This is a genomic window from Bacillus manliponensis, from assembly GCF_000712595.1.
In the GTDB taxonomy this organism is placed as follows: domain Bacteria; phylum Bacillota; class Bacilli; order Bacillales; family Bacillaceae_G; genus Bacillus_A; species Bacillus_A manliponensis.
This window is the reverse complement of record NZ_JOTN01000002.1, coordinates 286,636-342,035: the sequence shown is the minus strand read 5'-3', so window position 1 is coordinate 342,035 and position 55,400 is coordinate 286,636. Positions and strand designations below refer to the sequence as shown.

The 55,400-nt window shown below is 36.7% G+C and carries 68 protein-coding genes and 1 riboswitch (2 of these 69 only partly in view); of the genes, 48 read left to right on the top strand and 20 right to left on the bottom strand.

All coding sequences use genetic code 11. The annotated features are described in order from the left end of the window. A protein-coding gene (gene bioC / locus BAMA_RS03680; protein WP_034636048.1) for a malonyl-ACP O-methyltransferase BioC crosses the window boundary here: on the top strand, positions 1-601 show its 3' portion. Its footprint begins 257 nt before the window's first position; the window shows 601 of its 858 coding nt (coding positions 258-858); the start codon falls outside the window, past its left edge; its stop codon occupies positions 599-601. After that, positions 555-1,553 (top strand): biotin synthase BioB, encoded by a 999-nt coding sequence (bioB, locus tag BAMA_RS03675; protein WP_034636045.1) that lies wholly within the window; start codon positions 555-557, stop codon positions 1,551-1,553. Before bioC ends, bioB begins: the two co-directional genes overlap by 47 nt. 233 nt (positions 1,554-1,786) lie before the next feature. Here the strand turns inward: bioB and ribH are convergent, their stop codons facing one another. From ribH to ribD, 4 genes are read right to left on the bottom strand one after another with little or no spacing between them, the layout of a single operon-like run. After that, positions 1,787-2,248, bottom strand: coding sequence for a 6,7-dimethyl-8-ribityllumazine synthase (gene ribH, locus BAMA_RS03670; protein ID WP_034636040.1), 462 nt, complete (start codon positions 2,246-2,248; stop codon positions 1,787-1,789). A 24-nt stretch (positions 2,249-2,272) separates the two neighbouring features. Next, complete coding sequence (locus BAMA_RS03665; protein ID WP_034636037.1) at positions 2,273-3,466, bottom strand: bifunctional 3,4-dihydroxy-2-butanone-4-phosphate synthase/GTP cyclohydrolase II; 1,194 nt, start codon at positions 3,464-3,466, stop codon at positions 2,273-2,275. Between the two features lie 24 nt (positions 3,467-3,490). Beyond that, a complete protein-coding gene (gene ribE, locus BAMA_RS03660) occupies positions 3,491-4,135 on the bottom strand; it encodes a riboflavin synthase (RefSeq protein WP_034636035.1) in 645 nt (214 codons plus the stop codon). Further along, the gene (gene ribD / locus BAMA_RS03655) at positions 4,090-5,229 is read right to left on the bottom strand and encodes a bifunctional diaminohydroxyphosphoribosylaminopyrimidine deaminase/5-amino-6-(5-phosphoribosylamino)uracil reductase RibD (RefSeq protein WP_034636033.1); all 1,140 of its coding nucleotides are present in this window, start codon (positions 5,227-5,229) and stop codon (positions 4,090-4,092) included. Before ribD ends, ribE begins: the two co-directional genes overlap by 46 nt. 294 nt (positions 5,230-5,523) lie before the next feature. After that, a riboswitch (FMN riboswitch) is annotated at positions 5,524-5,668 on the bottom strand. Positions 5,669-5,813: 145 nt separating this feature from the next. Here ribD and crcB (BAMA_RS03650) point away from each other — a divergent pair. Both crcB (BAMA_RS03650) and crcB (BAMA_RS03645) read left to right on the top strand, forming a co-directional pair. Continuing rightward, positions 5,814-6,215: a fluoride efflux transporter CrcB gene (crcB, locus tag BAMA_RS03650; RefSeq protein ID WP_034636031.1), complete on the top strand. Its 402-nt coding sequence runs from the start codon at positions 5,814-5,816 to the stop codon at positions 6,213-6,215. After that, a complete protein-coding gene (gene crcB / locus BAMA_RS03645) occupies positions 6,215-6,571 on the top strand; it encodes a fluoride efflux transporter CrcB (RefSeq protein WP_084157865.1) in 357 nt (118 codons plus the stop codon). The genes crcB (BAMA_RS03650) and crcB (BAMA_RS03645) overlap by 1 nt, the downstream gene beginning before the upstream one ends. Before the next feature lie 31 nt (positions 6,572-6,602). Here the strand turns inward: crcB (BAMA_RS03645) and BAMA_RS03640 are convergent, their stop codons facing one another. Next, complete coding sequence (locus BAMA_RS03640) at positions 6,603-6,845, bottom strand: CDGSH iron-sulfur domain-containing protein (RefSeq protein ID WP_084157863.1); 243 nt, start codon at positions 6,843-6,845, stop codon at positions 6,603-6,605. A 96-nt stretch (positions 6,846-6,941) separates the two neighbouring features. Between BAMA_RS03640 and BAMA_RS03635 the strand changes: the two genes are divergently transcribed. Then, entirely contained in the window at positions 6,942-7,184 is a 243-nt protein-coding gene (locus BAMA_RS03635) for a DUF2552 family protein (RefSeq protein WP_034636025.1), read from the top strand. A 20-nt stretch (positions 7,185-7,204) separates the two neighbouring features. Here BAMA_RS03635 and BAMA_RS03630 read toward each other — a convergent pair whose 3' ends face one another. Further along, the gene (locus BAMA_RS03630; RefSeq protein ID WP_034636023.1) at positions 7,205-8,131 is read right to left on the bottom strand and encodes an alpha/beta hydrolase; all 927 of its coding nucleotides are present in this window, start codon (positions 8,129-8,131) and stop codon (positions 7,205-7,207) included. A 76-nt stretch (positions 8,132-8,207) separates the two neighbouring features. On the opposite strand from BAMA_RS03630, the gene BAMA_RS03625 reads away from it, so the two are divergent. From BAMA_RS03625 to BAMA_RS03615, 3 genes are all read left to right on the top strand, one after another. Then, positions 8,208-8,684: a GNAT family N-acetyltransferase gene (locus tag BAMA_RS03625; protein WP_034636020.1), complete on the top strand. Its 477-nt coding sequence runs from the start codon at positions 8,208-8,210 to the stop codon at positions 8,682-8,684. A 197-nt stretch (positions 8,685-8,881) separates the two neighbouring features. Further along, on the top strand, positions 8,882-10,045 hold the full coding sequence (locus BAMA_RS03620) for a cation:proton antiporter (protein WP_034636019.1): 1,164 nt from the start codon (positions 8,882-8,884) through the stop codon (positions 10,043-10,045). A 116-nt stretch (positions 10,046-10,161) separates the two neighbouring features. Further along, positions 10,162-11,106: a LacI family DNA-binding transcriptional regulator gene (locus BAMA_RS03615; RefSeq protein ID WP_034636017.1), complete on the top strand. Its 945-nt coding sequence runs from the start codon at positions 10,162-10,164 to the stop codon at positions 11,104-11,106. Positions 11,107-11,236: 130 nt separating this feature from the next. Here the strand turns inward: BAMA_RS03615 and BAMA_RS03610 are convergent, their stop codons facing one another. After that, positions 11,237-12,556: a Na+/H+ antiporter family protein gene (locus BAMA_RS03610; RefSeq protein WP_034636014.1), complete on the bottom strand. Its 1,320-nt coding sequence runs from the start codon at positions 12,554-12,556 to the stop codon at positions 11,237-11,239. 360 nt (positions 12,557-12,916) lie between these two features. Here BAMA_RS03610 and BAMA_RS03605 point away from each other — a divergent pair, with 360 nt between their 5' ends. From BAMA_RS03605 to BAMA_RS03585, 4 genes are all read left to right on the top strand, one after another. Further along, the gene (locus BAMA_RS03605; protein ID WP_034636012.1) at positions 12,917-13,393 is read left to right on the top strand and encodes a ribbon-helix-helix domain-containing protein; all 477 of its coding nucleotides are present in this window, start codon (positions 12,917-12,919) and stop codon (positions 13,391-13,393) included. 451 nt (positions 13,394-13,844) lie between these two features. Next, positions 13,845-14,102 (top strand): YqkE family protein, encoded by a 258-nt coding sequence (locus BAMA_RS03595; RefSeq protein WP_034636010.1) that lies wholly within the window; start codon positions 13,845-13,847, stop codon positions 14,100-14,102. A gap of 33 nt (positions 14,103-14,135) precedes the next feature. Further along, positions 14,136-14,660, top strand: coding sequence for a GrpB family protein (locus tag BAMA_RS03590; RefSeq protein WP_034636008.1), 525 nt, complete (start codon positions 14,136-14,138; stop codon positions 14,658-14,660). Positions 14,661-14,792: 132 nt separating this feature from the next. Next, on the top strand, positions 14,793-15,620 hold the full coding sequence (locus tag BAMA_RS03585) for an aldo/keto reductase (RefSeq protein WP_034636006.1): 828 nt from the start codon (positions 14,793-14,795) through the stop codon (positions 15,618-15,620). A 28-nt stretch (positions 15,621-15,648) separates the two neighbouring features. Here the strand turns inward: BAMA_RS03585 and BAMA_RS03580 are convergent, their stop codons facing one another. Together BAMA_RS03580 and mciZ are read right to left on the bottom strand one after the other, a co-directional pair. Next, the gene (locus tag BAMA_RS03580) at positions 15,649-16,563 is read right to left on the bottom strand and encodes an aldo/keto reductase (RefSeq protein ID WP_034636004.1); all 915 of its coding nucleotides are present in this window, start codon (positions 16,561-16,563) and stop codon (positions 15,649-15,651) included. A gap of 77 nt (positions 16,564-16,640) precedes the next feature. Then, positions 16,641-16,778 carry a Z-ring formation inhibitor MciZ gene (gene mciZ / locus BAMA_RS03575; protein WP_034636002.1) on the bottom strand — a complete coding sequence of 46 codons (138 nt, stop codon included), beginning with the start codon at positions 16,776-16,778 and terminating at the stop codon, positions 16,641-16,643. A gap of 74 nt (positions 16,779-16,852) precedes the next feature. Between mciZ and BAMA_RS03570 the strand changes: the two genes are divergently transcribed. Continuing rightward, positions 16,853-17,392, top strand: coding sequence for an NUDIX hydrolase (locus BAMA_RS03570; protein ID WP_034636000.1), 540 nt, complete (start codon positions 16,853-16,855; stop codon positions 17,390-17,392). Positions 17,393-17,439: 47 nt separating this feature from the next. On the opposite strand, the gene BAMA_RS03565 is transcribed toward BAMA_RS03570, so the two are convergent. After that, positions 17,440-17,991 carry a GNAT family N-acetyltransferase gene (locus BAMA_RS03565; protein ID WP_034635997.1) on the bottom strand — a complete coding sequence of 184 codons (552 nt, stop codon included), beginning with the start codon at positions 17,989-17,991 and terminating at the stop codon, positions 17,440-17,442. A 124-nt stretch (positions 17,992-18,115) separates the two neighbouring features. Here BAMA_RS03565 and spoIIM point away from each other — a divergent pair, with 124 nt between their 5' ends. From spoIIM to corA, 9 genes are all read left to right on the top strand, one after another. Beyond that, positions 18,116-18,766, top strand: a complete 651-nt coding sequence (gene spoIIM, locus BAMA_RS03560) for a stage II sporulation protein M (protein WP_034635996.1) — start codon at positions 18,116-18,118, stop codon at positions 18,764-18,766. Positions 18,767-18,873: 107 nt separating this feature from the next. Continuing rightward, the gene (fur, locus tag BAMA_RS03555) at positions 18,874-19,329 is read left to right on the top strand and encodes a ferric iron uptake transcriptional regulator (RefSeq protein WP_034635994.1); all 456 of its coding nucleotides are present in this window, start codon (positions 18,874-18,876) and stop codon (positions 19,327-19,329) included. A gap of 104 nt (positions 19,330-19,433) precedes the next feature. Next, on the top strand, positions 19,434-19,664 hold the full coding sequence (locus BAMA_RS03550) for a YqzK family protein (protein WP_034635992.1): 231 nt from the start codon (positions 19,434-19,436) through the stop codon (positions 19,662-19,664). 6 nt (positions 19,665-19,670) lie between these two features. Next, complete coding sequence (gene xerD / locus BAMA_RS03545; RefSeq protein ID WP_034635990.1) at positions 19,671-20,561, top strand: site-specific tyrosine recombinase XerD; 891 nt, start codon at positions 19,671-19,673, stop codon at positions 20,559-20,561. A gap of 133 nt (positions 20,562-20,694) precedes the next feature. Next, positions 20,695-21,474: a FixH family protein gene (locus tag BAMA_RS03540; protein WP_084157861.1), complete on the top strand. Its 780-nt coding sequence runs from the start codon at positions 20,695-20,697 to the stop codon at positions 21,472-21,474. A 390-nt stretch (positions 21,475-21,864) separates the two neighbouring features. Then, complete coding sequence (gene deoB / locus BAMA_RS03535; protein ID WP_034635982.1) at positions 21,865-23,049, top strand: phosphopentomutase; 1,185 nt, start codon at positions 21,865-21,867, stop codon at positions 23,047-23,049. Between the two features lie 14 nt (positions 23,050-23,063). Then, a complete protein-coding gene (locus BAMA_RS03530; RefSeq protein WP_034635980.1) occupies positions 23,064-23,882 on the top strand; it encodes a purine-nucleoside phosphorylase in 819 nt (272 codons plus the stop codon). 24 nt (positions 23,883-23,906) lie between these two features. Continuing rightward, positions 23,907-25,211: a pyrimidine-nucleoside phosphorylase gene (locus BAMA_RS03525; protein ID WP_034635978.1), complete on the top strand. Its 1,305-nt coding sequence runs from the start codon at positions 23,907-23,909 to the stop codon at positions 25,209-25,211. A gap of 438 nt (positions 25,212-25,649) precedes the next feature. Next, entirely contained in the window at positions 25,650-26,612 is a 963-nt protein-coding gene (gene corA, locus BAMA_RS03520) for a magnesium/cobalt transporter CorA (protein WP_235184412.1), read from the top strand. Positions 26,613-26,641: 29 nt separating this feature from the next. On the opposite strand, the gene BAMA_RS03515 is transcribed toward corA, so the two are convergent. Together BAMA_RS03515 and BAMA_RS03510 are read right to left on the bottom strand one after the other, a co-directional pair. Beyond that, a complete protein-coding gene (locus BAMA_RS03515) occupies positions 26,642-27,931 on the bottom strand; it encodes an NCS2 family permease (protein WP_034635973.1) in 1,290 nt (429 codons plus the stop codon). A gap of 134 nt (positions 27,932-28,065) precedes the next feature. Beyond that, the gene (locus BAMA_RS03510) at positions 28,066-28,728 is read right to left on the bottom strand and encodes an SIMPL domain-containing protein (protein ID WP_034635970.1); all 663 of its coding nucleotides are present in this window, start codon (positions 28,726-28,728) and stop codon (positions 28,066-28,068) included. A gap of 145 nt (positions 28,729-28,873) precedes the next feature. Between BAMA_RS03510 and BAMA_RS03505 the strand changes: the two genes are divergently transcribed. After that, complete coding sequence (locus BAMA_RS03505) at positions 28,874-29,293, top strand: MarR family winged helix-turn-helix transcriptional regulator (protein WP_034635969.1); 420 nt, start codon at positions 28,874-28,876, stop codon at positions 29,291-29,293. A 399-nt stretch (positions 29,294-29,692) separates the two neighbouring features. Then, the gene (locus tag BAMA_RS03495; RefSeq protein WP_051758860.1) at positions 29,693-30,154 is read left to right on the top strand and encodes a hypothetical protein; all 462 of its coding nucleotides are present in this window, start codon (positions 29,693-29,695) and stop codon (positions 30,152-30,154) included. Positions 30,155-30,174: 20 nt separating this feature from the next. Here BAMA_RS03495 and BAMA_RS03490 read toward each other — a convergent pair whose 3' ends face one another. Genes BAMA_RS03490 through BAMA_RS03475 form a run of 4 tightly spaced genes read right to left on the bottom strand, consistent with a single transcriptional unit; the run spans position 30,175 to position 33,630 of the window. Beyond that, entirely contained in the window at positions 30,175-31,260 is a 1,086-nt protein-coding gene (locus BAMA_RS03490; RefSeq protein WP_034635967.1) for an ABC-2 transporter permease, read from the bottom strand. A gap of 22 nt (positions 31,261-31,282) precedes the next feature. After that, positions 31,283-32,374, bottom strand: a complete 1,092-nt coding sequence (locus BAMA_RS03485) for an ABC-2 transporter permease (RefSeq protein WP_034635966.1) — start codon at positions 32,372-32,374, stop codon at positions 31,283-31,285. After that, on the bottom strand, positions 32,364-33,245 hold the full coding sequence (locus tag BAMA_RS03480; protein WP_034635965.1) for an ABC transporter ATP-binding protein: 882 nt from the start codon (positions 33,243-33,245) through the stop codon (positions 32,364-32,366). The genes BAMA_RS03485 and BAMA_RS03480 overlap by 11 nt, the downstream gene beginning before the upstream one ends. Further along, the gene (locus BAMA_RS03475; protein WP_034635964.1) at positions 33,211-33,630 is read right to left on the bottom strand and encodes a GntR family transcriptional regulator; all 420 of its coding nucleotides are present in this window, start codon (positions 33,628-33,630) and stop codon (positions 33,211-33,213) included. The genes BAMA_RS03480 and BAMA_RS03475 overlap by 35 nt, the downstream gene beginning before the upstream one ends. 167 nt (positions 33,631-33,797) lie before the next feature. Here BAMA_RS03475 and BAMA_RS03470 point away from each other — a divergent pair, with 167 nt between their 5' ends. The 14 genes from BAMA_RS03470 (at position 33,798) to BAMA_RS03405 (ending at position 44,509) form a co-directional block, all read left to right on the top strand. Further along, positions 33,798-34,976: a D-alanyl-D-alanine carboxypeptidase family protein gene (locus BAMA_RS03470; protein ID WP_034635962.1), complete on the top strand. Its 1,179-nt coding sequence runs from the start codon at positions 33,798-33,800 to the stop codon at positions 34,974-34,976. Positions 34,977-35,135: 159 nt separating this feature from the next. Further along, positions 35,136-35,486, top strand: coding sequence for an anti-sigma F factor antagonist (gene spoIIAA, locus BAMA_RS03465; protein ID WP_034635961.1), 351 nt, complete (start codon positions 35,136-35,138; stop codon positions 35,484-35,486). Further along, positions 35,487-35,927 carry an anti-sigma F factor gene (gene spoIIAB, locus BAMA_RS03460; RefSeq protein ID WP_034635960.1) on the top strand — a complete coding sequence of 147 codons (441 nt, stop codon included), beginning with the start codon at positions 35,487-35,489 and terminating at the stop codon, positions 35,925-35,927. Between the two features lie 12 nt (positions 35,928-35,939). Beyond that, the gene (sigF, locus tag BAMA_RS03455) at positions 35,940-36,698 is read left to right on the top strand and encodes an RNA polymerase sporulation sigma factor SigF (RefSeq protein WP_034635959.1); all 759 of its coding nucleotides are present in this window, start codon (positions 35,940-35,942) and stop codon (positions 36,696-36,698) included. Between the two features lie 206 nt (positions 36,699-36,904). Continuing rightward, positions 36,905-38,431, top strand: a complete 1,527-nt coding sequence (locus BAMA_RS03450; RefSeq protein ID WP_034635957.1) for a sodium-dependent transporter — start codon at positions 36,905-36,907, stop codon at positions 38,429-38,431. Beyond that, positions 38,431-38,532, top strand: coding sequence for a methionine/alanine import family NSS transporter small subunit (locus BAMA_RS03445; protein WP_034635954.1), 102 nt, complete (start codon positions 38,431-38,433; stop codon positions 38,530-38,532). Before BAMA_RS03450 ends, BAMA_RS03445 begins: the two co-directional genes overlap by 1 nt. Before the next feature lie 160 nt (positions 38,533-38,692). Continuing rightward, complete coding sequence (locus BAMA_RS03440; protein WP_034635947.1) at positions 38,693-39,313, top strand: stage V sporulation protein AA; 621 nt, start codon at positions 38,693-38,695, stop codon at positions 39,311-39,313. Positions 39,314-39,326: 13 nt separating this feature from the next. Continuing rightward, positions 39,327-39,722: a stage V sporulation protein AB gene (locus BAMA_RS03435; RefSeq protein WP_034636247.1), complete on the top strand. Its 396-nt coding sequence runs from the start codon at positions 39,327-39,329 to the stop codon at positions 39,720-39,722. Between the two features lie 11 nt (positions 39,723-39,733). Then, a complete protein-coding gene (spoVAC, locus tag BAMA_RS03430) occupies positions 39,734-40,189 on the top strand; it encodes a stage V sporulation protein AC (protein ID WP_034635942.1) in 456 nt (151 codons plus the stop codon). Positions 40,190-40,204: 15 nt separating this feature from the next. Further along, positions 40,205-41,218 carry a stage V sporulation protein AD gene (gene spoVAD / locus BAMA_RS03425; protein WP_034635941.1) on the top strand — a complete coding sequence of 338 codons (1,014 nt, stop codon included), beginning with the start codon at positions 40,205-40,207 and terminating at the stop codon, positions 41,216-41,218. 3 nt (positions 41,219-41,221) lie between these two features. Further along, the gene (gene spoVAE, locus BAMA_RS03420; protein WP_034635940.1) at positions 41,222-41,572 is read left to right on the top strand and encodes a stage V sporulation protein AE; all 351 of its coding nucleotides are present in this window, start codon (positions 41,222-41,224) and stop codon (positions 41,570-41,572) included. A gap of 5 nt (positions 41,573-41,577) precedes the next feature. Continuing rightward, positions 41,578-42,144 carry a stage V sporulation protein SpoVABEA gene (gene spoVAEA, locus BAMA_RS03415; protein WP_034635938.1) on the top strand — a complete coding sequence of 189 codons (567 nt, stop codon included), beginning with the start codon at positions 41,578-41,580 and terminating at the stop codon, positions 42,142-42,144. After that, positions 42,134-43,612, top strand: coding sequence for a spore germination protein (locus BAMA_RS03410; RefSeq protein WP_034635936.1), 1,479 nt, complete (start codon positions 42,134-42,136; stop codon positions 43,610-43,612). Before spoVAEA ends, BAMA_RS03410 begins: the two co-directional genes overlap by 11 nt. A gap of 111 nt (positions 43,613-43,723) precedes the next feature. Continuing rightward, positions 43,724-44,509: a Cof-type HAD-IIB family hydrolase gene (locus tag BAMA_RS03405; protein WP_034635935.1), complete on the top strand. Its 786-nt coding sequence runs from the start codon at positions 43,724-43,726 to the stop codon at positions 44,507-44,509. Between the two features lie 29 nt (positions 44,510-44,538). Here the strand turns inward: BAMA_RS03405 and BAMA_RS03400 are convergent, their stop codons facing one another. Then, a complete protein-coding gene (locus BAMA_RS03400) occupies positions 44,539-45,405 on the bottom strand; it encodes a DUF1002 domain-containing protein (protein WP_034635934.1) in 867 nt (288 codons plus the stop codon). Positions 45,406-45,599: 194 nt separating this feature from the next. Here BAMA_RS03400 and BAMA_RS03395 point away from each other — a divergent pair, with 194 nt between their 5' ends. The 3 genes from BAMA_RS03395 to BAMA_RS03385 all read left to right on the top strand — a co-directional run bounded on the left by BAMA_RS03395 (position 45,600) and on the right by BAMA_RS03385 (position 47,317). Beyond that, the gene (locus BAMA_RS03395; RefSeq protein WP_034635933.1) at positions 45,600-46,043 is read left to right on the top strand and encodes an NUDIX domain-containing protein; all 444 of its coding nucleotides are present in this window, start codon (positions 45,600-45,602) and stop codon (positions 46,041-46,043) included. Between the two features lie 83 nt (positions 46,044-46,126). Then, positions 46,127-46,564 (top strand): peptidylprolyl isomerase, encoded by a 438-nt coding sequence (locus BAMA_RS03390; protein WP_034635932.1) that lies wholly within the window; start codon positions 46,127-46,129, stop codon positions 46,562-46,564. A 384-nt stretch (positions 46,565-46,948) separates the two neighbouring features. Then, positions 46,949-47,317, top strand: coding sequence for a GNAT family N-acetyltransferase (locus BAMA_RS03385; RefSeq protein ID WP_034635931.1), 369 nt, complete (start codon positions 46,949-46,951; stop codon positions 47,315-47,317). Between the two features lie 9 nt (positions 47,318-47,326). Here the strand turns inward: BAMA_RS03385 and BAMA_RS03380 are convergent, their stop codons facing one another. Together BAMA_RS03380 and BAMA_RS23730 are read right to left on the bottom strand one after the other, a co-directional pair. Next, positions 47,327-47,854 carry a DUF309 domain-containing protein gene (locus BAMA_RS03380; protein ID WP_034635929.1) on the bottom strand — a complete coding sequence of 176 codons (528 nt, stop codon included), beginning with the start codon at positions 47,852-47,854 and terminating at the stop codon, positions 47,327-47,329. Positions 47,855-47,937: 83 nt separating this feature from the next. Continuing rightward, positions 47,938-48,036, bottom strand: a complete 99-nt coding sequence (locus tag BAMA_RS23730) for a YjcZ family sporulation protein (RefSeq protein WP_084157859.1) — start codon at positions 48,034-48,036, stop codon at positions 47,938-47,940. 170 nt (positions 48,037-48,206) lie between these two features. On the opposite strand from BAMA_RS23730, the gene BAMA_RS03375 reads away from it, so the two are divergent. The 6 genes from BAMA_RS03375 (at position 48,207) to phnF (ending at position 53,526) form a co-directional block, all read left to right on the top strand. Beyond that, entirely contained in the window at positions 48,207-48,947 is a 741-nt protein-coding gene (locus BAMA_RS03375) for a segregation/condensation protein A (RefSeq protein ID WP_034635928.1), read from the top strand. A 194-nt stretch (positions 48,948-49,141) separates the two neighbouring features. Next, on the top strand, positions 49,142-49,723 hold the full coding sequence (scpB, locus tag BAMA_RS03370; protein WP_034635927.1) for an SMC-Scp complex subunit ScpB: 582 nt from the start codon (positions 49,142-49,144) through the stop codon (positions 49,721-49,723). Positions 49,724-49,815: 92 nt separating this feature from the next. Beyond that, positions 49,816-50,718, top strand: coding sequence for a ComEC/Rec2 family competence protein (locus BAMA_RS03365; RefSeq protein ID WP_034635925.1), 903 nt, complete (start codon positions 49,816-49,818; stop codon positions 50,716-50,718). Positions 50,719-50,933: 215 nt separating this feature from the next. Then, positions 50,934-52,076: an N-acetylglucosamine-6-phosphate deacetylase gene (gene nagA, locus BAMA_RS03360; RefSeq protein WP_034636245.1), complete on the top strand. Its 1,143-nt coding sequence runs from the start codon at positions 50,934-50,936 to the stop codon at positions 52,074-52,076. After that, positions 52,077-52,865 carry a glucosamine-6-phosphate deaminase gene (locus tag BAMA_RS03355; RefSeq protein ID WP_034635923.1) on the top strand — a complete coding sequence of 263 codons (789 nt, stop codon included), beginning with the start codon at positions 52,077-52,079 and terminating at the stop codon, positions 52,863-52,865. It abuts the gene before it with no gap. Then, the gene (phnF, locus tag BAMA_RS03350; RefSeq protein WP_084157857.1) at positions 52,795-53,526 is read left to right on the top strand and encodes a phosphonate metabolism transcriptional regulator PhnF; all 732 of its coding nucleotides are present in this window, start codon (positions 52,795-52,797) and stop codon (positions 53,524-53,526) included. The genes BAMA_RS03355 and phnF overlap by 71 nt, the downstream gene beginning before the upstream one ends. 67 nt (positions 53,527-53,593) lie before the next feature. On the opposite strand, the gene BAMA_RS03345 is transcribed toward phnF, so the two are convergent. After that, positions 53,594-54,391, bottom strand: coding sequence for a Cof-type HAD-IIB family hydrolase (locus BAMA_RS03345; protein WP_034635920.1), 798 nt, complete (start codon positions 54,389-54,391; stop codon positions 53,594-53,596). 316 nt (positions 54,392-54,707) lie between these two features. On the opposite strand from BAMA_RS03345, the gene glcT reads away from it, so the two are divergent. Continuing rightward, a protein-coding gene (gene glcT / locus BAMA_RS03340; protein WP_034635919.1) for a glucose PTS transporter transcription antiterminator GlcT crosses the window boundary here: on the top strand, positions 54,708-55,400 show its 5' portion. Its footprint extends 156 nt past the window's final position; only the first 693 of its 849 coding nucleotides appear in the window; it begins with the start codon at positions 54,708-54,710; its stop codon lies beyond the right edge, outside the window.

Here is a 55,400-nt window from a genome sequence, read left to right as displayed (position 1 = left end):
ACGATATAAAGTAGATGCTGTTACGTTTCGGTGTGAAGACATTGAACGCATAAATGTAGATGAGCAATATGATGTCATTATTTCTAATGCGACATTTCAATGGTTAAATGATTTAAGAGCGACATTGTCTAATTTATACAGTGTTTTAAGTGAAAATGGTGTACTCGTATTTTCGACATTTGGTGATAAAACATTTTATGAATTGCATACATCCTTTCAGCGTGCAAAAGAGATGTATCAGGTACAGAATGTAAAAACGTTAGGACAAACTTTTTTAACAGCTTCACAACTGCAAGAACTTTGTAAGCAAATAACAGGGGATATGCATGTTTTTGAAACATGTTATAAAGAGACGTTTTCTACAGTTCGTGAATTTTTACAGTCTGTTCGTAAAATAGGAGCCACAAATAGTAATGAAGGATTGTATTGTCAGAGTCCTTCTATTTTCCGGAGTATGCTCCGCGTATACGAACGTGATTTTACTGAAAATGAACAAGTCGTAGCAACGTATCATGCTTTATTTTCTTATATGAAAAAAGAGGGGAAGAGAAAAAATGAAACAGTTACAAACGAAAATGGATTGGAAGCAAATTGCATATGAAATTATAAAGGGTAGAGAGGTAACAAAGGAAGAAGCCTTTGCCATTTTGGAAGCGGAAGATAGAGAATTATTAGAAATTATGAACGCTGCCTATATGATTCGTCATCATTATTTTCAAAATAAAGTAAAGTTAAATATGATTATCAATACAAAATCGGGTTTATGCCCAGAAGATTGTGGATACTGTTCACAGTCCATTGTTTCAGAGGCACCGATTGATAAATATGCTTGGTTAACGAAGGAGAAGATTGTAGAAGGTGCTCATGAAGCAATTCGCCGCAAAGCTGGTACATATTGCATCGTTGCGTCTGGGCGTCGTCCAACAAATAAAGAAGTTGATCATGTAATTGGAGCGGTGAAAGAAATTCGAAATACGACAGATTTAAAAATTTGTTGTTGTTTAGGATTTTTAAACGAAGATCAAGCGGGACGTTTAGCTGAGGCGGGTGTACACCGATACAATCATAATTTAAATACACATGCAAACAATTATGAAAGCATTTGTTCAACGCACACATATGACGATCGTGTTGATACAGTTGAAAAAGCAAAACAAGCGGGCATATCCCCATGTTCGGGAGTTATTTTTGGAATGGGAGAAACGAAAGAGCAGCGTGTTGAAATTGCATTTGAATTAAGACGATTAGATGCGGATTCTATTCCTTGTAACTTTTTAGTATCAGTAGATGGAACACCGCTTGAAGGGCGGAAAGAATTAACACCTGTTCAGTGCTTAAAAGCATTAGCGATGATGCGATTTGTGAACCCGACAAAAGAAATTCGTATTTCTGGAGGTCGTGAATTGAATCTGCGTGCTCTTCAGCCACTTGGCTTATATGCAGCGAATTCAATTTTTGTTGGTGATTATTTAACGACGGAAGGTCAAGAGCCAACAGCGGACTGGGGTATGATTAACGATTTAGGGTTTGAAATTGAGGAATGTGCATTATAAACATTGTAGATAAGATAGCAAAAAGCCCTCTTATATAAAAGGGCTTTTTGCTCATTTTTATCCCGCTATTTGCGGGCTGTAAGACTCCCACCTCAAAACTTAGAGGATTCAGAGAAGTTTAGGTGGGGGATTAACAGCCCGAATCTAGCTACGGCTCCTAGGCACTCGAGCCACAAGCTAATCGTGCTTGAACAGTCGTCTTCGCTAAAAGCTCGATTGAGTGAAGTTTCACTTTATCCTAACTGGCGTGATAAGTTTGCCATTTCAATTGCGCCAACCGCAACTTCCCAGCCTTTATTTCCAGCTTTCGTACCTGCACGTTCAATTGCTTGTTCGATTGTTTCCGTTGTTAATACGCCAAAAATGATTGGGATACCTGTTTGTAATGACAAGGAAGCAACACCTTTTGCAACTTCATTACAAACATAATCGTAATGTGTTGTTGCTCCGCGAATGACAGTGCCAAGTGTAATAACTGTATCGTATTTACCGCTCTCCGCCATTTTTTTCGCGATGAGTGGAATTTCAAAAGCACCAGGTACCCATGCAACATCAACATCATTTTCCTCTACTCCGTGACGCTTTAAGGCGTCTAATGCTCCGCCTAATAATTTACTTGTAATAAATTCGTTAAAACGACCAACAACAATACCTACTTTTAACCCTGTACCAACTAAATGACCTTCAAATATCATGTGTTTTCTCTCCTTTAATATGAATTAAAATTGTAATAAATGTCCTAATTTTTTATGTTTTGTCTGTAAGTAAATTTCGTTCTCTTTTTTAGATGGGAGCTGTAGCGGAACGCGCTCTACCACTTGTAAATCGTAGCCTTGTAACCCTTTAATTTTCCGAGGATTATTTGTTAATAGGCGCAATTCTGTTAAGCCTAAGTCTTTTAAAATTTGAGCGCCAACACCATACTCTCGAAGATCTGCCGGAAAGCCAAGCTTTTCATTTGCCTCAACTGTGTCGTAACCTTCTTCTTGTAGTTTGTAAGCACGTAGTTTATTAAGCAATCCAATCCCACGGCCCTCTTGGCGCATATATAGTAAAACGCCGCGTCCTTCTTTTTCAATTTGCGCAAGTGCTGCGTGTAGTTGTGGACCACAATCACAGCGGCAAGAACTAAACACATCACCTGTTAAACATTCGGAATGTACTCGTACAAGTGTTGGCTCCTGCCTAGAGATATCGCCTTTGACAAGAGCGATATGTTCTTTTCCATCAAGAGTGTTAGAATAACCAATTGCTCGAAACGTTCCAAAATCAGTTGGTAGCGTCGTTTCAATTTCACGTCGTACGAACGTTTCGTGATGGCGACGATACGCAATTAAATCTTGGATTGTAATCATTTTTAATTGGAACTGCTCTGCAATTTTCTCTAAGTCGTGGACACGTGCCATCGTTCCGTCATCTTTTATAATTTCACAAATGACACCAGCTGGTTTTGCCCCGCATAATCTGGCTAAATCAACAGCAGCTTCTGTATGACCAGCTCTGCGTAATACACCACCTTCTTTTGCGATGAGTGGAAAAATGTGACCAGGACGCTTAAAGTCTGTTGCTACCGCATTTTCATTTAGTAACTCACGAATTGTAGTAGCACGCTCATGTGCGCTAATTCCAGTTGTTGTTGAAATATAATCAACACTGACTGTGAAAGCAGTACCGTGTGCATCTGTGTTATTGGTGACCATTTGCTCAAGCTGAAGGTGATTTGCATAGTCTTCTGTTAATGGAACACAAACAAGTCCACGTCCATGTGTAATCATAAAGTTAATGTTTTCAGCTGTGACATATTCAGCTAAAGCGACAAAATCACCTTCGTTTTCTCTATCTTCATCATCACATACGATAACAACTTTTCCTTGCTTTAAGTCTTCGAGTGCTTCTTCAATACGATGGAACATAGCATTCTCTCCTTTTCCTATTCATTACATAAAGCCATTTTCTTGTAGAAAACTTGCAGTTACAGCGTTTTTTTGTATAGCTGATGTAGCTAAAAATCGTTCTACGTATTTTCCAATCATATCGCATTCAATATTGACAATATCACCGGTATTCTTCGTGCCAAGAACTGACTCGCTTAACGTATGAGGGATAAGTGAGACAGTAATGGATGTATCTGACACATTGAAAATCGTTAAACTTGTACCATCAATCGCAATTGAACCTTTTGGTAAACAGTAGTGGAGTAACGGCTTAGAGAGCGCAATTTCATAGTAAACCGCGTTTGCCTGTTTCTTTTTTTTAATAATTGTACCGGTACCATCTATATGACCTGACACGAAATGTCCACCAAAGCGACCGTTGGCTGCCATGGCTCGTTCTAAGTTGACATGTGAACCGCGGTTTACATGTTGTAGTGAAGTGGCTTGCATCGTCTCTGGCATGACATCAACTGTAAAATAGTGTTCAGTAAAACTCGTTACTGTTAAACATGTTCCGTTAACGGCGATACTGTCACCTAATTTCACATCAGATAAGACAATCTGTGCTGAGATGGTAAGTTTCATTGCTTCACTGTTTCCTGTCATATTTGTAATGGTTCCAAGTTCTTCGACAATTCCTGTGAACATGAAGACACCTCTTTTCTCGGCGCTGCAACAATTTTTATATCTTCACCATATTGTTCCACCGTTTGAATTTGTAAGGAAAGAGCATCTCGTAAGTGAGAAAAACCATCTCCGCCAAACCATGTTGGAGCATCTTTTCCTCCAATTAATGTTGGGCTTATATACGTAATGATTTCATCAAAAAGATTTGCTTTAATGAAACTTGCATGAACTGTTTGACCTCCTTCAACGAAGAGGGATAAAATGTGCTTTTCTCCAAGAAGAGAAAGTAGTTTATGAATATCAATCTGTTTTGTGTTCATTTGTAGAACAGATACAGTGTTAGATTCATATTGTTTTATTTTTTCTTTTTCCACTTCCCTACCAACGATGAGCCAAGTTTGTGCTACACCATCTGCTATGATGTGAGAGGAAAGAGGAGTTTGTAAATGTGTATCTAGTACAATACGAATAGGATTCTTTCCGCCATTTGGAAGACGCGTTGTTAAGTGTGGATTATCAGCAAGAATCGTATTCACACCAACAAGAATCGCATCATATTCATTACGATATTGATGTGTATTTAAGCGTGCTTCGTCTCCAGTTATCCATCTACTCTCTCCTAAAGTAGTGGCAGTTTTACCATCCAGGCTCATTGCTGCCTTTAGTGTGACAAATGGACGCTTTGTTTTCATGTAGTGAAAGAAAAAATGATTTAGTTGTTTCGCCTCTTTTTCAAGCACTCCGACACATACATCAATTCCGGCTTGTTTTAAAGCTTTTATCCCATTTCCAAAAACGAGAGGGTTTTCATCTACTGCTCCAATAACAACTCGTTTTACCTTTTTTTCAATAAGTAAATTACAGCACGGTGGTGTTTTTCCAAAGTGACTGCACGGTTCTAGCGTAACGTATACCGTTGCGCCATTTGCTTGTTCACCTGCCATGCGGAGAGCATGAACTTCAGCGTGTTCTGTGCCGCACTTTAGGTGAGCTCCAAGTCCAACAATTTGTCCATCGTTAACAACGACTGCACCAACTGTTGGGTTTGGGCTCGTTTGACTCGATACGCTCTTTGCTAATTGCAAAGCGAGCGCCATATATTGTTGATCTGTCATATGATCACCTCTCCAACAAAATAAAAAAGCCCCAAGGAATAATCCTTGGGGCTGGGAGGTCTGTTTTACTAGAAATATAAGTGGAGATACAACGGTATGACGAAAAGGCCTAGCAAGTAATCGTTTTTTTGCATAAGAAATAAACTTAGCTTAGTACGATTTTTAAACGCGCTAGAGTTGTATTGCTATTTCAGTAAAAAGTGTATACGAAATAAACTACAAGTTTATCTTATAAAAGCACTTGTAATATGCATACTGAAATAAGCGTTGTATCCTGTTATATAAACTAGAAAACATATCCTTCTCCCATCCAGACTATACTGTCGGCCCTAGAGTCTCACTAGATCCACCGTTTTCTATGTTGAAAACGGGTCACGGACTTAGAAGCGTGTGCTTCATCACCGCCGGTTGGGAATTTCACCCGGCCCCGAAGGATGCTGTTTGGTCAAATTATATCACAAAAAAAATAGAAAGCTAGTAAAAAATCTAAAAAAAAGAAAGAATTGTATGTCAATTTGAAGGTGAGAAGTGCTTTGCTATACTGGAGAAAAAGCTGTGTAGAAGTAACGGTGAGGTGAAAAGACATGAAATATATGGCAGTTGGAATTGGTGGGATAGTGGGAGCTTTAGTGCGTTACGGAATAGGTAGGCTGTTTGTAACTTCAGACCAATCTCATTTTCCAGTAGAAACGTGGCTTGCGAACATGGTAGGGAGCTTTTTATTAGCGTTTTTAACAATGTACATATTTCGTATGAAACAAGTTTCACAAACTATGATAAATGCGGTTGGGACGGGGCTAATTGGATCATTTACAACGTTTTCCACGTTTAGTGTAGAAACAATTACTTTCGTACAAAATGGCGCATTTTTTATAGCAGTTTTGTATGTTTTAGCAAGTGCTGTAATTGGTTTATGCATGTCTTTGTTTGGGTTTCACCTCGGTATGAAAGTATATGAACAGCGTACTAGAAATGAGGGGGAATGATGAGCTGGATATTAGTTGGAATTGGTGGTTTTTTCGGTGCGATTGCCCGTTTTTTTATTAACAATGTTACAAAAGAAAAGTATGGGACGCATTTTCCTTATGGAACGTTGTTTGTAAATATATTTGGTTCATTTTTACTCGGATTATTGTACGGAGCGCAAGTTAGTACAGCGTGGATGTTACTATGTGGCACGGGATTTTTAGGTGCATTTACAACGTTCTCAACATTTAAGTTAGAGGTTGTTCAAGCGATGCATAAAAGAGAAAGTAAACTTGTAATCACATATGTAATCAGTAGTTACCTATGCGGAATTACAAGTGCTTTTATAGGTTTTTATATTGGGAATATTGTATAAAAAACGCACATTAAATAATGTGCGTTTTTTACTAGTCTTCTTTTGGTGCACGAACGATAGAATTGAATTTTCCTTTATGTGAGCCATCGCAGTACGGCATCTTTTCAGATAAACCACAGCGACATAAAGAAAATGCAGGTTTGACAGGAAATACGTTTCCTTCTGCATCGATCATTTCCACATCCCCTGTAATGCGGAACGATCCATTATCGTTTACTTTAATTTGTACTTTCCCCATTGCTACACCTCCAATCCAAACGCTTATTGCTATCATAGCTTTTCTTATAGCTGTGATACAACACTTTGTACTAGAAAGTAGAGAGTGTTATAATAACTCGTATATTGAAACATATTAAGGTGAAATGAAAATATGAATAAACAACTACGTATATTACAAAATGTTGCACAAGAGCGCACATGGGTGTCATTTTTAAATGAAAATCATCCATATAGTTTGCTGCATTGGTCTATTGCTGGTGTACAGGAAGATGCAAAAGACGTATGGCTTTTGCAAGATGAAGTAACGTTTCAAGTGAGTGAATTTGAATCACTTGAGGAAGCGATAGAATGGATTGCTGAGCACATGGAAGATGTTACAGATGTGTTAGCATGAAAGAAAAAAGAAGACAGGCTCTATTTTGCGAGCCTGTCTTCTTTTTTGTATATATATGCATGTAGGAACTGATCAATTGCTTGTTCGTATTCTTCTTTATTTTCGTTATAAGAAGATGCATGATCACCTTTCTCTGCAATAAACAGTTGTTTATCGCCTTCTTTTGCTTCGTATAATGCTTCTGTCATTTCACATAAAATGTAGTCATCATCTTTGCTGTGTATAAATAATACAGGATTTTGAATATTTTTTATGCAGTCAATTGGTGAAACTTCTTTTAATGTATAGCCATCACGTACTTTTAAAAAAGTATTTGCAATTGGCAGTAGTGGCCATTTTGGTAAGCGAAATTCCTCACGAAGTCGGTAATTTAGTTGGTCGTAAAAATCTGAAAATGGACAGTCGGCAATGTAAAAATCAGCACCATCTTCTACCATACCTGCATATTGGAGCAGTGTTGCAGCCCCCATCGATTCTCCGTGAATACCAAGTGTAATATTTGTGCCAAAACGTATTTTTAGCCAGTCCACAACAGATTTCAAATCATGTTTTTCATAGTAGCCATAGCTTGTCGTTTTTCCACCTGTTTGCCCGTGACGACGGTGATCGTAAATTAATACGTTAAAGCCACGTTTTAAAAATAAGTTTGCATATTTGATGGAATTCATTTTATTAACAGTTACACCGTGACAAAAAATCATAAATTTATTTGAGTTTCCAGATGGAATATAGTAACCGTGAATGTTATAGCCAAATTTAGAAGCGATGTATAGTTCTTCTTTTTGCAGAGCTTCAAATTGTTCTAAACGAAAGTGTCGCTTCGTTTCACGTTCTAAAATCTCTTCCTCTGTTTTTTTCTTTAAATACATAAATTTACTTGTAAAGAAAATCCCGATGCCGATTAGAGCTCCGCATACAGTTAACAATGTTGTCCAAAACGCTCTCATCATTCCAATCCTCCAACCTAAATATGATACAATTTTATTGTATCATATTGGCATATGGAGAGGGGAAGGGAAGAGTATGGAGATTCAAAAAATTACGAAGGACATGGAAGAAAAAGTGAAAGAGTTTATGGTGGGAAACTGGGGAAGTGCAGTGATGGTATCCCGTGGTCATTTGCATGAATTACATAAGTTACCTGGATTTATTGCGGTGGAAGAGGGGCAAATAAAAGGAATTGTTACATACGCCGTTGCAGGGGATAGTTTTGAAATGGTGTCATTGGATAGTTTTGCTGAAAAGAAAGGAATTGGTAGTCAGCTTGTTGAGTGTGTAGTGAACGAAGCAAAGAAACAAGGTTTGCAAAAGGTATGGTTAATTACAACAAATGATAATACAAATGCAATTCGCTTTTATCAACAGCGTGGATTTGTGATGACACATTTATATATTGGGGCAGTAGAAGAGGCGAGGAAGCTTAAAAAAAAAATTCCCCAAACTGGTTACGATGGAATCCCGATTTTGCATGAAATTCAGTTTGAAAAAAATTTTTTTTAAATTTTTTTTTGCGCTAAAAAATAGGGTGAAAATTATCTTTTATATTAAATAGGAAGAATTGTTTCGAGAAGGGATTTACTGGGAGTGTTTTTCGTTAGAAATGCGCGCTGAAACGGATTTGATAATTTCACAGACTGCTAGAAATCGTATATAATTATAATTATTCTGATGAGTAATATGAGAAAAGGAGCGATACAATGGAGTTTTTCTTCCAAATAGCATTAATTTTGCTATGTACAAAAGTTGCAGGTGACATCACTGTCAGACTAGGACAACCGTCTGTACTAGGTAAATTAATTGTCGGTATTATTATCGGACCAGCTGTATTTGGTTGGATTGACAACACAGATTTAATTAAACAATTAAGTGAAGTAGGGGTTATTCTCCTAATGTTCATGGCTGGTTTAGAAACAGATTTAGATGAATTAAACAAAAATCGTAATTCATCATTGGCCGTTGCGATTGGCGGTATTATTCTTCCATTCCTAGGAGGATACGGTGCAGGACTTGTTGTTGGTATGGATCAATCCCATGCAATCTTCTTAGGTTTACTACTGTGTGCAACAAGTGTAAGTATTTCTGTACAAACACTTCGTGATTTAGGAAAAATGAAATCACGTGAAAGTACAACAATTCTAGGAGCAGCAGTTGTTGATGACATCTTAGTTGTAATTTTATTAGCATTTGCGATGAGTTTCTTAGGATCAGCAGATGTAAACTTAATGGAAGTAATTATTAAGAAAGCAATCTTCTTCGCAGTGATTATTGCAGTGAGCTGGAAAGGTGTACCAATGATTATGCGTTGGTTATCACCACTACGTGTATCAGAATCAATTATTAGTGGTGCCCTTATCATCTGTTTCGCCTTTGCATACTTTAGTGAAATGCTAGGAGTTGCAGGCATTATCGGAGCATTTGCAGCAGGACTTGCGATTTCTCAAACAAGTTATAAGCATGAAGTAGAAAAGAAAGTAGAACCAATTGCATATGCAATGTTCGTTCCAATTTTCTTCGTAAGTGTTGGAATGAATATTACATTTGAAGGTCTTGGAGACCACGTATGGTTTATTATTGCCTTAACTGTAATTGCTATTTTAACGAAACTAATCGGTGGTGCTGTAGGTGCTCGTATGACTGGTTTTGATTTACAATCTTCTACAGTTATTGGGGCAGGAATGGTTTCACGTGGTGAAGTTGCGTTAATCATTGCTGGACAAGGATTAGCTTCAGGATTGTTAGCACAAGACTACTTTACAGCAGTTGTTCTTGTTGTTATTTTAACAACGATGGTTACACCGCCAATGTTAAAGTACACATTTGCAGTTAAAGATCGTCAATTAAAAGAAGAGAGAAGTGCATAAGCACTCCTCTTTTTTTATGTAACAATTTTCAGAAATATCTAACATCTAACTTGACGTATCTTCTGTTTTGCATTAACGTAAAATTGTAAACTATTTCCACGCTAAGGGGTGACGATGTGGCAACGATACGTGAAGTTGCAAAATTAGCAGGAGTTTCAGTAGCTACTGTTTCAAGAGTATTAAATGAAAAAGGATATGTACATGAAGATACGGTGAAGCAAGTAAAAGAAGCGATTGAGAAGCTACAGTATAAGCCACAGGTAGCTGCAAAAGCTTTGTTTAAAAAGTCGTCAACAATGATTGCTGTTATTGTACCAAGCTTAGAAAATATTACGTATTTACAAATGTTAGCTACATTAGAAGACGTTGCACATAAAGAAGGATATCAAATGATAGTTTGTAGTATGAAGAGCAATCCGAATTATATGAATGAATTATTAGAAAACCATATTGCAGGCATTGTTATGATGGAAGAGGTGTATGAAAGTTTACAAGAAAAAACTCTACCTGTGCCATTTGTTATATTTGGTGAGTCTAATGAAGAGCGTTTTATACAGCAATCTTGTAATAGTATGAATAAAGCTGTTACGTTTTTGAAAGAGAAAAGCTGTCAGTTTGTCGCTTACATACGAGTGAATCATGAGCCAGAAGAGAAAGATGAACGCGTCCACACATTTTTAGACCATGCTTTTGATAGGCAGCTATCGCATAAAGTAATAACAATTGAAGCACATAATATTGAAGTATCTATACAAGAAATACTACGCAAATATCCATACATAGATGGTATTATTGCGCAAAGTGATCAAATAGCGAGCGGAGCAATGCGAGCGGCACGAAACTTGCGCATCTCTATCCCTATGAGATTACAATTAATTGGTTTAGAAGGAACGTTGCAAGGTGAGTGGATGACTCCATCTTTAACGACAATTTCGCAACCATTAGAAGAAAAATGTGCTTTTGTAATGCAGTTGTTAATGGAGAAAGTACAGAAGAAACAAATAAAACAAGAAGTGATACATCGTAATGTTGTTCTTACAGAAAGAGAATCCACAAAATAAAAAAGGTGCGTTTTGTAACACGCACCTTTTTTATTTTGTTTATCCCGCATTAACAGCCCGTAAAAGCCCGATTGGTTCAACTAACACTCAGTAGGGGATGAAGAAAACCCCCGCTGAGTGAAGTTTCACTTTATAATACAAGAGCAGCAATAAATCCAAAAATAAGAAGTGGAATGTTATAGTGTAAAAATGTTGGTACACAAGTATCCCATATGTGATGGTGTTGTCCATCGGCATTAAGCCCGGAAGTTGGACCAAGTGTACTATCAGAAGCAGGTGACCCTGCGTCGCCAAGTGCACCAGCTGTGCCGATAATTGCAATTGTTGCCATTGGACTAAAACCAAGTTGTATACAAAGTGGAACAAAGATTGTCGTTAAAATTGGAATGGTAGAAAATGATGATCCAATTCCCATCGTAACGAGTAAACCAATGACAAGCATAAGAAAAGCAGCTAGTGGTTTACTGTTTCCCATTATATTTGCACTTGTTTCAACAAGTGATTCGACATGTCCTGTTTCACGAAGAACTGCACCAAATCCAGCAGCAGAAATCATGACAAATCCAATAAATGACATCATGCGCATCCCGCTTGTTAAAATTGCATCTGCTTCTTTAAGGGGAAGGCTCCCGCTTAATGATAAAACGATAATTCCAGCGAGAGCACCAAAAATCATCGATTCTGTTGCAAGTTGTACGCTAAGTGTTGCAACGATTGCGAGTAATCCAAATGCAATGCTTTTTTTTGTGTAAGGAATGGTTTCGTTCTCAGTTTTTTCTACATTTTGCTCGTTGTATGTTCGTGGTTTACGATATGTGATAAAGATAGCAATAAATAGGCCTAAAATCATTCCAAGCGCTGGGATCGTCATTGCTTTTGGAATGAGTGAAACATCGAAAGTTAAGCCACTTTGTGCAGCATTGGTCTGCAATACGTCATGATAGATTTTACCGAAACCTGCTGGAATCCACATGTAAGGTGTAATAAGACCAAAGGTAATGATACATGCAACGAGGCGACGATCAATCTCTAGTCCATTTAATACTTTAAGTAGAGCAGGTATTAAAATAGGGATAAAGGCGATGTGAACAGGAATAAGGTTTTGTGAAAAACAAGCCATTGTAAGTATAATCAGTAAAATAAGTACTTTTGAATATGCTTTCTTTTTCGAATCTCCTTCGTGTCCAATCCAGTGTAGTGCAGTATGGATCATAGCGTCAGGTAGTCCTGTTTTAGAAAGGGAAATCGCAAATCCACCAAGCATGGCATAACTTAAGGCGATAGGAGCACTATCTCCTAGACCTTCAGTGAAAGTAGCGATTGTCTCTGTAATTCCAAGTCCTCCAATTAATCCTCCAGTTAAAGCGCCAACGATGATGGCAACGATAACCTGTACACGTAATAAACTAAGAAGTAGCATCACTGCTACAGCGATGAGTACAGCGTTCATAATAAATATTACCTCTCCTGTTTTCATGATTTGTGACAGAGATAAGATTTTTACGCCATCTATAAAGAGAACATAAAAAAACTACCTTCATAATAGATGTCATACATTATAAAGTTTTTTTTGTGAAATGTAAAAGGAAAGTAACAGCATAAGGTGCATGGAAATTATTTATCCTACTACTTATAGAATACGAGGTTTTCACATTAAAAATTAGGGATGTAGAGAAGTTTAGATAGAGATTAAAGCGCTGTGGAGTGAAGTTTCACTTTATTAGCATGCTGCTGCACCTTAACATATTTCTTTAGCATATGATAGTAAAAATAACTGAATGAACATGAAGAGGCAGAGAGGAGGGAGGAGGTGCGAATTGGTGAGATTATAGACTGTTTGAATAATAGGGAGCCGTTAGCCCTTGTGGCAAAACGTATTGATATGAGTCCGTATGTATTATCGAAGAAATTAAGGATGATTGGTTATGAATATGATAGCGAGCAAAAGAAGAGGATATTTGTTGGAGAGGGAATCGAACCGAGACACTTACGATTAGAAGAAGCACCTACCATGCAACAAGAAAAAATAGATTATCAATTTTTGATTTATGAGCAACTGCAAAAAATATACGAATTGTTGCAAAAAAGAGGGTATGGTGCACTGCAAGTAGGACCGATTATAGGTGAGAAAAAGAAACAGACGTTTTCTATTTCAAAGGAGCTTCTTATGGAATTAGATTCCTTTGCAAAACGAACGGGTGTATATAAATCAAGGCTCGTAGAAGAAGCTTTATGGGAGTTTTTACAAAAATATAACATAGAAGAGAAGGGAAATGAAAAGAGATAAGCTTGTTTTTTCGGTAATATATCGATTTGAACAAGATGTTTTTTCTTGTTATAAGAAATAGTTGTAGATTAAGAAAAAGATAATAGAACGGAAGGAGTAGGGAAATGCAAACAGTCTTTCTCTTTTGGTTCTTTGTCATTGTTGTGAGTATATTTCTTTGTAAGGATAAAATAATTATCTCTTGGAGCAGTGTAGTTGTTTGCCTTATTGTGATAAAGGGTTGTTTTTTCTTGTTTATGAAATATGTGAAAATATTATTTATGCTACCATGGATGCCAATAATTTTTATGGCAGCTGTTTTGATGCTGGGTGCTTGTTGTACATTGTTTGTCGCATATGTACTAAAGAAGATTGTTTGAGAAGGGCGGTGGATTAGAGAGTCATTGCCTTTTTATTTGGCGCAAAAAGTTGATTTCCCCTATAATAAAAGAAAAAGTAGAAGGTGAGTAGTATGAAGAAAAAGAAACAAAAACGAGTACAACAAGCGGAAATGAAACAAGAAAAAGAAACGCTTACGATTGGAGATCAATTAAATGAAGCGCTAATGGCACAGTTGAAAAATAAGCAAAAAGAATTAAAGGCACAAGTTGAACAAAAAGAAGCAAAAGAGCAAGAGAGAAAGCGAAGAGAACAGAAAGAACGTGAGAAAAATAAGTCATTTGAAGAATTGTTAAGTGAAAGCAGTTTATCTTGGAAAGACTTTAAATAACAGACGTATTTGTTCACAGAAAAGGGGATTGTGATGAGGAAGATTGAAGTCGTTCCATATGAAAATCATTGGGTAGAAAAGTTTCAGCAGGAAGCGAAGCGGTTGCAAGAAGCCATGCCAGAGGTTGTGAAAATACATCATATCGGTAGTACATCTGTACCGGGGCTTGCGGCTAAACCAATTATTGATATGGTTATGGAAGTTGAAAATATTGAACGTGTTGATAATTGGAATCCACAGTTTCAACAGCTTGGCTATATTGTGAAAGGTGAAAATGGTATTTCTGGACGTCGTTTTTTCATTCATGGAACAGAAGAGAAACGTTCTTATCATTTGCATGTATATGAAAAAGGTAATCCGGAAATTACGAGACATTTAGCGTTTCGAGATTATATGATGGCTAACTGTGAGGAAGCAAGGGCGTACGCGATGCTAAAAGAGGAGCTTGCGGAAAAATATACATATGATGCTGATCAGTATGTTGAAGGAAAAACGACGTTTGTTCGTATAATTGATGAAAAAGCGGAGAAATGGGCTAAAAATAACGCCAGCAAATAAGCTGGCGTTATTTTTAGTAAACGAGGTCTATATTTTGACTTTTTATCTTAATGTTGGTGAAATGGAACTGTTGGATATTCTATAAAAATTGTTTAAAATAAAACAGGTGAAATTGAAAGGGGAGTAACGCATATGAACAGTCCAATAACTACGCTTACAAACGGTGTGAAAATGCCGATGTTTGGTTTAGGGGTATATAAAGCAAAAGAGGGAGAAGAAGTAAAACGGGCTGTACGTACAGCTTTACAAGTAGGCTATCGTTCAATTGACACAGCGACTATTTATGAAAATGAAAGCGGTGTCGGGGAAGCAATTCGTGAATCGGGGATTCCAAGGGAAGAACTATTTATTACAACGAAAGTATGGAATGATGACCAAGGGTATGAAGAGACACTTATAGCGTTTGAAAAAAGTTTGCAGCAGCTTGGGATGAATTATGTAGATTTATATTTAATTCATTGGCCAGTACGCGGAAAATATGTAGATACATATCGTGCGCTTGAAAAGCTTTACGAAGAAGGAAAGGTACGAGCAATTGGTGTTTCTAATTTCCATATTCACCATTTAGAGCATTTATTAGCGAACTGTAATATTACGCCGATGGTTAATCAAGTGGAATTACATCCAATGCTTACACAACATGAGTTACGAGAATATTGTAAGAGAAAAGGCATCCAAATAGAAGCGTGGAGTCCACTTATGAGGGGCGGCGAAGTGTTTGAGCATGAAATCATTCAAAGTATTGCTAAAAAGTATGGGAAAACACCAGCGCAAGTCATTTTACGTTGGGAAGTTCAAAGTGGCATTGTAACAATTCCAAAATCAGTTACACCATCTCGTATAGAAGAGAATTTTGATGTGTTTGACTTTTCGTTAACGGAAGAAGAATTAAGTCAAATTGAAACGATGAACTGTGGGAGAAGAGTAGGAACAAATCCAGATAAATACGATGAAATGTAAGAAAGAGCTACCAAATTTGGTAGCTCTTTTAGCGATGAAGGTCATATTGGTCATGTTTTACAACGGCTTGAATTTGTTCGTATTCTTGTGCTGTTAAGGATACAGCTTTTCCGGCATTTGTATTTTCATGTAATTGTATAATGGAGCTAGCGCCTGGAATCACAGATGCGACGATATCAGTATGTAGTGCATATTGAATGGCTGTTTCTGTTAAAGAGCGTTTATTTGTTGTTTCTTGAATAGCAGTTAATGTTTGAACGAGTTCATCATATTGATAAGAAAGATAATCTTTTTCCTTTGCTTTGTCTAGCTTTCGCTTATTGTTTCCCGTTAATAATCCTTTTGCTAGAGGCCCACGAGCAATGACACTAATATTATGTTTTTGTAAAAGTGGAAACCATTCCTCAGGACGACGATTTAAAATGCTGTATTCCATTAATACACTCACTATGTTAGAACGCTCAGCGTATTGTTTAATAACGTTAGGGCGAATAGATGAAATACCATAATAGCGAATGAGACCTTCTTGTTTTAGTTCTTCAAACGCTTCAATTGTTTCGTCGATATTATCTTCAATTGTTCCACCATGGAGTTGATATAAATCAATATAATCGGTTTTTAACCTTCTTAAGCTGTTTTTTACCGCTGTTTTTATGTATGTTTTTGAAGGATCCCACGTCCAACCATTTTGTTCTTCTGTCCAGCGGTTTCCAACCTTTGTTGTTAATATGATTTCGTCGCGCTTTCCTTTTAGTGCTTTTCCAACAAATTCTTCATTTTGTCCATAGTTGTATAAATCAGCAGTATCGAGAAAGTTGATCCCTTGCTCTAGAGCTTCGTGGATGATGCGAATTGCTTGTTGTTCATCTGTACCGAGTGACATGCATCCAAGACCAATTTCACTTACATATAAATTTGAATTTCCTAATTGTCGTTTGTTCATAAGCCAACCTCCTTACTGACATTGTACGAAAGGGTATGGAAGTTGACAAATATATAGGATTAAACAGGAAGACATGGTTACGTTGTTTTCTTTTTTTTGTCCACAATCCAATCATGTACTGTTTTATATTGTTTGTCATAGCGCTTCAGCGTTTGCCGAATTTCCCATGCTTTTCCGACTAATGTAACACGATTTGGTAAAATATATACTTTCATTTTTATTTCGCTCCTTTCATTGTGATAGAATGTTATGTAGAAAGATTAGGAAATAGAACAAGGAGATGAGTGTTGTGAGCAATCTTACAGAAAGAACAGTTGGAACCGAACCAATCTTTGAAGGACGTATTATTAAAGTTCGTGTTGATGAAGTAGTATTGCCAAATGGTGAAACAAGTAAACGTGAGATTGTTAAACATCCAGGAGCGGTAGCTGTTATCGCGACAACGGATGAAGGGAAAATCGTTCTTGTAGAGCAGTATCGCAAAGCAATGGAGAAAGCGCTTGTTGAAATTCCGGCAGGGAAGTTAGAGCAAGGAGAACAGCCTGAAACAACGGCAATTCGTGAGTTGGAAGAAGAAACAGGATATGTATGTGAAAAAATGGAGCTAATTGCATCGTTTTATACATCACCAGGATTTGCAGATGAGATTGTCTATTTATATGAAGCAAAGGGATTGAAAAAAAAGGAAAATAAAGCGGCCCTTGATGAAGATGAATTTGTGGAGTTAATGGAAGTCACATTAGAAGAAGCGATGGAGCTTATGAAAGAGCAACGCATTCATGATGCAAAGACGATGTATGCTGTTCAATATTTGCAGTTAAAAAAATAAGAGGCGTTCCTAAAAGTAGTTATATAACTACTTTTAGGAAGCCTCTTTTAATTAATTTTTGCAAATACACATGTGTTACTTAATGAACCTTCTGGAGTCAGGTAGTCATTTTCTAATGTACCTTCTAGAATGAATTCAAGACGTTCTGCTAATAGGCGTACATTTTCATTCTCCGCATCGCACTTGATTTCAAGGCGTCTTGCTCCTAGTTTATCAAATGCAAATTGAACAGCGCCTTTTAATGCTTCTGTCATATAACCTTTTTTTGTGTATGCACTATGGAGCCAAAAACTAATTGAGAATTTTGGAATCTCCCAGTTTTCAGGATGAAGCGTAAGCGCACCGATAAAAGTGCCTGTTGCTTTATCATATAGGTGGAAAGGTAGTGTTTCACGAAGTAAAAACTTGCCGTGAGCTTCGCGTACAATTGCTTCTGCTGCCTCTTCTGTTTCATGTGTGATTTTCATCCAAGGCTGTAATTCTGGTAAGGAAGCTTGAACGGCTTCATATACTTCAGCACCATCACCTGGAAAAGGCTTACGTACTTGTAGACGCTCAGTTTGAAATAATGTTGGAAAATCTAATAATAATGGTTTCAAGCAAAATCCCTCCTATTCTCTACTATTCAGTTTAGCAAAGTAGGACGGAATTTCAATGTTAATTCGTCATACTTTTTTCTTTTGCTCATATCTTTTAGTAAGAGAATGAACGGAGGGAAGAAAGATGCTGAGAAAATCGTCTTGGCAAGATCGAATTACACATCATATACAAGAGTATTCTTCACTATATGTGTTTGTATCGGTATTATTTTTAATGGGGGTTGTATTTGGAGCGATTCTCGTCAACAGTTTACCGGTAAATCAAAAACAAGAATTGTACTTTTATTTAAGTCAATTTTTTGGACAAGTTTCCAAAGGGAATTTTGTGAATGCAAGTGAGATGTTTCGGGAAAGCTATTTATCGCATTTAAAGTATATCGGTTTTATTTGGATTTTAGGTATTTCGATTATTGGTTTGCCTGTTATTTTTATTTTGCTATTTTTAAAGGGAGCCGTTGTGGGCTTTACAGTTGGTTTTTTAGTAAGTCAGCTTGGTTGGAAAGGGTTGTTACTAGCATTTGTTGCAATACTGCCTCAAAATTTAGTTATTATCCCGATTTTTTTAGTGATGACAACAATTGCAGCAGGCTTTTCTTTACGAATGATTCGTCATCAATTTATTCGTAAAGTAAACGAACCGTTACTACCGTTTTTTATTCGATATACATGTTTTTTTCTAATTATCGGTGCTTTATTAGCGATCGCTTCTAGTATTGAAGCGTATGGATCACCAATATTTATGAAGGAGGTAGTGGAAACTATCAATAAAAAATAATTATAAATTGATAATTATTATCAAATGATTAAGGTTATTTTTCTTTTGACAGTAGCCCTTCTTCTGATATAATGGAATGAGAGTGGCGAGGGAGGGAGTAGTACCGAATGGAAGAGAGAATTGAACGAATTAAGAAGCAATTGCATGCAGCGAGTTATAAGTTGACACCACAACGTGAAGCCACGGTTCGTGTGCTGCTAGAAAATGAAGAAGATCATTTAAGCGCAGAAGATGTTTACCTCCTTGTAAAAGAAAAATCGCCAGAGATCGGACTTGCGACTGTTTATCGTACTTTGGAGTTATTATCTGAACTGAAGGTCGTTGACAAAATTAATTTTGGTGATGGTGTATCACGTTATGACTTACGACAAGAAGGAGCAACACGTTTTCATCATCATTTAATTTGTACAGATTGCGGTGCAGTAGAAGAAATCCAAGAAGATTTACTTGGCGAAGTAGAACAAAAAGTAGAGCGTGAGTGGCATTTTAAAGTAAAAGATCATCGCTTAACGTTCCACGGTGTTTGCGGAAATTGTCAAGGGAATTTAACAGAAGAAAACTAACCTTTTCCTCCTTCGGGTAGGAAGGGGTTTTTTGTTTCTTATAGGTATAAATGTAAGAAAGCTTGGCATATGTTGTAATAACACATACTTTGGAGGAGTGTATTATGCGCCGAGCATTAAAAATGATTTTTGATGGTTTGAAAGTATTTTTCTTATTTATTAGTTGTACGGTATTGTTTTATTTCGCTATACTATGGGTAAATGAAGAATATGAAAGCTACCATCGCTATGAAAAACCGAAAGAAGAGATGGTAGAGAAAGTGTCAGGGACAGAGGAACTTGAAAAAGATGCATTGGTTAACCGAATGATCTTTTTCTATGAAAATGGGGAGTAGTGAAGATTGGAAGATCAATTAAAAGACTTTATTCATTATATGGTTGTAGAAAAGGGATTGGCGAAAAATACAGTCGTTTCCTATGAACGAGATTTAAAAAGTTACGTACAGTACATTCAAAAGGTTGAACAAGTTACAACATTTCATGAAGTTACACGCCTACATATTTTAGGTTTTTTGCACCATTTAAAGGAGAGTGGGAAATCTTCAAAAACAATGGCGCGTCATATTGCATCAGTTCGTTCGTTTCATCAGTTTTTACTAAGAGAAAGAGTAGTAGAACATGACCCAACTGTACATATTGAAACACCGCAAGGGGAACGAAAATTACCGAAAGTGTTATCTGTTGATGAAGTAGAAGCATTATTACAAACACCAAAGGCAGTAAATGCATTTGGGCTAAGAGATAAAGCGATGCTGGAACTACTATATGCAACGGGATTACGTGTGTCAGAACTCATTGATTTAAATTTATCAGACGTCCATTTAACGATGGGCTTTGTGCGTTGTGTCGGAAAAGGGAATAAAGAGAGAATTATTCCGCTTGGTCGTTTAGCGACAGAAGCAATTCAATCTTACATTGAAAGAGGAAGGCATGAATTGTTAGGTAAGAAAACGATAGATGCACTTTTTTTAAACCATCATGGCAACCGTTTATCACGTCAAGGTTTTTGGAAAATTTTAAAAAAGCTAGCGAAAGAAGCAAATATTCAAAAAGAACTTACACCACATACGCTCCGCCATTCTTTCGCAACGCACTTATTAGAAAATGGTGCAGATTTGCGTGCTGTACAAGAGATGCTCGGACATGCTGATATTTCAACGACACAAATTTATACACATGTTTCAAAAACTAGATTAAAAGATGTATATAAACAGTTTCATCCGAGAGCATAACGCTCTCTTTTTTTAGAAGTTAAGTATTTCACAAAAACTTCACAAATATTTCGTACATTGTTTTCAGCATACATATAGCATGATTGGACACACTTCCTCTATACTAATGAGTGTAGGAAAGAAGGAGGAAGTTATGATGAAAAAACTTTTAATGACAGCATTTATCGCAGTAGTAGCCGTAGCAGGCTGTAATACACAAAAAGAAGAACCGAAAGAGACAAAACAAGAGAAAAAATTAGAAGAAGTAAAAGTAGAAGTAAAAACAAATCCGGCGGAATTGAAACCAAATGAAAAAGTTGAAGTACAAGCAATCGTTACACAAGGAAAAGAAAAAGTAACGGATGCAAGTGATGTGAAATTTGAAATCTGGAAAAATGGTGAAGAAAACCACGAAATGTTAGAAGGTAAACATAAAGGCGATGGGGTATACGTAGTGGAAAAAACATTCCCAGCTGACGGTGTATACCATATTATCGCTCACACAAATGCACGTGATATGCACGTAATGCCAGAAGAAAAAGTAGCGGTTGGTAACGCAAAGCTTGAAGATGCAAAAGAAGAAAAAGCAGCTCATGGTGAAGGACATGGAGATCATGGAAACGCTGAAGGTCATGGTCACCATAACAGTGATACAGCAATTCACTTCATGGCTGATGACGTAACGGCAAATAATGAAACGACATTAAAAGCACATGTACAGCATAAAGAAGCAGGATTAACAGAAGCGAACGTAAAGTTTGAGATTTGGAAAGACGGTGCAGAAAAGCATGAATACGTTCCAGCTGAAGAAGGAACTGACGGTGAATATGTAAGTAAGCATACGTTCAAAGAGGCTGGCTCTTACATTGTGAAAGTTCATGTTGAAAAAGGTGAGTTACACGAGCATATTGAAGAGAAAGTGGAAGTAAAATAAGGAAAACTATTTTCCTTCCTAGGAGAGAGCACTAAATCATAAGTGCTCTCTTTGTTTTTGAAAATGTTTACACAATGTTCATTGCATATCTCGTTTTTCTATGGTAGATTCAATATGCAAATGGTTGCTATATTGTATTCTGAAATGTAATCGTTAACAACCTTATTTTTACTGGGAAAATCATGTATATGAAGTGAGGCATATCCAAAATTTGTGAACGGAATAGAAAAAAGTACACAACAAATAAAAATGCTTGAAAACGCATTAAAAAATCATGTTATAATACTCGCATAAGATGTCTGACTTCTGACTTAGGAGAAAAGGGAAGTTTTTACATTGTTTTGAACATACTACAATAAGTAGAACGGAATATATTAGGAGGTAACATTTGTGAATAAATATAAACGCATTTTCCTTGTTGTTATGGATTCGGTAGGAATTGGAGAAGCACCAGATGCTGAGCAGTTTGGAGATAAAGGTTCTGATACACTAGGACATATTGCTGAGCACATGAACGGATTAAACATGCCAAACATGGCGAAATTAGGCCTTGGAAACATTCGTGAAATGAAAGGGATTTCAAAAGCAGAAGCTCCACTTGCTTATTATACAAAAATGGAAGAAAAATCGGTTGGAAAAGACACGATGACAGGACACTGGGAAATCATGGGTCTTTATATTGATAAGCCATTCCAAGTATTCCCTGAAGGATTCCCGAAAGAATTACTTGATGAGTTAGAAGCGAAAACAGGCCGCAAAATTATCGGTAATAAACCAGCTTCTGGTACTGAGATTCTTGATGAACTTGGAAAAGAGCATATGGAAACAGGCGACTTAATTGTGTACACATCAGCTGATAGCGTACTTCAAATTGCAGCTCACGAAGATATTGTACCAATTGATGAGTTATATAAAATTTGTAAAATCGCGCGTGAATTAACACTTGATGAAAAGTATATGGTAGGTCGTGTAATCGCTCGTCCATTCGTTGGAGAGCCAGGCAACTTCAAACGTACACCAAACCGTCATGATTATGCACTAAAGCCATTTGGACGTACTGTAATGAATGAATTACAAGATGAAAATTATGATGTCATTGCAATTGGTAAAATCTCTGACATTTATGATGGAGAAGGTGTAACAGCATCACTTCGTACACAGTCTAACATGGATGGAATGGATAAACTTGTTGATACGTTACACATGGACTTTACAGGACTTAGCTTCGTAAACCTTGTTGATTTCGATGCACTATTTGGACATCGTCGTGATCCACAAGGATACGGTGAAGCATTAGAAGAGTATGATGCACGTCTTACAGAAGTACTTGAACAGTTAAAAGAAGATGATTTATTAATCATTACAGCTGATCATGGTAACGATCCAATTCACTACGGTACAGATCATACGCGTGAATATGTACCATTATTAGCATACAGCCCAAGTATGAAAGATGGCGGAAAAGAATTACCAATTCGTAAAACATTTGCTGATATTGGAGCAACAGTTGCAGAAAACTTTGGCGTGAAAATGCCACAATACGGAACAAGCTTCTTAAATGAACTAGGAAAATAAGGGGGATACACATAATGAATCGTGAACTTATCGCAAAATCTGCTTCTTACTTAAAAGAGAAATTTTCGGAAACACCAAAAGTAGGATTAATTCTTGGATCTGGTCTAGGTGTATTAGCTGATGAAATTGAAAATGCAGTAAAGGTACCATACAGTGAAATTCCAGAATTTCCTGTATCAACTGTAGAAGGTCATGCTGGACAGCTTGTATTTGGTACACTTCAAGGTGTAACAGTAGTAGCAATGCAAGGACGTTTCCACTTCTATGAAGGATATGACATGCAAAAGGTAACGTTCCCAGTTCGTGTTATGAAAGAACTAGGAGTAGAAACAGTAGTTGTAACAAATGCAGCTGGTGGTGTAAACACTGAGTTTGAGCCAGGCGATTTAATGTTAATTACAGATCATATTAACTTCATGGGAACTAACCCATTAATCGGACCAAATGATTCTGAGATGGGCGTTCGCTTCCCAGATATGTCTGAAGCATATAGTAAAGATCTTCGTGAAATGGCGAAAAAAGTTGCAGCTGACTTACAAATTAAAGTACAAGAAGGCGTATATGCTGGTATGACAGGTCCTGTATATGAAACACCAGCAGAAATCCGTATGCTTCGTACAATTGGTAGTGATGCTGTTGGTATGTCAACTGTACCAGAGGTAATCGTAGCGCGTCATGCAGGGATGAAAGTATTAGGTATTTCTTGTATTTCAAATATGGCAGCAGGTATTTTAGATCAACCTCTTCACCACGATGAAGTAATTGAAACGACAGAACGTGTAAAAGCAAACTTCTTAGCATTAGTAAAAGAAATCGTAAAACAAATGAACTAAAACAAGCGAAGGGATGATCAAACGATGAGAATGGTAGACTTAATCGCAAAAAAGCGTGATGGTAAAGAATTAACGACAGAAGAAGTCCAATTTATTGTAAATGGTTACACAAATGGCGATATTCCAGATTATCAAGTAAGTGCATTTGCAATGGCTGTATTCTTCCAAGATATGACTGACCAAGAGCGTGCTGACTTAACAATGGCGATGGTAAATAGTGGTGACACAATCGACCTATCTGCAATTGAAGGTGTAAAAGTAGATAAGCACTCAACTGGTGGTGTTGGTGATACAACAACGCTTGTATTAGGACCATTAGTTGCGGCGCTTGATGTACCAGTTGCAAAAATGTCTGGACGTGGTTTAGGACATACAGGTGGTACAATCGATAAGTTAGAAGCTGTACCAGGCTTCCACGTAGAGATTGAAAACGATGAGTTTATGCGCCTTGTAAACGAAAATAAAATTGCCGTTATTGGACAAAGTGGAAACTTAACTCCTGCTGATAAGAAGTTATATGCACTTCGTGACGTAACAGCAACTGTAAACTCTATTCCATTAATTGCAAGCTCAATTATGAGTAAAAAAATTGCAGCTGGCGCAGATGCAATCGTTCTTGATGTAAAAACGGGTGCAGGTGCATTCATGAAAACAAATGAAGATGCAAAGCGTTTAGCAGAAGCAATGGTTCGCATTGGAAATAACGTTGGCCGTAACACAATGGCAGTTATTTCTGACATGAGTCAACCGCTTGGAGAAGCAATCGGTAACGCGTTAGAAGTAAAAGAAGCAATCGATACGCTGCAAGGAAAAGGACCGAAAGACTTAGAAGAGCTATGTTTAACGCTTGGAAGTCAAATGGTATACTTAGCTGGTCAAGCAACTTCATTAGAAGATGCTCGTGAGAAATTAATTGAAGTAATGAATAACGGTAAAGCGTTAGAGTCCTTCAAGACGTTCTTAGCAGCGCAGGGCGGAGATGCATCAGTTGTTGATGATCCATCAAAACTTCCTCAAGCGAAATATGTAATTGAAGTAGAAGCGAAGGAAGATGGCTATGTATCGGAAATCGTTGCAGATGAAATCGGAACAGCAGCAATGCTTCTTGGCGCAGGACGTGCAACGAAAGAGTCTGAAATTGATTTAGCTGTTGGACTAATGCTTCGTAAAAAAGTTGGTGATCGCGTAGCGAAAGGCGATTCACTTGTAACGATTTATGCAAACCGTGAAAACGTAGAAGATGTAAAACAAAAAATTTATGACAACATGACAATTTCTGCTGATGCTGTAGAGGCTCCAGTACTTGTTCATGGTATTGTAACAGAGTAAGAAAAAAGCTAAGGGGCATTCTCCTTAGCTTTTTTCTATTTTTGTTTTATCGCTTTCTGACAAAAGATGCCTTTCTCAATTGTGTGAAGGGCGTAGTCTAACGATTGGCGGGAGTCTTTTGTTGATTGGTGTTCGCCAATATGTTTGATATAATGGATATAGAACGAGTTCAAGCGTGGTTGCTTGTTGTGTAAATAGAACTTGTCTGGTCGTTGTCGTTCGCCTATACCTTTCGAAAGTCACGAAAAGGATAAACTATCAAACCTGTGACATGAAAACAAAGTGTCAAATTGAAAATAAGATTGCAATACCATATGAAAATCGTATCAATCATAGGGACTACCGGGATAGCCTTCTAAAAAAGCGATGGGTACATCGGTGTTCGTAGGAATCCCACACTTCAAGCTTTAGCTAAGTGGGGGTAGTTCAAAATAGAACTTGGGTGAAACTATGATAAAAATTTGTGCAGTAACAAAAGATGATGAAGTATTGTACGACCTCTCGTTAGAAGAAACAGAGGGGGAAAACATTGCGTGGGTGTGGATTGATTTAAATAAACCGACGAAAGAAGAGTATACATATATTTTACAAGATCATTTCAAGTTCCATCCTCTAGCAATTGAGGATTGCTTAGAATATGTACAAAGGCCGAAAGTTGACTTTTATGACGGCTATCATTTTCTTGTGCTTCATGCCTTTGGAGAGGAAGGATTTGAGCCGCACGAAATTGACCTGTTTGTAAGCGATCATTATATTGTATCTTTTCATTTCTCACACAATAATGCAATTGAGAGAGCATGGGATAAAATTGCTGATAGAAAACGGATGAAGAAAAGTCCACTTCACATTGCACATACAATTATTGATCAAATTGTCGATGATTATTTTGCGCCTGTCTATCATATTGAAGATCATTTAAATGCAATTGATGATAATTTAACAGGGGAAACAGCAGGGGATGTATTAGAAGAAGTATTTGATATTCGAGCTGATTTATCAAGGCTACGCCGCACAATTATTCCAATGCGAGACTTGTTATATCGAATTTTAAATTCGACTCGCTTTTACAGAGTAAGTGAGCATGAAATTTACTTTAAAGATATACACGATCATTTATTAAAGCTAGCAGAAATGATTGAAGCAAGTAGAGAGTTAACAGCGGATATTCGTGATAGTTGCTTTTCACTCAACTCACATCATATGAATAACATTATGAAAACGTTAACTGTATTCTCAACCATTTTCATGCCACTGACATTCATTGCAGGTGTATATGGTATGAACTTTGAGAATATGCCAGAGCTTGGCTGGAAGTATGGGTATTTCATTTGCTTAGCTGTTATGGCTGTTATTGGCGGAGGTATGATGGTGTGGTTTTATAAGAAGGGTTGGTTTAAATAAAAACGCCGGGAAATCCCGGCGTTTTTTACTTAGCCAATGGCATGTAAGATGAACATTGCTAAGAATAAAAGTGTAATAATATAAAGTGGTTTTGCGACTTCTTTATGCTTACCAAGCGCAATTTTTAAAATTGGATAAGCAATAAATCCGAAAGCAATTCCATCTGCAATGCTATACGTAAGTGGAATCATGACGATAATTAAAAACGCTGGGAATCCTTCTGAAAAATCATTTAGAGGGATTTGCTGAATGTTTGTCATCATCAAACCACCAATAATAATTAAAATTGGTGCGATTGCACTGTCAGGAATGATTTTTACAACGGGTAATGCAAATAGAGAAGCGAAAAATAGCATCCCCGTGACAATAGACGTCAGACCTGTCTTGCCGCCAGCTGTAATACCAGCAGCACTCTCTACTGTAGATACTGTTGGACTTGTACCGAATAAACCGCATGTCATAGCAGACACAGCGTTTGCTTGATATGATTTTGGAAACTTACGATCATCTTCTAACAAACCGTGTAATAGACCCATGTTTTCAAAAATAAGTATCATACTTAATGAAAACGTTGCAATCCAAAACGGTAAAGAAGCTAGCTTGTCAAATGACATTGCGCCAAATACATCGCCATAGTTACTAAATGAGAAAGAGCTATTGCCCATTTGGCTTGTATCAACAGTGCCAAATAGCCATGCAATCCCTGTACCAATCGCAATTGTCCATAGGAAGTTTCCGCGTACGTTTCGAATAAACAAAACGAGTGCGACAATGAGTGTAAGAAGTGTCGCTAGCACAGCAGGATTACTCAAACTACCTAAGCCAACTGTTGTATTTTCATTGGGTACAACAAGGCCACCCTTTTGAAGCCCGATGAATGCTAAAAAGAGACCAATACCAACTGTAATTGCTTCTTTTAACGATGTTGGTATGACTTCAGCCAACACACGGGCAATTGATGTAAAAGCAGCAATTGCAAAAATAAGCCCAGAAACAAATACAGCAGCTAACGCTTCTTGCCATGTTAGTCCAAGTGTATGCACCATCGTGTATGTGAAAAATGCATTTACACCCATACCTGGTACAAGAATCGCCGGTGAATTTGCCCAAAATGCCATCAGTAGACATCCGACAAATGAACTGAAAACAGTTGCTAAAATTCCAGCTTCAAGTGGAATGCCAGCATCAGATAAAATAGACGCATTTACAATCATAATATAAACGATCGTAAAGAAAGACGTTACACCTGCAAGTGTTTCTTGCTTTGGTGATGTATTATGTGCGTCTAATTGAAATGTTTTTTCTAATAGTCCTTTCATGGTTAAACCTTCTTTTTATAATCCCTCTCCCGCCCGTGATAGCTATTGAAATGAGCTTCACCGTTCTTATTATAGCAGAAGAAAATGTTTTTACAATAAGGAAATGAGAACGTTTTCTTGTTTTAAAATTCTGTCTATAAATAAGTGAATGTTGCTTGAACAGTAGCGGTAATTTCAAGCTCCCCAGATTGAATAGGAGGAGCTGCATAAGCATGAGCACTGCTATAAGCAAGTGTTTGCCGTGGGATCTGTCCCGGTTCTTCAGTGAGAGAGAGTGGGATTGGATTAATTTTCATATGATACGTATTTGCAATAATATTTGCTTTTTCTGAGGCGTTTTGTACAGCTAGCACGAGTGCTTTTTCATAATATTTATTTGGATGTGAGACGAGAAATTGTAAACCCCTTGTTACGTTAGCTCCATTTGCAACTGCTACTTCATATACTTCCCCAGCTTTTTGTACATTTAATACGGTAATTTTATACAGATGTTCGACTTGATAGCCACTTAAAGTCGTTTCACCATTTATCGTGTCATATTGAGGAGTAATTGTATAAGAAAGGGTTTCAATGTCTTGATCAGAAATGCCAAGTTGCTTCCAGGCAGATAAAAGTTGCTGTGAGATAGCAGCATTTTCTGTTTGGGCTTGCTGAACACTTTTATTCTCCGTTCGAACGCCAATTGTAAGGACGACAACGTCTGGTTTTGCTTGAATACGTCCTTCACCTTGTACTGTCAAAGTTGGTTCTTTCTCCGTACGAAATTGAGGGTAGGTAGGTTGAAGCCCGTTATGCATAGTGTAAACCTCCTTTTTCTATGTATATGTAAAAGTTTTTTGAATATTTTTATAAAAATAAAGTCTTAATTGAAAGAAAACATATACAATTAGTTGATTTATAGATTATAATATGTGTAAATATTATAAAAAAGGGTAGAGGTCAGTGAAAGAAAAACGAGAAGCACATATTTTAGACTTATCAACGTCATTTCGTAAAATGATACGTTTACTACAAAATGATATTAACACGCTATTTTCAGAACATATGCCATGGAATGAATTTTCTGTTTTACGTGCACTATATTGGAATAGTCCACAAATGGCATCACAAATTGCAAGTGAAGTAAATGTAACATCGAGTCATATTACAGCCGTTACAGATCGACTTGTTCGTAAAGGGTTTGTCATGCGAAAACGTTCTGACTCCGATCGTCGCATTGTATATTTAGAAATTACAGAACTAGGAAAAGAAGTTGCTGAAAAATTAGAAAACGTTAGAAAAGAGTATTACCGTGAAAAGTTCCAAGACTGGAGCGACGAAGAGATTGAGAAGGTAGTCGAATTATTTGGCCGTGTGTTATAAAATAAACGGTGATGAATGAGAAAAGGTTAGTGAACCAGTGCTGGTTCACTAACCTTTTTTTGTATATAAAAACAAGTTGAAAAACTAACACACCCCTTCTTTTTTCGGTAGAAGAGAGGGTTCCTTCATGTGCAGTAGCGGTCAGGGCCTTTTCTTAGCGCGCGTCAAGTTACAACAAATGGATGAGGTGAGTACGTTTGCCATTTCTATCCCGCTATTTGCGGGCTGTAAAAGCCCGATTTGTTCAACTAACACTCAGTGGGGGGTGAAGAAAACCCCCACTGAGTTAAGTTTCACTTTATATACGTGGCAGCTACTTTGGTGGTAAACGGTCAAGTTGGGTATATATAGTAGAAACAATCGTAATACTTGTAAGAAAGAGAATGGGAGGAAGAGTGTATGAAGAAGTGTATCTCTTTTCTGGTTATAAGTATGTGCATGTTCTTGCTAAATGGGAAAGTGTACGGCGCGGTGCCAGTTCAAGTTGTAAAAAAAGAACTAGAATATATAGTTAAACATGAATCTGATGTTGGCATCTTTTCATTAAAAAATAAAGGGTTAGCTATTCGTGAAAATAGGGTATATGATGTTAGAGCCTCATCGCTCGTAAAAGTAAAACAAATGCCGATTTTAAAAGCTGAGAAATATATTCCAAACCTCCCGCAGTACATATATAAGTTTGGTCAGGGAAATGTACAGGTGTATTATATTGCTGTGCGGTCAGACGGGAAAAAAGATGAAATGAATTACTTTTTACAAGTATTTGCACAACAGCAAGGAGATTGGCGAGTTGTAGAAAGTGTTGCTTTGCCGATAGAAGAGATGGAGAAAAATAGTATGGATTTTGAAATGAAAAAATAACCTTCTCCGATGGGAGAAGGTTATTTTGCGCCAAATGAAACTCGTAGCTTCAGTAGTTGTTGGAAAATGAAGTAGCTTGCAATGCCAGCTATGGAAAATCCAATATAGTAGGAAAGCAAGGAATTCGTTTGGCTTGTAATGAAACCACCAGTTAAAGCAGAACAAAGGACCGCGAACGATAAAAATAATGATTTTAACTTCGGAAATAGTAATAGGTTCCCATTTTGTTCATTTGGCGTACGAGCATATAGAAATGCTCCAAGCGGTAAAAATACTATAATATAAATAATTGGAGCGAGTATTGTCCATATGGATGGAATACGTGTACCTTCCATCGGATCTTTCTTAGGCGTTTCGGATATAATATTTCCTTCTTCATCAAATTCAGTATCTGGATGATAATTATAACTAATATGAAAATGTACTAAGGGGCTAACAATATTAGTCTGTAGTACAGAGTCAGTAACTTTATCGTGTCTTTTAGATAGCTTCTCCACCGAACCTTCCATATGAACAGAAAGAAATCCATATGTGAGTGCAAGTAAGGCAAATGGTAAACAGAGTAAAATTCCAGTTAAACCACCTTGTGAAAAAGCATTTCCAGCAATTGTTCCAACAAATAAAGCGAATGTATAAACGGCAATAAAGATTACGGTAATATATAGAAAGTATATATGAAATGATTTGAAATTTTGATATTCATTATGGATTGTCATCGTTTTAATACCATACATACTAATCCAACAAATAAGATTTACAGCCAAAATAGTTACGACTCCAAACAGCCATTTTGTGAAAAAGATGTCTTTTCGTTTAAACGGCATAGAGAAAAGAAAATCGCTTGACTGGTTATTCCGTTCCCATCCAATCAATATACAAGCAAGTGCAATAAGAATAATTCCTTGCGGTAGAGAACTTTCGAATGGATTAAAAAAGTAGGAATAGTAATGCGTATAATCTTCTTCTATTGTTGTTAAATGGTATAGCTCTGTTTTTGCTCTCGTATAGTATTCATACGGCAACATGTATAAACTTGTGAGCAAAAATAGTAGAATCATATATTTTCCTTGCTTCCATTGTCTTAACCATAATGCTTTATGAAACATTGTGCTCACCTCGATTTGTTTATTATTTTCCGCCAAATGAAAACTTCATTTTTAGTAGGCGAGTAAAAATGAAATAACTCACAATTCCTGCTATGAAAAATCCGATGTAATATGATACAAGTGATTCGCTTAAGATTCTTCCACCTAAAAGAGCAAAACAAAGAACGGTACAGAACATAAAGTATTTCTGTAACTTTGGAAACAGCAACAGCTTTCCGTTTTGTTCATTTGGCGAACGAGTATACAAAATTGCTCCAACGGGTAGTAAAATTATAATATAAGTGATAGGTGTTAACAGTTCCCATATAGATGGAATCATTGTGTTCTCCATTGGATTCTTTTGTGGTGTTTCGGAAATTATATTACCTTCATCATCGGATTGAACTTCTGGATGATAATCATATCGAATATAAAAGTTATCTATTGATGCATATAAATCTATGTGAGTGAAATAACTTGCAATTTTTCTTTCTTTTTTATACGAATCTTCAAATGAATCACCACTTGTATGAGCGTATACAAACCCAGAAATTAATAGTACTAGACCCTGTGGAAGAAATAAAAAGATTGCACTTAGGCTAATTTGAGAGAAGATGTTTCCAGTAATAGTACCAACACATAAAGCAAGTGTATATATAGCGATTAGAACGATCGTTGCATATAAAAAGTACGTATAAAATGGACTGAAATCTTCTTGATATTGATTATGGAATGAGAGTAATTTTATTCCATGCATACTAACTAAACAAACAATGTTGACGGCAATAATATTTATTACCCCAAACAGCCATTTTGTCACATAAATATCTTTTCGCCTAAACGGCATTGACCAAAGAAAGTCGATGGATTGATTGTTTCGTTCCCATCCAATAAAGAGGCAAGCCATGAGAACGACAAGGAAACTTTGTATGAACACTGGGTCAGATGCATTGAAATAGTACGCATAATAATAAACATAATCATAATCATCATACGTTTGAATGGACTGTTGAAATTGAGATGCAGCATCTAAATAGTATTTATACGGCAATATATACAAACTTGTTAACCAAAACAGTAAAACAGCATATTTCCCTTGTTTCCACTGCCTCATCCATAATGCTTTATGAAACATGTGAATCCCCCTCAAACGTTGTCACAAATATATCTTCTAGTGACATCGGCAATTCTTCTAATAAAAGTGGCTGTTCTTTATGGAACTTTTCTAGCGTTGCTGATACGTTTCCTTCAATTAAAATCGTATATACTTTTCCAGTTTGATTTAATAGTTTTACATTGTATAAGTTTTCTAGTTTTTGTGGTAATAAGCGCTCGTATGCAACTTGAATTTTTGCAAAACGGGTTTTTACATCGTCTAACGCTGTAATTGAAGCGATTGTATGATCTTTTAAAATAATGATTGTATCTGCAATTTTTTCAACTTCATCTAAATGATGGGTAGAAATAAGAATGGTAACTTCACGCTCAGCTACTTCTTCAATTAAAAATTGTAAAATCTGCCTTTTTACAATTGGGTCTAGTCCGTTTGTTGGTTCATCTAAAATGATATATTCTACCCCTGTGCAAAACGCTAAAATCATCGCTAGTAATGCTTTCATGCCGCGTGAATAACTACGGATGCGTTTATTCGGTAAGTTAAAGCGTTCTAATAATTGATAAAAATATTCTTCGTCAAAGTTTTCGTAAACCGCTTTATAAAACGTTACAATTTCTTTTACTGTATAACCACTTAAAACTTGAGAAGAGTCAGGGACATACGCAACTTTTTGTTTAATTTCTGGATGGTTATGAATGTTCACACCGTTATATGTAACTGTTCCTTCGTTCGGATCTAAAATGCCAACTAACGTACGAAGCATTGTTGTTTTTCCTGCACCGTTTCTACCAAGTAATCCAACAATACTACCTTTTTGTAAAGTGAATGAGATGTTTTCAAAAATGATTTGTCCATCAATTGTCTTTTTGATGTTCTCCACTTGTAGCATCTGCATTACCTCCTAATTCTTTATAGTATGAATCAATCCAGTCGTGAATTTTCTCTTTTGGAATGCCAAGATATGAAGCTTCTAATAATAATTGATGAAGTTGTTTTTCGACCATGATAACTTTCCTTTCATCTTGCGTTGGTGTAATTGATTGAGATACAAAAGTTCCCTTTCCACGTAACGTTTCAATTAATCCTTGTCGTTCTAATTCTTGGTACGCTTTGCTGACCGTATTGGGATTAATAACAAGCGTTGAGGCAAGTTCACGAACGGAAGGGAGTTTATCATTTGGAAATAGCATGTTTTTTAAAATCATCCCTTTTATGTTGTGAACAATTTGTTCCCATATTGGAGTGCTGCTTCTTGGATCAAGCTGAATATGCAAGAGCAATACCTCCTTTCTCTTGTGTGTATTAAGTGTACTATGTTATGTAATACACTTAATACAATAATGATTTTAAAAGAGTTTGTCAACTGAATTTTATAGAAAAATATGGTATAAAACATGATTTGTTGGAAAAAATAGTTTTGATACAGAATGGAGGGTTAGTCATGAAGCGAGTTTTCGGAATACTTATTTGTTTCATGTTGTTGCTTTCCGCTGTTCCGGTTGGCTTTGCACAGTCAGAGAAAAAAGATGTGGATACAGTGCCGAAATTAGCGGAACAAGCGTCATCAGCAATTGTGATGGAGCAAGATACAGGAAATGTATTATTTGAGAAAAGTCCAAATGAGAAATTGCCACCTGCTAGTATGACAAAGGTGATGACGATGTTACTCATTATGGAGCAAATCGAAAAAGGAAAATTAAAGCTAGAGGATAAAGTAAGAACGAGTGAGCACGCAGCTTCTATGGGCGGATCGCAAATTTTCCTTGAACCAGGCGAAGAAATGACCGTAAACGAAATGTTAAAAGGAATTGCGATTGCATCAGGTAACGATGCATCAGTAGCCGTTGCAGAGCACATCGCAGGTTCTGAAGAAGGTTTTGTGAGCATGATGAATAAAAAGGCAAAAGATTTAGGGCTAAAAAATACACGCTTTCAAAACCCTACTGGTTTGCCAGCAGAAGATCATTATTCAACAGCTTACGACATGGCAGTCATGGCACGAGAGTTAATGAAATATCCACTCATTCGAAAATATACAGGAAAATATGAAGACTATTTGCGAGAAGATACAGATAAAAGATTTTGGCTTGTTAACACAAACAAATTAGTCCGATTTTATCCAGGAGTTGACGGGGTAAAAACAGGATTTACAACAGAGGCAAAATATTGTTTAACAGCTTCAGCAGAGAAAAATGGGATGCGTGTTATTTCTGTTGTGATGGGGGCACCGACCTCTAAAGAGCGTAACATGCAAGTGACAAAACTTCTTGATTATGCATTTGGACAATATACGACGAAAAAGTTATATAAACGCGGTGAAAAAATTAAAACAGTAAAAGTTGGAAAAGGAAAGAAAGAGACTGTTGATTTAGTTGCATCTGAAAATGTATCTCTTCTTATGAAAAAAGGAGAGGATATGAAAAAAGTGAAACAAGAAGTCGTTGCAGAAAAGAAAGTGAAAGCACCGATTAAAAAAGGAGATGCACTTGGAACGCTTGTTTTGAAAAAGGATGATAAAGTGTTGTTAAAACAAACAATTGTGGCAAAAGAAGATGTAGGATCAGCGAGTGTCTGGGAATTATTTAAAAGAAGCTTGAGTGTATTCTCTACGTCAAAATAATAGTCACTTTTTCTATTGTGAAAAATGAGTGAAAAGTTCGTATTATGGCGAAATCGTACTTCTTTTGTCACAGGGAAGGATTCTGATTCTACATTCACGAACAACTTCTTATACGTTTTGCGGAAATACGCAAAATTAAAAGTGTAGGGAGGAAATCGTGTGAGTCTTTCTATTCATTTAGAAGTGAAGCGTGACGTCTTATGCATTCGGCTAGCAGGCGAACTCGATCATCATACGGCTGAAGAGTTGCGAGCGAAAGTAACAGATATGATTGAAACGAAAGGTATTCATCATATTGTTTTAAACTTAGCGGATTTATCTTTTATGGATAGTTCAGGTCTTGGCGTTATATTAGGTAGATATAAGCAGGTGAAAAGCTTAGGAGGCGAGATGGTTGTTTGTGCAATTTCGCCTCCTGTAAAACGTCTATTTGAAATGTCAGGCTTGTTTAAAGTAATTCGTTTAGAAGAAAGTGAAGCGCGTGCGCTCGCGACATTGGGGGTGGCGTAAATGAGAAATGAAATGAACCTTCAATTTTCAGCTTTAAGTCAAAATGAGTCCTTTGCCCGTGTAACAGTGGCTGCTTTTATTGCACAGCTTGATCCAACGATGGAGGAGTTAACGGAAATTAAAACAGTTGTGTCTGAAGCGGTAACGAACGCCATTATTCATGGGTACGAAGGAAATGCAGAAGGCGTTGTGTACATTAATGTCATTCTTGACGAAAATATGGTGAAATTAACAATTCGTGATGAAGGAATTGGAATTTTAGATTTAGATGAGGCAAGACAACCACTTTTTACAACAAAACCTGAATTAGAGCGTTCCGGAATGGGATTTACCATTATGGAAAATTTTATGGACGAAGTAGAAGTTATCTCAAATGAATCTTTCGGAACAACGATCCACTTGACGAAGTATTTATCAAAAAGTAACGCTCTATGCAATTAAGGAGAATTGCCTATGGACATAGAGGTCAGAAGTGAAAAAGGAAAAGGTCAGTTAAAGGATCAGGAGCTAAAAGAATTGATTCAACGAAGTCAGTCTGGCGATCATAGGGCGCGTGATTTAATTGTACAAAGTAATATGCGCCTCGTTTGGTCTGTTGTACAGCGCTTTTTAAATCGTGGTTATGAACCAGATGATTTATTTCAAATTGGCTGCATTGGATTGTTAAAATCGGTAGACAAATTTGATTTATCCTTTGATGTAAAGTTTTCCACATACGCAGTTCCGATGATTATCGGGGAAATACAACGTTTTTTACGTGATGACGGATCTGTGAAAGTCAGTCGTTCGTTAAAAGAGACAGGAAATAAAATTCGAAAAATGAAAGATGAACTTTCGAAAGAATATGGAAGAGCACCTACAATTAATGAAGTAGCAAAAGCACTTGAATTAACTCCAGAGGAAGTTGTAATGGCGCAAGAAGCAAGTCGATCACCATCGTCTATTCATGAAACAGTTTATGAAAATGATGGTGATCCGATTACAATTTTGGATCAAATTGCAGATCGTTCTGAAACGAAATGGTTTGATAAAATTGCGTTAAAAGAAGCGATACGAGAATTAGATGAACGAGAGCGTTTAATTGTATATTTACGTTATTACAAAGATCAAACACAATCGGAAGTTGCAGAGCGTATTGGGATTTCACAAGTGCAAGTTTCACGATTAGAAAAGAAAATACTAAAACAAATGAAAGACCGAATAGGAGAATAGCCTGTTCGGTTTTTCTTTGACTTTATCGTTTCCATAATAGTAGGATTTCAATCATGAAAGTTTAATTTACAGAATTTATTGACAATTCAAACGATTAAAACTATACTCCAAGTATAACTTGTCAACAAGTGAAAAATTTCTCAAGGAGAGGGGGTGTAAGGTTTTAAGTTTCGTTCTATAAATTAAGTGATAAAGGAGGAAAGAATATGGAAACGAGACAGCAATGGGGAACGAGGGCAGGTTTTATTTTAGCAGCTGTTGGTTCGGCAGTTGGTCTGGGGAATATATGGAGATTCCCTTATACCGCCTATGAAAATGGTGGAGGTGCTTTTTATTTACCGTACTTATTCGCTTTATTAACGACAGGTATTTCATTACTTGCTTTTGAATTTGCACTTGGTCACCGTCATCGTGGTTCCGCACCGCTTACGTTTTTCAGAATTGATAGGCGGGCTGAATTTATCGGTTGGTGGCAAATGGGAATTACGTTTATTATCTCTACGTATTATGCTGTTATTATTGCTTGGTCAATGTCTTACACGTATTTTTCAATTACTGGTGCGTGGGGAGAAGATACGGAATCATTTTTATTAAAAGAATATTTGCAAGTAGCTGATAAACCAGGACAATTTGGTGGTCTTGTACCAGAAGTATTACTTCCGCTTGCACTCGTATGGATTATTGTTCTTGGTGTTGCATTTAAAGGAGTGAAAAAAGGGATTGAGATGGTCAATCGAATTTTCATTCCACTTCTTGTCCTCATGTTTCTTATCATCGTTATTCGAGCTATTACATTAGACGGAGCTCTTCAAGGGTTAGATGCATTTTTTAAACCGGACTGGAGTCGCATTTTTGATGGAAAAGTGTGGTTAGCTGCGTACGGACAAATTTTCTTTAGTTTATCCTTAGCATTTGGAATCATGATTACGTATTCTAGTTATTTGCCGAAAAATTCTGACACAACAAATAACGCATTTATTACAGGGTTTGCAAACTCAGGTTTTGAGTTACTAGCTGGTATTGGTGTGTTTGCAGCTTTAGGTTTTATGGCGAATAACATGGGAGTTCCGGTAAATGAGGTGGCAACAGCTGGTGTTGGATTGGCATTTATCGTATTTCCACAGATTATTAATGAGTTACCATTTTCATCATTCTTTGGGGTATTATTCTTCTTATCGCTAACTGTTGCTGGAATTACATCACTCATTTCATTAGCAGAAGTTTGTTTTGCAGCTGTGTCTGAAAAATTCAACGTAAGTCGTAATAAAGGAATTGCAATTATGGGAACGTTACTTGTTCTTGTATCACTTGTTTTTGCAACGCGAGGCGGCTTAATGTTCTTAGATGTTGTTGATTATTTTGCGAACAACTTCGGTTTAATTGTTATTGCATTAGTAGAGATTGTTGTTGTCGGACTCATGTTAAGAAAGTTAAAAGTATATCAAGAGCATGCAAATTTTGCGTCTGATATAAAATTAGGTACATTTTGGAAAGTTAGCTTATTAGTTGTTACACCACTTGTGCTTGGTTATATGTTAATTGATGGATTTATTCAAAACATAAAAGAAAATTACGGTGGTTATCCAACGGAATTCGTCGTGACATATGGATGGATACTTGTTGCAGTCTCCTTCGTTATTGCAATTATTATTAGCTTGAAAAAGTGGGATAAGCGAATCGAAGAAGAGTCAGCGAAGCTTGAAAAAGAGTGGAAAGAGCGAGGTGTATCATAATGAGCGGATCAGCGATTGTGATGATGGTTATTGGTATGGTTATTTTATGGGGTGGCTTAGTATTAAGTATTGCAAATTTATTCCGCAAGAAAAAAGCATAAAGTGAAACTTTAATCAGTCGGAGATTTTCATCCTAGCCGATTATTAGTTAAACCATCTACTAATTTTAGTAGGTGGTTTTTTTATTTGTAAAAAAGTTGTATTAGAAAATTTTCCAATATCCATACTACAACTACGAGGAATAGTTAAGAGGTGATTGGAGTGGAGCAAACAATTTATCTTAAAATGCGAAATCGCTTGCAAGTATATCCTGATCATGAATTAACAGTAGCAGATGTGGCACAAGTAGTAGGGGACGGTGATGTTGTAGAAAAATTGAAAAAGCAACCGATTTACAAAATAACAAAGCAAGATAAAACACATGTTGTAATTGATGTAATGAGAGTAATTGGTGTGATTCAACAACATGATCCACAGCTACAATTAAATTTATTAGGACCAGCGCAAACAGTGGTTGAGATTGTATATGAAAAGAAGACAGTGAATCCTGTTTTTTTTGTCCTCGTTTGGTTACTACTTTTTGCTGGGGCAGGGCTTGCCATTATTTATTTTCATGAAGATGTGAGTATGCAGCAAGTGCAGCAGCGTTTACATTACATGATTACAGGAGAAATTAATAATCGGCCACTTCTTTTTCAAATTCCGTATTCATTAGGGCTTGGGGTTGGAATGGTTTTATTCTTTAATCATGTATTTCAAAAAAGGATTAATGAAGAGCCAAGTCCTCTTGAAGTTGAAATGTTTCAATATCAGCAATCGCTCGATCAATATGTGATGGTGCATGAAAATAAAGAAAGCATGAAAAAACTTGGAGACGATTGAGTATACGTTAGTTATGTTTATAGGATTAGCGGGCGGAATTGCTGTTGGAGGAGGCTATGTCGCTTTTTTAAGTGTACTAGGTGTAATTCCGAGATTGGCACAAGTAACGAGAAGTGGACATTGTATTCATTATTACGAATGGGCTGTTATGAGCGGAGCTTTGGTGGGGGCATGGTGTAGTTTACGGGATACAACTTTTATGACATCACAATATTTACTTATTATTATTGGGTTGTTATGTGGGACGTTTGTTGGAATGCTTGCAGCGGCATTAACAGAAGTATTAAATGTACTGCCGGTATTAGCAAAGAGAGTAGGGGTAGACGGGAAAATAGTGATTTTACTTATCGCACTTGTACTCGGAAAAGTATTAGGTTCCTTATTTCATTGGATTTATTTTGCAAAATAGGAGGGTCTTTCATGACAAAAGATAAATTGAAGGATGATTATACGAACAAGGTAAAAGAATATCAACCGAAGCCAAATTATGTAATGAATTGTGTGAAAGCTTTCGTAGTTGGAGGGCTGATTTGTACGTTAGGAGAGGTGTTCATGAAGTTTTATATGCACTTCTTTCATTTTACGGAAAAGGAAGCTGGAAATCCAACTGTTGCAACGCTCGTATTATTATCTGCATTATTAACCGGTTTTGGTATATATGACAAGATTGGACAATTTGGAGGGGCTGGTTCTGCGGTTCCGGTTACGGGGTTTGCAAACTCGATGACGAGTGCAGCAATGGAGCATCGCAGTGAAGGAATTGTACTTGGAGTTGCAACAAATATGTTTAAGCTTGCAGGTAGTGTCATTGTCTTTGGTGTGGTTGCGGCATATGTTGTTGGCCTTATTCGATACACATTTAAGCTACTTATGTAAGGGAGAGAATGAACGATGAGATTAACTGGAAAACAATCGTGGGTGTTTCAAAATGAAGTATATGTGAATGCCACTGGTACATCAGTTGGACCAAAGGAAGCGAAAGGTCCTCTTGGAGACTGCTTTGATGTGAAATATGAAGAAATGCACTGCGGAGAAGATAATTGGGAGCTTGCAGAGCGAAAGTTAATGAATGATTCGATTGGACAGGCATTCAAAAAAGGAAGTTTGAAAGCTTCAGACATTGATTTCTTTTTAGCGGGTGATTTATTAAATCAAACGGTTACGGCAAATTATGTTGCAAGAGAGTTAGGAATTCCGTTTTTAGGAATGTTTGGTGCTTGTTCTACATCAATGGAAACGTTAGCTGTAGGTGCAGCTTTTATAGACGGTGGATTTGCAAACCGAGTACTTGCGACAGTAAGTAGTCATAATGCAACCGCAGAACGGCAGTTTCGTTATCCAACAGAGTATGGCGGCCAAAAACCAGATACAGCAACATCAACTGTTACCGGTGCTGGATCAGCAATTATTAGTAATGAAAAAAGTGTGATTAAAATAACAGCAGCAACGATAGGAAAAGTGCAAGACTTGGGAATTACTGATCCGTTTGATATGGGATCAGCGATGGCTCCAGCTGCAGCTCATACGATACAGCAACATTTTGAAGATTTAAATAGAAGTGCTTCCGACTATGACCTAATTGTAACAGGGGATTTATCAAAAGTAGGAGCACCAATTACAAGGCGTATGTTACTTGATGAAGGGTATGATTTAGGCTCTGTGTATAACGACTGTGGAATGATGATTTATAACGACGATCAAAATGTGTTTGCTGGTGGAAGTGGTTGTGCATGTTCTGCAGTTGTAACGTATGGACATTTATTAGAAGAGATGAAAAAGGGGAATTTGCAGCGTATTTTTGTAGTGGCAACAGGAGCGTTGTTAAATCCTATGATGATTCAGCAAGATGAATCAATTCCAACGATTGCACATGGTGTTGTATTTGAAAGAGTGAAAGGGGTGTAGTACATGGATTTTGTATATGCTTTTGTTGTAGGTGGGGCGATTTGTGTTGTTGGACAATTATTGTTAGATTTTGCGAAACTAACGCCAGCCCATGTAACAACAAGTTTTGTTGTTATCGGTGCTATTTTAGATGGGTTTGGAATTTATGATAAATTAATTGAATTTGCAGGAGCAGGGGCGACAGTTCCAATTACAAGTTTCGGACATTCCCTTTTGCATGGTGCGATGGAAGCGGCTGAAAAGCATGGATATTTAGGGATTGGTATCGGAATGTTTAAGTTAACATCTGCTGGTATTTCAGCAGCTATTTTATTTGCTTTTTTAGTTGCACTTATTTTTAAACCGAAAGGATAAACAAAATGAGAAGAAGGGTTATTTTGGTGACAGATGGAGATGAATATGCACAGCGAGCAATTACGCTTTTAGCGAAGGAATTCGGTGGCAGGTGTATTTCAACATCACAAGGAAATCCAACAAAGCTATCTGGAAACAAAGTTGTCGAGCTTATTATGCAAACGCCATATGACCCCGTTTTTGTTATGTTTGACGATAGTGGATATATCGGAGAAGGACCCGGTGAAAAGGCATTAAAATATGTAGCCAATCATAAACAAATTGATGTGCTTGGTGTGTTAGCGGTCGCTTCTAATACACATCATTGGGAGTGGACTCGTGTTGATGTTAGTGTTGACCGAGAGGGGAATTTGACAGAGTACGGTGTTGATAAATTTGGTTTAGCTGATATTGAAGTGGGACGAATTAATGGAGATACTGTGTATTGTTTAGATGAATTGCAAGTACCAATTATTGTTGGAATTGGTGACGTAGGGAAAATGTGTGGAAATGATGAATCGAAAATTGGTTCACCTATTACAAAAAAAGCAATTGAGCTTATTTTAGAAAGGAGTGGATTTTATGACACATAAAAATAAAGTAAACGTTCCAATTTCTTCTTTTTTAAGTGATAATGAAAATTATTTAAAGCAGACACTTGGGCTTGGAGTCACTTTTGATATAGGTATAAGGAAATTTCATGTTTTAGATAAGGAAATTGGGATTTTATTTGTAAACGGTTTGTGTGATACAAATTATATCATTCCGATTATTGAAGAACTGGTTGACACAAATGAAATAAAAAGAGAAGTTGATGTGGATGATACAGTCAAGTTATTAGAGAACCGTCTTATTCACCAACAAGTAAGTAAAATTAAAACAATGGATGAAGTTACGCTTCAAGTGCTTTCTGGGCTTATTGTTATTTTTGTAGAAGGTGAAACAGAAGCATTTGCAATTGATGTTCGGAGTTATCCAGGACGAACACCAACCGAGCCAGATACGGAAAAAATTGTCCGCGGAGCTAGAGATGGGTTTGTAGAAAATATTATTGTGAATACAGGACTTATTAGAAGACGTATTCGTGACCCACGCCTTCGTCACGAAATTATCCGCGTAGGTGAACGATCCCAAACTGATATCTGTATTGCTTACGTACAAGATATTGCTAATCCAGATTTAGTGAAAATTATAAAGCAGGAACTACAAAGTATTAACATGGATGGGATTACAATGGCGGATAAAACTATAGAAGAGTATTTAGTGAAGCAAGGATATAATCCGTTTCCACTTATTCGTTATACAGAGCGTCCAGACGTTGCAGCGAACCATCTATTAGAAGGTCATGTAATTGTGATGGTAGATACGTCACCAAGCGCAATGATTACACCGACGACATACTTTCATCATGTACAACATGCGGAAGAGTTTCGTCAAAATCCAGCTGTTGGAACGTTTTTACGTTGGGTACGTTTTTTAGGGATTATTCTTTCTTTATTCTTAGTCCCATTTTGGCTCGCTTTTATTATCGATCCGACATTATTACCAGAGAATTTAGCATTTATTGGTCCAAATAAAGTAACAAACATGCCAATTATTTTACAAATTTTATTAGCGGAAATTGGGCTAGAGTTTTTACGAATGGCTTCTATTCATACGCCGAGTCCGTTATCAGCAGCAGCTGGTTTAATTTCGGCGATATTAATTGGACAAATCGCCATTGATGTAGGTTTGTTTGTACCAGAAGTCATTTTATATGCGGCAATTTCGATGATTGGTGCATTTGCAACTCCAAGTTATGAATTAGGTCTTGGAAATAAAATTGGGAAGCTATTTGTTATTATTATGACAGCAGTATTCCATGAAGCTGGTTTTATCATTGGACTAACATTATTATTACTATTCTTAACGGCTATTAAAAGCTTACAAACTCCATACTTATGGCCGTTTCTTCCGTTTGATTTAGGTGCTTTAATGAAAATTTTGATTCGTCCATCTCATTCGAGTTTGAAAGTTCGTCCAAGTATTGTGCACCCGCAAAATATAAGAAAGCAAAAATAAGCAGAGAATTACTCTGCTTATTTTTGTTGGAAATTTATCATTTTTTTAACAAAAATATAACATTCCTTTCGTACAATAGAAGAAAAGGTTCTGTATGAAAGGGGAAATGATATGATTAAGTTATTTGTTACGGATTTAGATGATACACTTGTATATAAAGTGAACCGTATTGAAACAGAAGATGCTAGGGCACTTAGTTGGCTAGCGGAAAAAGGAACGCATATTTGTTTTGCTTCGGGGCGCTTTGCCCATCGTATTCATGAAGTTGTTAATCGCTTTTCATTTCCTTACTATACGGCAGGATTAAATGGAGCAGTTTTATTATCATGTAATAACGAGATGTTACATGAATCAACATTTCAACATGAAGTTGCCCGGGAAATATATGAATATATACATGAGAAGCAACTAGCTGATATTGTTTGTGCAAAAGAGAAACGGTATACAAAGAAGAAGAACGACTATCACCGCTCGTTTGAAGAAGATATGAGTGTAACGATTAGAGAAGTCGATACGCTAGAAGAGGAATTTGGTAAGACGATTCATCCTTCAAAGCTATTTCTGTATGGAGAGGAAGGAAGAATTATTGAATTAGATAAAGAGTTACGTGGAAAATTTCAAGGGAAGGCAGAAGTGGTGATATCCGGAAAAGGTTACGTCGATGTCATGCCAGTTGGAATTAGTAAAGGAAATGCGCTTCGATTGTTGATGGACCATTTACAGCTAGAACCGCATGAAGTTGCTTGTATAGGTGATTCCTTTAATGATGTGTCTATGTTTGAGGTTACACCTCATTCATTTACGCTTCGTCATGCTCATCCATATATAAAAGAACGTGCTGCACACGTTGTACGTTCTGTAGAAGAAGCCATTATGAGGCTGCCGCTTCTAGCATAATAAAAAGCTCGCTATTAGCGAGCTTTTTATTACTTAAATAATGATTTTACAAAATCAATAAAACTTATAAATACATCTTTTAAACTTTCTAAAAATCCTTGACCTTCTTCAGAGCCTAAAAATGAAGAAACATGTTCTTTTGCTTTATTTAATTGATTTCCTACTTGCTCCCAGTCAATATTCAAGTCTTTCATTTTTTCAAATAGAGCTACTAAATTATTAAACTGCTCTTCTGTTAACGTAATACCAAGCTGGTCCGCTACTTTCTGGATAAGTGAACGTAAGTCTTCTTCTGTTTGAGGTTGTTCTTTTGCAATTTGTTCTTTTACACTTGTAACAAGCTGAATTGCTTTTTCTTCCCCAATCTCATCACCGAGTTTAGCAGTTTGAACCATTTCTTCGTTCGCTACTTTTTTTACTTCATCTGGAATTTTTGTTTCAGATGTTGTTTCGTATGCCTTCATTAAACCAGTTAATGCTGCTGTTCCTGATACGTTAAAAGGCGCTGTAATTTGCACCTTTGCATCTTTCAATCCAGCTGTAATTAAAGCGTTTGTGTACATTGCATCTGTTACCCAGTTAATGTTATTTGCTTGTACAACAAGACCAGATCCTTTTTTTGTATACGTGATCATGGAAGAGGAAATCGCTCTCGTTCCAATTTGTGCTTTTGGAACGATTCCTTCTAAATATTTATGTTCTTCAGCATTTGATACCGTAATAATTTGCGCATCACTTGGCGCATTCATTTCTTTTAAAAGTTGTTGCTTTTGGGCTTCTGTTAAGTTTTCCCCTAATGTAACGATGGATTCACCTTCAACTATATCTGCAAATGAAGCAGTTGGGAAGATAAATACCATAACAGCTACAAGAAGTGCTAATAGTTTCGTTTTCACGAAAAATCGCTCCCTTTCTCTTTCTGTAAATTTCGGGCAACACAGTAATTATATTATATTTTTCCTGTTTGTCATCAGTCTTAAGGTTGATTTAAGAAACAAGTATTGTAATTGTCGGATTTCTTTGGAAGGAATTACTATATTAAATAGAGAAAGTAATGTCTTATTCAAAATTAAGGGAGGAGGGGAGAGAATTGAGACCGCTATTAAGAGCGGAAGCGTTAATTTTTAATGAAAATCGAACACATATGTTGTTGCAATGTAATCAACAAGAAGAATTTTACCGTTTACCTGGTGGGACGGTTGAATTTGGAGAGAGCGCTAAAGCGGCAATTGAACGGGAGTGTTTAGAAGAATATGATTTACAAGTTGAAATAGAGTGTTTTGCTAGTGTATATGAGCATATATTTGAAGTGGATAGTCAGAAATATCATCATTGTACGTTACTATATCAATGTGAACTAGAAGAAGATGACGCGAGGATTAGGTGGCATAAAGAACATTCGAATATCATGTTGAAATGGAAGATGGTAAATCGATTAGAAAAGCCAATCTACCCAGAAGGAATTATACGAGTGATTGAACAGAGTGGAGAAGAAATAAGGCACTGGTTATCTGAAGTAGTATATAAAAATTAAAGGGATTTTCAAAAGAATCTTTTTGTTTATTTTAGCGAGTGTGGTAATATAATGCTGAGATTGTTGAAAGGAGATAACTATACATGAAAACTTTAGGATACATATTAATGGAAAACGGTGAAAAAATCGACTTAGAATTTTTCGCAGAAGAGGCACCAACAACAGTAGAAAACTTTAAAAAATTAGCAAACGAGGGCTATTACAATGGCTTAACATTCCACCGCGTAATTCCTGGTTTCGTATCTCAAGGCGGTTGTCCAATTGGAAACGGAACAGGTGGTCCTGGTTACACAATTCCTTGTGAAACAAGCGGAAATCCTCACAAGCATAAAGTAGGGGCACTTTCTATGGCACATGCTGGCCGTAACACTGGTGGCAGCCAATTCTTTGTCGTTCATGAGCCACAGCCTCACTTAGACGGTGTACATACTGTATTTGGTCAAGCAACAAGCGGAATTGAAACAGTATTAAATATGCGTCAAGGCGATGTAATGAAAGAAGTTAAAGTCTGGGAAGAGTAAGAGAAGAGAGCATAATGCTCTCTTTTTTTATAAAGTTTTTATTTAAAACAGGAATTTGTCATTTCTGTGCAGTAAAAGATAAGTTAAAGAAAATATCATTTTATGTCATATGTTTATGTGAGTGATATGAACAATTTTGTGCGAATTTGCATAAGATTAAGAAGTAAATTCTATTAAAGTTCTTCAGAAGAGTTTCCATGTTTCTAATGAAGTTAAGTGCGGAGTATTCATTTGACTTCTACCTTTACCTTTTTGTATGATTATAAAGTTGTTTTGAGGCAACTCTTTTCACTATCATGAAAATATTGTAAAATGAAAGTGGCGTTATGATAGTGATAAAGGGAAAAGATGATTTGTAACTTTTGTAAGAAGGGATAAAAATTAATGTTGATTCGTTTTAAAAAAAGTTATGAAAAGATTGCGATGGGGCTTCTTTCTTTCATGCCAACTGAAAAAGATATAAAAAAATTACAAGTAACGATTAAAGAATATGAAAATAATGATAGTTGGCAGCTATATTTATGGAAAGTAAATGAAGATTTTGTGGGGATTATTGGAATTGTGAAACAAGAGGAAAGCGTATTTGAAATTCAGCATATTAGTGTAAATCCTTCACATCGACATATGGGAATTGGGAAAAATATGGTTAGAAAGTTAAAAGCAATGTTTCCAAATGTAACTGTTTGTGGGAACGAAGAGACGGCTAGTTTTTGTGAGAAATGTACAGAAGTAGAACATAATATACAGCTGTAAAAGCAGAGGTTACGTATCGTTCCTCTGCTTTCTTTTTTGTAACTGTTCACTTCGTTCTTTTATTACATCTGAACGATCGCGTAGCATATGTTTATCAATGATATATTCATGGGCGGAATAAGATTCGTCTTTCCATGGTATATTTTGTTTTGCACAAAGTTGTATGCAAGCTTCCTCTAATTTTGCATCTGTAAAGGGGAGAAATACAGGAATAAATGATTGACGTTGCTTAGTGGCGTATAATTGTTTTTGTAGTAGTGTTATCAGTTTTGTAGGATGTAAACCAAGTGATGCGACTTCCTCTTGCTTTGTCTGTAAAATAGTTAATGCACTCTTCATCATTCGCTCGGCACCAGCCCAGTTCTCTCGTCTATGATGATATAAAGAAACGGCTACTTGAATGAATCCAACCCAATGTTTTTCACGCTCTTTGGCAGGTTTTACTTTCCAATGTTCTTCTAAAATCTCATGACATTCGAAATAGTCAAAGTTTCCGTGAAAATGAACTAAAAATTGTATGTATGCTTTTGGGTACATCGTTTCTCTCCTATTCTAAATGTTATATATAGTGTATCACAAATAACAAGCGGCTAGAAAATATTCTAGCCGCTCATTATTCATTAGCAGAAGCAAGCTGCGCCTACAATAATTAATAAAATAAACAATACAACTAGTAACGCGAAGCCGCCATTAAAACCGCAATGTCCTTGAAAGCCCATAGTTTTTAACCTCCTACATTGTACTTCATTACACTGTTATCATATGAATTGGATAGGCATTGTTGCATAGGCGGGTGTCTATTTTTAACTAAATTTCTGAAAAAGGTTGGATAGAGTATAAGTATGCACTATACTTAGGGTGTTATAGAAAAAATGTGGTGGGATGTTTTGTGCAATATAATTTTAAAGTTGAGGCATTTGAAGGCCCGTTAGATTTGTTATTACATTTAATTAGTCGTTATGAAATCGATATATACAATATTCCTGTGGCTGAAATTACAGAGCAATATTTGTCTTATGTTCATACGATGAAAGAACTGCAGCTTGATGTTGCGAGTGAATATTTAGTAATGGCTGCGACATTACTACAAATTAAAAGTAAAATGTTGTTACCGAAATATGAAGAAGATGAATACAGTAATGCAGAGGAATTTGAAGAAGATCCACGCGAAGATTTAATGAACAAGTTAATAGAGTATAAAAAGTATAAACAAGTGGCGACACAACTAAAAGAACGAGAACAAAGACGGGCACGACTTTATACTCGTCCGCCGTCAGATGTAACATCACTTCAGAAAGAAGAAGAGGCGAAAATGCCTGTTGATGTAACATTATATGATATGTTAGCTGCGTTTCAAAAGTTGTTGCGTAGAAAGAAGGCACAGCGACCAGTAACAACGAAAATTACTCGACAAGAGATTCCGATTGAAAAACGGATGGCGGATATTTTATTACAATTAGAAGCGGCAGGAGATCGGAAAAGTTTTTATGACCTGTTTGTCGATGAAGATAGAGAAATAATGGTTGTGACTTTTTTAGCAATTTTAGAGCTGATGAAAAACCAAAAAGTTATCATTGAACAAGAAAGTAACTTTGATGAAATTTTCTTATCTCGAAGTTATGTGCAGTAGGAGAATTCTACTTGCTGTAAAGAGATAAAGTGTAGGGCTTCCTCTATCTAAACCGCTTTGCTCCTCTTATGTTTTGTGGTAAGAGTCTTGCGGCCCCGTAAATAGCGGGATACATAAACAGCAGCGACCGGACACGATATATGGTGATTCGGTCTTTTATATGGAATGAACGTATTAAGGAAGGAGACTGTGTGTTGGAGAGAAATGAACAAAAAGCAGTAATAGAAGGACTATTATTAATTGCAGGTGAGGAAGGGGTGTATCCAGAACAAATTTCGAAAGTACTTGAGATTGAAAAAAATACGGTCATTAATCTTGTTGATGAATTAATAAGTGAGTACAAGCAAACAGAACGTGGTTTCCAAATTGTCAAATATGCGAAAGTGTATCGTTTAACAACAAAACAAGAACATGCAGTATATTATCAAAAATTATTAGATGCGCCAACGAATGCCTCTCTTTCACAAGCGGCATTAGAAACATTAGCAATCGTTGCTTACAAGCAGCCAATTACAAGGGCGGAGATAGAGGAAATTCGTGGTGTGAAAACGGATCGTGCGTTGCAAACGCTTGTTTCACATTTGTTAATTAAAGAAATGGGACGAGCAGATGGACCAGGACGTCCCATTTTATATGGAACTACAAAAGAATTTTTAGATACCTTTGGTTTACAAACGTTAGAAGAACTACCACCGCTTATGGAAGACAGTGAAGAAGGAAATGAAGCAGATTTATTTTTCGGTTCTTTACAAGGGTTATCGTCTATGAATGAATAGTGAAACAAAACAAGAGCTCGGCAATTTTGCCGGGCTTTTTGCATATGAAATAATTACTGCGTCATACTAAATAGAAAAAAAGGAGAAAAATGATGAAGGATGTACGGATTGCTTTATTTTTATGTGCCTATTTACTATGTATATTGTTAAATAGTGAATCGCATATGCGATATGATGCTTCTGTACATACAGTTTCTTCTTCTTTACCACGCCATACTTATACTGAAAAATTGAAAGTTAGTTTCTTACGTGTAGGTCAAGGTGATTCTACTGTGATTACGTTGCCAAATGGAAAAGTTATATTAATTGATGGGGGACAATACGAAGCAGGAGAAGTTATTATACATAAGTTAATTGAAAGAGACATTAAGCGGATTGATGTTGTAATTGGTACGCATCCTGATATGGATCATATAGGTGGACTAATTCCGATTATTGAACAAATGCCTGTTGCACTTATATTAGATAGTGGAAAAACGTATAACTCTTTCACGTATCACACATATAGAAATAGTATTAAAAAAAGAGGGATTCCGTTTGTGCGTGTAACAGAAGGACAATATATTCCGTTAGACCCTCATGTTGCGATTCAAGTGCTTAATAATGGGAAAGCGAAAGATGAGAATAATGAATCATCTATTGTTTTAAAAATTCGTTATGGAAAAGCTGATTTCCTCTTTATGGGTGATGCAGATACGTATACGGAAGAGGAAGTGATGAAGCAATATGATATACACGCAGATGTATTGAAGGTTGGACACCATGGTTCTTATACATCAACGAGTGAGCAGTTTTTAAAGATGGCTTCGCCGCAGTTTGCCGTTATTTCATATGGTCAAAAAAACCCGTACGGTCATCCACATCTTAGTGTAACGAAACGTATAAAACGGCATGGTATTACAATTTATACGACCGCTAAGAAAGATATTGAATTTGAGACAGATGGTGAACATCTTTCTATACAAGGAGGTACACCACTTCCGTTGATAAAGTGAAACTTCAATCAGTGGGGGGGCTCTATCCCCCACTGATTGTTATCCCGTTAATGCGGGATAAAATAAAGGATTATTATATTTGGAAACTAAATTAAGTATAGGAATAAAAATTTAATCGAAATGTCTAGACAACTACTCATGCTTATATTATGATTGATTTAGGCAAATAGGTAATAATAACAAGTAGGTAATACATGGGGAAAGGATCGATGAGAATGAAAACGCAAGTTGTCATCAATGCCACAATCTATACAGGTGAAGAAGTATTAAGAACTGGATTTATTCGTTATACGAATCATATTGAAGAACTGGGATTGATGGCAGATTACGTACCACAAAAAAGTGAAATCATTTATGATGCGAAAGGAAAAATCATTATTCCTGGTATGATTGATGTTCATATTCATGGTGGTTACGATATCGATGCGATGGATGCAAACAGCGATGCTTTAGTAACTCTTGGTAAAGAAATGTTACAAGAAGGTGTGACCACTTTCTTCCCAACGACAATGACGCAAGCTCCAGAAGCAATTGAAGCAGCTTTAGTTGCTGCAAAAGAAGCGAAAGAAAAAGGGGCACATTTTGAATATATTCATTTAGAAGGGCCGTATGTTTCAAAAAAGCGTGCAGGAGCGCAGCCAATTGAACATATTGTTCCAGCGGATATTGAACAATTTAAGAAATGGCAAGAAATGAGTGGGGACTTAATTAAACTTGTCACATATGCGCCTGAAGAGGAAGGTGCAGAGCAATTTGAAGCATACCTTTCAGAAACAGGTGTTGTCGGTACGATGGGGCATACAGATGCAACAGATGAACAGTTAAAAGGTAGAAACATTACACATGCGACACATCTGTACAATCAAATGCGTGGACTACATCACCGCGAGCCGGGGGTTGTTGGACACGTGTTATTAAACCCTGATGTAATGGTAGAAGTTATTACCGACGGCATTCATATTCATCCAGATATGGTGAAGATGGCATACAAATTGAAAGGTGCCAAAAAAGTAAGTGTTATTACAGATGCAATGCGAGCGAAAGGGCTAGCAGAAGGTTTGTATGAACTTGGAGGCCAACCAGTACATGTGAAAGATGGAAGCGCACGATTAGAAGATGGTACGCTAGCAGGTAGTATTTTAACGATGGACGAAGCGCTTCGTAATGTTATTGCATTTACTGGCTGTTCCATTGAGGAAGCAGTACTGATGACGTCAGTTAACCAAGCAGAAGAGTTTGGTCTTGTAAATAAAGGAGCACTGAAAGTCGGAAAAGATGCAGATTTCGTTATTATGTCTGAAGATTTACATGTTAATGATACAGTACGATTAGGTATTCATATGAAAGAGGGGAAATAAATGAATATTGTTGTTGTAAAATCACCAGAAGAATTAGCAGAAGCTGGTTATAAATTAATTGAAAATGTTGTGAAATCAAAAGAAAATCCAACGTTAGGAATGGCTACAGGGAGCTCTCCACTGGGAATTTATGCATGGATGAGAAAAAATAAGCTTGATACAAGTCATGTAACCACTGTAAACTTAGATGAGTACGTAAATTTACCACACGAAGATAAAAACAGCTATCATTACTTTATGCAAGAACAATTGTTTGACCATCTACCATTTAAAGCAACGTATGTACCAAATGGGATGGCAAGTGATTTACAAGAAGAATGTAAGCGTTATGAAAGCATCATTGATGCGAATCCAGTAGATTTACAAATTCTTGGAATCGGTGAGAACGGACATATTGGATTTAATGAGCCAGGGACACCATTTGACTCAACAACGAATATTGTAGAGTTAACAGAGTCAACACGCCAAGCGAACCGTCGTTTCTTTGAAAAAGAAGAAGATGTACCAACTCATGCGATTACAATGGGGATTGGCAGCATTTTAAAAGCGAAACAAATTTTACTTGTTGCTTCTGGTCTGAAAAAAGCCGAGGCAATTAAAGAAATGCTGCAAGGAGAAGTAAACGAGGGGTGCCCAGCTACGGCATTACAAAACCATCCAAATGTAACCGTAATCGCAGATCCAGAAGCTCTATCTTTATGCAGTGAGGCGATTGCTGATGAACATCGACAAGTTTTCTCCATTTCCGATCTATTATCAGATTCAAGAGTGGGTGAAACAACTAATTGAAGACGGTGAATGGAAACCGGGTGATAAAATTCCATCTGAAAATGAACTATGTGATAAGTTCGAAGTGAGTCGGATGACAATTAGACAGGCAATTAATAATTTAGTGGAGCAAGGCTATTTATACCGAAAACGTGGAATCGGTACATTCGTACAGCTCCCTAAAGTAGAACAGAAGTTGCAAGGTATGACAGGATTTACAGAAGATATGATTTCTCGCGGTATGCAACCGAGTACTTCGTTATTAAGTTTTCATCTTGTTCCAGCTACTTCTAAAATAGCAGAGCGGCTGAAAATTCAAGAGGGGGAATCGGTTTATGAAATAAAGCGTATTCGTCTAGCTGATGAAGAACCGATTGCTTTTGAGACAACGTATTTGTCCACTTCTCTTGTAAAAGATATTAACGAAGAAATTTTACAACAGTCATTGTATGAGCATTTAGAGAAAAAATTAGGTTTTAAGCTTATAAGTGCTACACAATCGATTGAAGCATCAGTTGCAACAGATGAAGAAGCTGAGCATCTCCATATTCCGAGAAAAGCACCTGTGCTTGTAATGAGACAGTGGTCGTATGCGGAAGATGAGGTGCCGCTTGAATACGTAAAATGTATTTACCGCGGAGATCGCTATAAGTTTATTACAAATATTTCACGAAATAAGTAAAACAAATGCTTTACGTAGTGAAATAAAAAAGACTCATTCATCAAGGATGAGTCTTTTTTATTTCGCTTTATTTTTGCTGTTTGTTATGGGAAATGACATATTGTACGGCTTCTTTTACAGATGAAACAACGTGCGTTGCATGTTGTTTTACAGCAGCGTCTGCTTCAGCCATCGCAAAGCTGTGTGGTGTTAATTCAAACATTGGGATATCATTATAAGAGTCACCAATACATGCAATCTCTTCAGGTTGTAGATTAAACTCGTTTAATAAAATAGAAATAGCAGAACCTTTGCTAATATTAGGTGGCATCACGTCTAAACATTGTTCAGCAGAAATAAATGTACTTACTTTGCCTTGGAATGTTGTATTAATTTGTGTTTGGAGATGCATTAAGTCTTCTTTTGTTCCGCCAACTGAAATTTTATTTGGAAAAATAGTCGTATCAATTTTAGTTAGCAAGTTTGGCTCTTCGACAGATTTCATTTTCACTTGTTCTTCAAGTTCATGAATAAATTTCGTTTTCTTTTCAATATAGTAGTTGTGTTCGTCACTTACATAACGAAAGAATGGAGGTGTATTTGTCATAGACAATAAGTCAGGTAAAATGGCAGAGTCGAATGTAGCCGATAACAATTGTTTATTTTTATGTGTGTATACAAATACGCCATTTACGCTAATGCGATGGAAGTTGATATTTACTTCATTCATTAATTCAGCGATTTCGTTGTCTAGTCTGCCTGAAGCGAAGCAAAGAAGAATATTTTGATCGGCTAGGCTTTTTAAAGCATCGATATCTTGGGAATCTATTATTCCTCCGTGTTGCATCATTGTCCCATCAATATCACTTACAAATAGTTTAATCATGGTCGTACTCCTTTCTAGTCGTATGCCTTTTTATCCCGCTACTTGCGGGCTGTAAGATTCCTGCCTAAAAACTTGAGAAAAAACGAAGAAGTTTAGGTGGGAGCTTAACAGCCCGTAAAAGCCCGATTGGTCGGGCTAACACTCAGTGGGTGATGAAGAAAACCCCGACTGAGTGAAGTTTCACTTTATTATACGTCTCTTATGAGTGCATGTCTAAAAATAGGTTTTTTTAAAATGGTAGATGTTTTATATTGACGAAAAATAAGATTGTTCTGTAACATGGAAGCAGACTTTTTCATAATAAGGGGGGTGTGCTATGAATCGTTGTCTGGAAATTAAAAAAGTATTAAATAATAATGTCATTATTGCTGATCATCCGGAGCACGATGAAGTGGTAGTTATCGGAAAAGGGATTGGATTTGGGAAAAAAGTAAAAGATTTGTTAGAGGTAGAACAAATTGAAAAAATGTTCGTATTAAAAGATAAACGTGAACGTGAACAATATAAACTTCTTGTCCCACATGTAAGTGAAAAATTAATTGAATTAATGAATGATCTTATGTTCTATATACAAGAGCGTATTGATGCACCGCTTAATGAACATATTCACATAGCGTTAACGGATCATATTGCATTTGCTATTAAACGACTAAAACAAGGATTTACAGTTGATAACCCATTTTTAGTAGAAACAAAGGTACTGTATCCGAAAGAGTATAAAATAGCAGAGGAAGTAGTAGAACAAATTAATTCTCGCTTAAATATTTCTCTTCCGGAAGGGGAAGTTGGATTTATTGCACTGCATATTTACAGCTCCACAACAAACTCTGAAATCTCTTCTATTCACCAAAACTCTCGCTTAATTACAAAATTAATTTCTCTGATTGAAATGAATTTACAAATTGTATTAGATAAGGAGAGCATCCACTATTTACGCCTTGTCCGTCATTTACAATATGCAATTGAGCGAGTAAAAAAAGGAGAGAAAGTAGAGGAATCCCCAAGTTTT

What these genes read in the sequence shown, in the direction of transcription:
- bioB (WP_034636045.1), top strand. Translation starts at nt 555, where the DNA reads ATGAAACAGTTACAAACGAAAATGGATTGGAAGCAAATTGCATATGAA.
- ribH (WP_034636040.1), bottom strand. Translation starts at nt 2,248, where the DNA reads ATGATATTTGAAGGTCATTTAGTTGGTACAGGGTTAAAAGTAGGTATT.
- BAMA_RS03665 (WP_034636037.1), bottom strand. Translation starts at nt 3,466, where the DNA reads ATGTTCCATCGTATTGAAGAAGCACTCGAAGACTTAAAGCAAGGAAAA.
- ribE (WP_034636035.1), bottom strand. Translation starts at nt 4,135, where the DNA reads ATGTTCACAGGAATTGTCGAAGAACTTGGAACCATTACAAATATGACA.
- ribD (WP_034636033.1), bottom strand. Translation starts at nt 5,229, where the DNA reads ATGACAGATCAACAATATATGGCGCTCGCTTTGCAATTAGCAAAGAGC.
- crcB (WP_034636031.1), top strand. Translation starts at nt 5,814, where the DNA reads ATGAAATATATGGCAGTTGGAATTGGTGGGATAGTGGGAGCTTTAGTG.
- crcB (WP_084157865.1), top strand. Translation starts at nt 6,215, where the DNA reads ATGAGCTGGATATTAGTTGGAATTGGTGGTTTTTTCGGTGCGATTGCC.
- BAMA_RS03640 (WP_084157863.1), bottom strand. Translation starts at nt 6,845, where the DNA reads ATGATAGCAATAAGCGTTTGGATTGGAGGTGTAGCAATGGGGAAAGTA.
- BAMA_RS03635 (WP_034636025.1), top strand. Translation starts at nt 6,942, where the DNA reads ATGAATAAACAACTACGTATATTACAAAATGTTGCACAAGAGCGCACA.
- BAMA_RS03630 (WP_034636023.1), bottom strand. Translation starts at nt 8,131, where the DNA reads ATGAGAGCGTTTTGGACAACATTGTTAACTGTATGCGGAGCTCTAATC.
- BAMA_RS03625 (WP_034636020.1), top strand. Translation starts at nt 8,208, where the DNA reads ATGGAGATTCAAAAAATTACGAAGGACATGGAAGAAAAAGTGAAAGAG.
- BAMA_RS03620 (WP_034636019.1), top strand. Translation starts at nt 8,882, where the DNA reads ATGGAGTTTTTCTTCCAAATAGCATTAATTTTGCTATGTACAAAAGTT.
- BAMA_RS03610 (WP_034636014.1), bottom strand. Translation starts at nt 12,556, where the DNA reads ATGAACGCTGTACTCATCGCTGTAGCAGTGATGCTACTTCTTAGTTTA.
- BAMA_RS03595 (WP_034636010.1), top strand. Translation starts at nt 13,845, where the DNA reads ATGAAGAAAAAGAAACAAAAACGAGTACAACAAGCGGAAATGAAACAA.
- BAMA_RS03590 (WP_034636008.1), top strand. Translation starts at nt 14,136, where the DNA reads ATGAGGAAGATTGAAGTCGTTCCATATGAAAATCATTGGGTAGAAAAG.
- BAMA_RS03585 (WP_034636006.1), top strand. Translation starts at nt 14,793, where the DNA reads ATGAACAGTCCAATAACTACGCTTACAAACGGTGTGAAAATGCCGATG.
- BAMA_RS03580 (WP_034636004.1), bottom strand. Translation starts at nt 16,563, where the DNA reads ATGAACAAACGACAATTAGGAAATTCAAATTTATATGTAAGTGAAATT.
- mciZ (WP_034636002.1), bottom strand. Translation starts at nt 16,778, where the DNA reads ATGAAAGTATATATTTTACCAAATCGTGTTACATTAGTCGGAAAAGCA.
- spoIIM (WP_034635996.1), top strand. Translation starts at nt 18,116, where the DNA reads ATGCTGAGAAAATCGTCTTGGCAAGATCGAATTACACATCATATACAA.
- fur (WP_034635994.1), top strand. Translation starts at nt 18,874, where the DNA reads ATGGAAGAGAGAATTGAACGAATTAAGAAGCAATTGCATGCAGCGAGT.
- BAMA_RS03550 (WP_034635992.1), top strand. Translation starts at nt 19,434, where the DNA reads ATGCGCCGAGCATTAAAAATGATTTTTGATGGTTTGAAAGTATTTTTC.
- BAMA_RS03540 (WP_084157861.1), top strand. Translation starts at nt 20,695, where the DNA reads ATGATGAAAAAACTTTTAATGACAGCATTTATCGCAGTAGTAGCCGTA.
- BAMA_RS03530 (WP_034635980.1), top strand. Translation starts at nt 23,064, where the DNA reads ATGAATCGTGAACTTATCGCAAAATCTGCTTCTTACTTAAAAGAGAAA.
- BAMA_RS03525 (WP_034635978.1), top strand. Translation starts at nt 23,907, where the DNA reads ATGAGAATGGTAGACTTAATCGCAAAAAAGCGTGATGGTAAAGAATTA.
- BAMA_RS03515 (WP_034635973.1), bottom strand. Translation starts at nt 27,931, where the DNA reads ATGAAAGGACTATTAGAAAAAACATTTCAATTAGACGCACATAATACA.
- BAMA_RS03510 (WP_034635970.1), bottom strand. Translation starts at nt 28,728, where the DNA reads ATGCATAACGGGCTTCAACCTACCTACCCTCAATTTCGTACGGAGAAA.
- BAMA_RS03495 (WP_051758860.1), top strand. Translation starts at nt 29,693, where the DNA reads ATGAAGAAGTGTATCTCTTTTCTGGTTATAAGTATGTGCATGTTCTTG.
- BAMA_RS03490 (WP_034635967.1), bottom strand. Translation starts at nt 31,260, where the DNA reads ATGTTTCATAAAGCATTATGGTTAAGACAATGGAAGCAAGGAAAATAT.
- BAMA_RS03485 (WP_034635966.1), bottom strand. Translation starts at nt 32,374, where the DNA reads ATGTTTCATAAAGCATTATGGATGAGGCAGTGGAAACAAGGGAAATAT.
- BAMA_RS03480 (WP_034635965.1), bottom strand. Translation starts at nt 33,245, where the DNA reads ATGCTACAAGTGGAGAACATCAAAAAGACAATTGATGGACAAATCATT.
- BAMA_RS03470 (WP_034635962.1), top strand. Translation starts at nt 33,798, where the DNA reads ATGAAGCGAGTTTTCGGAATACTTATTTGTTTCATGTTGTTGCTTTCC.
- spoIIAB (WP_034635960.1), top strand. Translation starts at nt 35,487, where the DNA reads ATGAGAAATGAAATGAACCTTCAATTTTCAGCTTTAAGTCAAAATGAG.
- sigF (WP_034635959.1), top strand. Translation starts at nt 35,940, where the DNA reads ATGGACATAGAGGTCAGAAGTGAAAAAGGAAAAGGTCAGTTAAAGGAT.
- BAMA_RS03450 (WP_034635957.1), top strand. Translation starts at nt 36,905, where the DNA reads ATGGAAACGAGACAGCAATGGGGAACGAGGGCAGGTTTTATTTTAGCA.
- BAMA_RS03445 (WP_034635954.1), top strand. Translation starts at nt 38,431, where the DNA reads ATGAGCGGATCAGCGATTGTGATGATGGTTATTGGTATGGTTATTTTA.
- BAMA_RS03435 (WP_034636247.1), top strand. Translation starts at nt 39,327, where the DNA reads ATGTTTATAGGATTAGCGGGCGGAATTGCTGTTGGAGGAGGCTATGTC.
- spoVAC (WP_034635942.1), top strand. Translation starts at nt 39,734, where the DNA reads ATGACAAAAGATAAATTGAAGGATGATTATACGAACAAGGTAAAAGAA.
- spoVAD (WP_034635941.1), top strand. Translation starts at nt 40,205, where the DNA reads ATGAGATTAACTGGAAAACAATCGTGGGTGTTTCAAAATGAAGTATAT.
- spoVAE (WP_034635940.1), top strand. Translation starts at nt 41,222, where the DNA reads ATGGATTTTGTATATGCTTTTGTTGTAGGTGGGGCGATTTGTGTTGTT.
- spoVAEA (WP_034635938.1), top strand. Translation starts at nt 41,578, where the DNA reads ATGAGAAGAAGGGTTATTTTGGTGACAGATGGAGATGAATATGCACAG.
- BAMA_RS03410 (WP_034635936.1), top strand. Translation starts at nt 42,134, where the DNA reads ATGACACATAAAAATAAAGTAAACGTTCCAATTTCTTCTTTTTTAAGT.
- BAMA_RS03405 (WP_034635935.1), top strand. Translation starts at nt 43,724, where the DNA reads ATGATTAAGTTATTTGTTACGGATTTAGATGATACACTTGTATATAAA.
- BAMA_RS03390 (WP_034635932.1), top strand. Translation starts at nt 46,127, where the DNA reads ATGAAAACTTTAGGATACATATTAATGGAAAACGGTGAAAAAATCGAC.
- BAMA_RS03385 (WP_034635931.1), top strand. Translation starts at nt 46,949, where the DNA reads ATGTTGATTCGTTTTAAAAAAAGTTATGAAAAGATTGCGATGGGGCTT.
- BAMA_RS03380 (WP_034635929.1), bottom strand. Translation starts at nt 47,854, where the DNA reads ATGTACCCAAAAGCATACATACAATTTTTAGTTCATTTTCACGGAAAC.
- BAMA_RS23730 (WP_084157859.1), bottom strand. Translation starts at nt 48,036, where the DNA reads ATGGGCTTTCAAGGACATTGCGGTTTTAATGGCGGCTTCGCGTTACTA.
- BAMA_RS03365 (WP_034635925.1), top strand. Translation starts at nt 49,816, where the DNA reads ATGAAGGATGTACGGATTGCTTTATTTTTATGTGCCTATTTACTATGT.
- nagA (WP_034636245.1), top strand. Translation starts at nt 50,934, where the DNA reads ATGAAAACGCAAGTTGTCATCAATGCCACAATCTATACAGGTGAAGAA.
- BAMA_RS03355 (WP_034635923.1), top strand. Translation starts at nt 52,077, where the DNA reads ATGAATATTGTTGTTGTAAAATCACCAGAAGAATTAGCAGAAGCTGGT.
- phnF (WP_084157857.1), top strand. Translation starts at nt 52,795, where the DNA reads ATGAACATCGACAAGTTTTCTCCATTTCCGATCTATTATCAGATTCAA.
- BAMA_RS03345 (WP_034635920.1), bottom strand. Translation starts at nt 54,391, where the DNA reads ATGATTAAACTATTTGTAAGTGATATTGATGGGACAATGATGCAACAC.